This window comes from Collinsella bouchesdurhonensis (assembly GCF_900155365.1).
GTDB lineage: Bacteria > Actinomycetota > Coriobacteriia > Coriobacteriales > Coriobacteriaceae > Collinsella > Collinsella bouchesdurhonensis.
The window spans coordinates 1-57,671 of sequence record NZ_LT699739.1 but is presented as its reverse complement, the minus strand read 5'-3'; the positions used below and the strand labels follow the sequence as shown (position 1 = coordinate 57,671).

47 protein-coding genes (1 of these 47 running past the window's edge) are annotated in these 57,671 nt (G+C 57.8%); 13 read left to right on the top strand and 34 right to left on the bottom strand.

What is annotated here, in order from left to right:
- The 15 genes from BQ9843_RS02215 to BQ9843_RS02145 form a co-directional block, all read right to left on the bottom strand.
- Positions 1-567, bottom strand: partial view of an HAD family hydrolase gene (locus BQ9843_RS02215; protein ID WP_075843730.1) — the 5' portion only. 111 nt of this gene lie to the left of the window's left edge; the window shows 567 of its 678 coding nt (coding positions 1-567); it begins with the start codon at positions 565-567; its stop codon lies off the left edge, out of view.
- A 67-nt stretch (positions 568-634) separates the two neighbouring features.
- Positions 635-2,326 (bottom strand): glucose-6-phosphate isomerase, encoded by a 1,692-nt coding sequence (gene pgi / locus BQ9843_RS02210; protein ID WP_075843729.1) that lies wholly within the window; start codon positions 2,324-2,326, stop codon positions 635-637.
- 139 nt (positions 2,327-2,465) lie between these two features.
- Positions 2,466-3,677 carry an iron-containing alcohol dehydrogenase gene (locus BQ9843_RS02205; protein ID WP_195906602.1) on the bottom strand — a complete coding sequence of 404 codons (1,212 nt, stop codon included), beginning with the start codon at positions 3,675-3,677 and terminating at the stop codon, positions 2,466-2,468.
- A gap of 168 nt (positions 3,678-3,845) precedes the next feature.
- On the bottom strand, positions 3,846-5,678 hold the full coding sequence (locus BQ9843_RS02200; RefSeq protein WP_075843727.1) for an ABC-F family ATP-binding cassette domain-containing protein: 1,833 nt from the start codon (positions 5,676-5,678) through the stop codon (positions 3,846-3,848).
- Positions 5,679-5,864: 186 nt separating this feature from the next.
- The gene (pstB, locus tag BQ9843_RS02195) at positions 5,865-6,728 is read right to left on the bottom strand and encodes a phosphate ABC transporter ATP-binding protein PstB (RefSeq protein ID WP_268258797.1); all 864 of its coding nucleotides are present in this window, start codon (positions 6,726-6,728) and stop codon (positions 5,865-5,867) included.
- Complete coding sequence (gene pstA, locus BQ9843_RS02190) at positions 6,725-7,651, bottom strand: phosphate ABC transporter permease PstA (protein WP_075843726.1); 927 nt, start codon at positions 7,649-7,651, stop codon at positions 6,725-6,727. The genes pstB and pstA overlap by 4 nt, the downstream gene beginning before the upstream one ends.
- Complete coding sequence (gene pstC, locus BQ9843_RS02185) at positions 7,644-8,552, bottom strand: phosphate ABC transporter permease subunit PstC (protein WP_075843725.1); 909 nt, start codon at positions 8,550-8,552, stop codon at positions 7,644-7,646. Before pstC ends, pstA begins: the two co-directional genes overlap by 8 nt.
- Positions 8,553-8,608: 56 nt before the next feature.
- Positions 8,609-9,550, bottom strand: a complete 942-nt coding sequence (locus tag BQ9843_RS02180; RefSeq protein WP_075843724.1) for a phosphate ABC transporter substrate-binding protein — start codon at positions 9,548-9,550, stop codon at positions 8,609-8,611.
- Between the two features lie 407 nt (positions 9,551-9,957).
- Positions 9,958-11,373 (bottom strand): Sapep family Mn(2+)-dependent dipeptidase, encoded by a 1,416-nt coding sequence (locus BQ9843_RS02175; RefSeq protein WP_326844820.1) that lies wholly within the window; start codon positions 11,371-11,373, stop codon positions 9,958-9,960.
- 53 nt (positions 11,374-11,426) lie between these two features.
- Entirely contained in the window at positions 11,427-12,104 is a 678-nt protein-coding gene (locus BQ9843_RS02170) for an HAD family hydrolase (protein ID WP_075844088.1), read from the bottom strand.
- Positions 12,105-12,266: 162 nt separating this feature from the next.
- Positions 12,267-13,448 carry a 30S ribosomal protein S1 gene (rpsA, locus tag BQ9843_RS02165; RefSeq protein ID WP_075843722.1) on the bottom strand — a complete coding sequence of 394 codons (1,182 nt, stop codon included), beginning with the start codon at positions 13,446-13,448 and terminating at the stop codon, positions 12,267-12,269.
- 294 nt (positions 13,449-13,742) lie between these two features.
- Positions 13,743-15,065 (bottom strand): L-cysteine desulfidase family protein, encoded by a 1,323-nt coding sequence (locus BQ9843_RS02160; protein WP_075843721.1) that lies wholly within the window; start codon positions 15,063-15,065, stop codon positions 13,743-13,745.
- Positions 15,066-15,265: 200 nt separating this feature from the next.
- Positions 15,266-15,670, bottom strand: coding sequence for a nucleoside-diphosphate kinase (gene ndk / locus BQ9843_RS02155; RefSeq protein ID WP_075843720.1), 405 nt, complete (start codon positions 15,668-15,670; stop codon positions 15,266-15,268).
- A 368-nt stretch (positions 15,671-16,038) separates the two neighbouring features.
- The gene (gene argH / locus BQ9843_RS02150; RefSeq protein ID WP_075843719.1) at positions 16,039-17,469 is read right to left on the bottom strand and encodes an argininosuccinate lyase; all 1,431 of its coding nucleotides are present in this window, start codon (positions 17,467-17,469) and stop codon (positions 16,039-16,041) included.
- A gap of 114 nt (positions 17,470-17,583) precedes the next feature.
- A complete protein-coding gene (locus BQ9843_RS02145) occupies positions 17,584-18,804 on the bottom strand; it encodes an argininosuccinate synthase (RefSeq protein WP_075843718.1) in 1,221 nt (406 codons plus the stop codon).
- A 278-nt stretch (positions 18,805-19,082) separates the two neighbouring features.
- On the opposite strand from BQ9843_RS02145, the gene BQ9843_RS02140 reads away from it, so the two are divergent.
- Entirely contained in the window at positions 19,083-19,925 is an 843-nt protein-coding gene (locus tag BQ9843_RS02140; RefSeq protein ID WP_075843717.1) for a Cof-type HAD-IIB family hydrolase, read from the top strand.
- Between the two features lie 153 nt (positions 19,926-20,078).
- On the opposite strand, the gene polA is transcribed toward BQ9843_RS02140, so the two are convergent.
- The gene (polA, locus tag BQ9843_RS02135; RefSeq protein ID WP_075843716.1) at positions 20,079-22,832 is read right to left on the bottom strand and encodes a DNA polymerase I; all 2,754 of its coding nucleotides are present in this window, start codon (positions 22,830-22,832) and stop codon (positions 20,079-20,081) included.
- A 110-nt stretch (positions 22,833-22,942) separates the two neighbouring features.
- Here polA and BQ9843_RS02130 point away from each other — a divergent pair, with 110 nt between their 5' ends.
- The 7 genes from BQ9843_RS02130 (at position 22,943) to BQ9843_RS02100 (ending at position 32,197) form a co-directional block, all read left to right on the top strand.
- Positions 22,943-24,349 carry an aminopeptidase gene (locus BQ9843_RS02130; RefSeq protein WP_075844087.1) on the top strand — a complete coding sequence of 469 codons (1,407 nt, stop codon included), beginning with the start codon at positions 22,943-22,945 and terminating at the stop codon, positions 24,347-24,349.
- A 119-nt stretch (positions 24,350-24,468) separates the two neighbouring features.
- Positions 24,469-25,281: a YaaA family protein gene (locus BQ9843_RS02125; RefSeq protein WP_075843715.1), complete on the top strand. Its 813-nt coding sequence runs from the start codon at positions 24,469-24,471 to the stop codon at positions 25,279-25,281.
- 189 nt (positions 25,282-25,470) lie between these two features.
- Positions 25,471-26,808: a phosphomethylpyrimidine synthase ThiC gene (gene thiC, locus BQ9843_RS02120; RefSeq protein WP_075843714.1), complete on the top strand. Its 1,338-nt coding sequence runs from the start codon at positions 25,471-25,473 to the stop codon at positions 26,806-26,808.
- An 87-nt stretch (positions 26,809-26,895) separates the two neighbouring features.
- Entirely contained in the window at positions 26,896-27,717 is an 822-nt protein-coding gene (thiD, locus tag BQ9843_RS02115) for a bifunctional hydroxymethylpyrimidine kinase/phosphomethylpyrimidine kinase (protein WP_075843713.1), read from the top strand.
- Positions 27,718-27,794: 77 nt separating this feature from the next.
- On the top strand, positions 27,795-28,787 hold the full coding sequence (locus BQ9843_RS02110) for a helix-turn-helix domain-containing protein (protein WP_040220947.1): 993 nt from the start codon (positions 27,795-27,797) through the stop codon (positions 28,785-28,787).
- Positions 28,788-29,143: 356 nt separating this feature from the next.
- On the top strand, positions 29,144-30,772 hold the full coding sequence (locus BQ9843_RS02105) for an amidohydrolase (RefSeq protein ID WP_040220949.1): 1,629 nt from the start codon (positions 29,144-29,146) through the stop codon (positions 30,770-30,772).
- 45 nt (positions 30,773-30,817) lie between these two features.
- Positions 30,818-32,197, top strand: coding sequence for an MATE family efflux transporter (locus BQ9843_RS02100; RefSeq protein WP_075843712.1), 1,380 nt, complete (start codon positions 30,818-30,820; stop codon positions 32,195-32,197).
- A gap of 107 nt (positions 32,198-32,304) precedes the next feature.
- Here BQ9843_RS02100 and BQ9843_RS02095 read toward each other — a convergent pair whose 3' ends face one another.
- Positions 32,305-32,964 (bottom strand): SGNH/GDSL hydrolase family protein, encoded by a 660-nt coding sequence (locus tag BQ9843_RS02095; RefSeq protein WP_075843711.1) that lies wholly within the window; start codon positions 32,962-32,964, stop codon positions 32,305-32,307.
- 60 nt (positions 32,965-33,024) lie between these two features.
- Positions 33,025-33,987, bottom strand: coding sequence for a TIGR02452 family protein (locus BQ9843_RS02090; protein WP_075843710.1), 963 nt, complete (start codon positions 33,985-33,987; stop codon positions 33,025-33,027).
- Between the two features lie 235 nt (positions 33,988-34,222).
- Here BQ9843_RS02090 and BQ9843_RS02085 point away from each other — a divergent pair, with 235 nt between their 5' ends.
- The 3 genes from BQ9843_RS02085 to BQ9843_RS02075 are packed head-to-tail and all read left to right on the top strand — an operon-like array spanning position 34,223 to position 37,359.
- Complete coding sequence (locus BQ9843_RS02085; RefSeq protein WP_075843709.1) at positions 34,223-35,449, top strand: glycosyltransferase family 4 protein; 1,227 nt, start codon at positions 34,223-34,225, stop codon at positions 35,447-35,449.
- A gap of 12 nt (positions 35,450-35,461) precedes the next feature.
- Positions 35,462-36,523, top strand: a complete 1,062-nt coding sequence (trpS, locus tag BQ9843_RS02080; RefSeq protein WP_075843708.1) for a tryptophan--tRNA ligase — start codon at positions 35,462-35,464, stop codon at positions 36,521-36,523.
- Positions 36,523-37,359: an HAD family hydrolase gene (locus BQ9843_RS02075; RefSeq protein WP_022386437.1), complete on the top strand. Its 837-nt coding sequence runs from the start codon at positions 36,523-36,525 to the stop codon at positions 37,357-37,359. The genes trpS and BQ9843_RS02075 overlap by 1 nt, the downstream gene beginning before the upstream one ends.
- A gap of 232 nt (positions 37,360-37,591) precedes the next feature.
- Here BQ9843_RS02075 and BQ9843_RS02070 read toward each other — a convergent pair whose 3' ends face one another.
- The 3 genes from BQ9843_RS02070 to BQ9843_RS02060 all read right to left on the bottom strand — a co-directional run bounded on the left by BQ9843_RS02070 (position 37,592) and on the right by BQ9843_RS02060 (position 39,647).
- Positions 37,592-38,290, bottom strand: a complete 699-nt coding sequence (locus BQ9843_RS02070; RefSeq protein WP_075843707.1) for a phosphatase PAP2 family protein — start codon at positions 38,288-38,290, stop codon at positions 37,592-37,594.
- Between the two features lie 177 nt (positions 38,291-38,467).
- Positions 38,468-39,067 (bottom strand): epoxyqueuosine reductase QueH, encoded by a 600-nt coding sequence (locus BQ9843_RS02065; RefSeq protein WP_075843706.1) that lies wholly within the window; start codon positions 39,065-39,067, stop codon positions 38,468-38,470.
- Positions 39,054-39,647 carry a DUF3267 domain-containing protein gene (locus BQ9843_RS02060; protein WP_195906601.1) on the bottom strand — a complete coding sequence of 198 codons (594 nt, stop codon included), beginning with the start codon at positions 39,645-39,647 and terminating at the stop codon, positions 39,054-39,056. Before BQ9843_RS02060 ends, BQ9843_RS02065 begins: the two co-directional genes overlap by 14 nt.
- A gap of 111 nt (positions 39,648-39,758) precedes the next feature.
- Here BQ9843_RS02060 and BQ9843_RS02055 point away from each other — a divergent pair, with 111 nt between their 5' ends.
- Positions 39,759-41,900: a class I tRNA ligase family protein gene (locus BQ9843_RS02055; RefSeq protein WP_075843704.1), complete on the top strand. Its 2,142-nt coding sequence runs from the start codon at positions 39,759-39,761 to the stop codon at positions 41,898-41,900.
- Positions 41,901-42,170: 270 nt separating this feature from the next.
- Here BQ9843_RS02055 and bsh read toward each other — a convergent pair whose 3' ends face one another.
- From bsh to BQ9843_RS02035, 4 genes are all read right to left on the bottom strand, one after another.
- Positions 42,171-43,145 (bottom strand): choloylglycine hydrolase, encoded by a 975-nt coding sequence (gene bsh, locus BQ9843_RS02050; protein WP_075843703.1) that lies wholly within the window; start codon positions 43,143-43,145, stop codon positions 42,171-42,173.
- A 129-nt stretch (positions 43,146-43,274) separates the two neighbouring features.
- The gene (locus tag BQ9843_RS02045; protein WP_230205589.1) at positions 43,275-44,978 is read right to left on the bottom strand and encodes an ABC1 kinase family protein; all 1,704 of its coding nucleotides are present in this window, start codon (positions 44,976-44,978) and stop codon (positions 43,275-43,277) included.
- A gap of 66 nt (positions 44,979-45,044) precedes the next feature.
- On the bottom strand, positions 45,045-45,476 hold the full coding sequence (locus BQ9843_RS02040; protein ID WP_075843701.1) for a hypothetical protein: 432 nt from the start codon (positions 45,474-45,476) through the stop codon (positions 45,045-45,047).
- Positions 45,477-45,572: 96 nt separating this feature from the next.
- Positions 45,573-47,087 carry a C69 family dipeptidase gene (locus tag BQ9843_RS02035; RefSeq protein WP_075843700.1) on the bottom strand — a complete coding sequence of 505 codons (1,515 nt, stop codon included), beginning with the start codon at positions 47,085-47,087 and terminating at the stop codon, positions 45,573-45,575.
- Positions 47,088-47,290: 203 nt separating this feature from the next.
- Between BQ9843_RS02035 and BQ9843_RS02030 the strand changes: the two genes are divergently transcribed.
- Positions 47,291-47,521, top strand: a complete 231-nt coding sequence (locus tag BQ9843_RS02030; RefSeq protein ID WP_022386428.1) for a cold-shock protein — start codon at positions 47,291-47,293, stop codon at positions 47,519-47,521.
- 103 nt (positions 47,522-47,624) lie between these two features.
- Here the strand turns inward: BQ9843_RS02030 and BQ9843_RS02025 are convergent, their stop codons facing one another.
- The 9 genes from BQ9843_RS02025 to glmM form a co-directional block, all read right to left on the bottom strand.
- Positions 47,625-48,500, bottom strand: coding sequence for a bifunctional 5,10-methylenetetrahydrofolate dehydrogenase/5,10-methenyltetrahydrofolate cyclohydrolase (locus BQ9843_RS02025; RefSeq protein ID WP_075843699.1), 876 nt, complete (start codon positions 48,498-48,500; stop codon positions 47,625-47,627).
- A gap of 1 nt (position 48,501) precedes the next feature.
- Complete coding sequence (locus BQ9843_RS02020; protein ID WP_075843698.1) at positions 48,502-49,134, bottom strand: cyclodeaminase/cyclohydrolase family protein; 633 nt, start codon at positions 49,132-49,134, stop codon at positions 48,502-48,504.
- A 197-nt stretch (positions 49,135-49,331) separates the two neighbouring features.
- Entirely contained in the window at positions 49,332-51,017 is a 1,686-nt protein-coding gene (locus BQ9843_RS02015) for a formate--tetrahydrofolate ligase (RefSeq protein WP_075843697.1), read from the bottom strand.
- A 58-nt stretch (positions 51,018-51,075) separates the two neighbouring features.
- Positions 51,076-52,155, bottom strand: a complete 1,080-nt coding sequence (gene ruvB, locus BQ9843_RS02010) for a Holliday junction branch migration DNA helicase RuvB (RefSeq protein WP_075843696.1) — start codon at positions 52,153-52,155, stop codon at positions 51,076-51,078.
- The gene (gene ruvA / locus BQ9843_RS02005) at positions 52,155-52,775 is read right to left on the bottom strand and encodes a Holliday junction branch migration protein RuvA (protein ID WP_040220970.1); all 621 of its coding nucleotides are present in this window, start codon (positions 52,773-52,775) and stop codon (positions 52,155-52,157) included. Before ruvA ends, ruvB begins: the two co-directional genes overlap by 1 nt.
- Positions 52,772-53,296 carry a crossover junction endodeoxyribonuclease RuvC gene (gene ruvC / locus BQ9843_RS02000; protein ID WP_022386421.1) on the bottom strand — a complete coding sequence of 175 codons (525 nt, stop codon included), beginning with the start codon at positions 53,294-53,296 and terminating at the stop codon, positions 52,772-52,774. The genes ruvA and ruvC overlap by 4 nt, the downstream gene beginning before the upstream one ends.
- Positions 53,297-53,384: 88 nt before the next feature.
- The gene (locus BQ9843_RS01995) at positions 53,385-55,481 is read right to left on the bottom strand and encodes an NAD(+) synthetase (protein WP_230205542.1); all 2,097 of its coding nucleotides are present in this window, start codon (positions 55,479-55,481) and stop codon (positions 53,385-53,387) included.
- Between the two features lie 104 nt (positions 55,482-55,585).
- A complete protein-coding gene (locus BQ9843_RS01990; RefSeq protein WP_022386419.1) occupies positions 55,586-55,948 on the bottom strand; it encodes a desulfoferrodoxin family protein in 363 nt (120 codons plus the stop codon).
- 142 nt (positions 55,949-56,090) lie between these two features.
- On the bottom strand, positions 56,091-57,428 hold the full coding sequence (gene glmM, locus BQ9843_RS01985; protein WP_075843694.1) for a phosphoglucosamine mutase: 1,338 nt from the start codon (positions 57,426-57,428) through the stop codon (positions 56,091-56,093).
- Positions 57,429-57,671 lie beyond the last annotated feature (243 nt).

The window sequence follows — 57,671 nt, the reverse complement described above, 5'->3', positions numbered from 1 at the left end:
CAACCCGGCTCGGCAACCCGCCTCGATACCATAGAGCGAATCTTCCACGCAGCAGCACTCCTGCGCATCCAGCCCTAAGGCCCCAAGTGTATGCAGGTAAATCTCGGGATTGGGCTTACTCTCACGAAACTGTTCGCCCGAGACGATCGTCTCGAATGAACGGCGCAGGCCACACTCATCAAGCGCCTGATTGATGCTCTCCAACGGCGACGACGACGCAAGTGCGCAGCGAACTCCATGGGCCTCAAGAGCATCGAGGGCCTGCGGCACACCAGGATTTAAAAGTGCCCGATAGTCCATGCTGCGCGTCGCAGCCCAATCGTAATAGACTTTTCGCACGCGCCCGGCATCAATCTGGCCATGTCCTGCGCGCTGCCACCACGCCTGAATGGTCGCGAAGAAGTTCTGTGACGAATTGCCCACCATATGGCGGCGCTCTTCCTCCGTCACGCCCAGTCCAAACGCGTCACTAAAGACAGCGAGCTCGTGATAGTAATACCACTCGGAGTCAAACAGCACGCCATCCATATCGAAGATAACGGCGCGAAAGGGCACGTTGAAGACCATGCCTTATCCCTTTCCATAAAAATGGGGCCCAGGAAACGCACCCTGGGCCCCAAATCGCAACATGCGTCTAGGCGCGATGCTCGTGGTAGAACGCGATAAGCGCCTGCGTACTCGCATCCTGCTCGGCAAGAGCCTCGTCGTCATGGAAAGCGACGGTGATCTCGCGAGCGAGCTGCTTACCAAGCTCGACGCCCCACTGATCAAAGGAGTCAACGCCCCACACCGTGCCCTCGACGAACACGATGTACTCGTAGAGCGCCACGAAGGCACCCAGCGAATGCGGCGTTAGGGCCGTGCCCAAAATGGACGTGGACGGCTTGTTGCCGGCAAAGCAGCGGGCGGGGACAATCGGTTCGGGCGTACCCTCGGCACGCACCTCGTCGGCCGTCTTGCCAAACGCCAGGGCTTTGGTCTGAGCAAGGAAGTTGCCCAGCAGCAGCTCATGGGTATCCTGGTCGCCGTCCTTCAAGGGATTTGCAGTGTTCACGAAGGCGATGAAATCGGCAGGGATCATGCGCGTGCCCTGATGAATCAACTGATAGAAGGAGTGCTGACCGTTCGTACCCGGCTCACCCCAGAAAATCTCACCGGTATCGCAAGAAACGGGGCTTCCGTCCCAGCGCACGCTCTTGCCGTTGGACTCCATGGTGAGTTGCTGGAGGTAGGCCGGGAAACGGTGCATATACTGGTTATAGGGCAGCACGGCATGCGTCTCGGTGTGCCAGAAATTGGAGTACCAGACGTTGATCATGCCCATGAGGACGGGGACGTTGTTCTCGAGCGGGGTCTCCTTAAAGTAGACGTCCACATCGTGGAATCCGCGGAGGAACTCCTCGAAGACTTCGCGCCCAAAAGCAACGATAAGCGACAGACCCACCGCAGAGTCGACGGAATAGCGGCCGCCAACCCAGTTCCAGAAGCCAAACGCGTTCTCGGGATCAATGCCAAACTCCTCAACGCGGTCAAGCGCAGTGGAGACGGCGACGAAATGCTTCTTGATGGCGTCGATGCGGCTCGCGTCGGAACCGTCGATGGCGCCATTGCGCTCGAGGCCTTCGAGCATCCAGGCCTTTGCCTCACGGGCGTTAGTAAGCGTTTCGAGGGTCGTAAAGGTCTTGGAGACAACGATCATGAGCGTGGTCTCGGGATCGAGGGGGCGCAGCTTCTCGACAATGTCATTGGGGTCGATATTCGACACATACGTGCAGTCGATACCGGCATTTGCAAAGGGCTTGAGGCCCTCGTAGACCATAACCGGGCCAAGGTCGGAGCCGCCGATACCAATGGAAACCACGTGCTCGATCTTCTTGCCCGTTACGCCGGTCCAAGCGCCGCTGCGTACTTTGTCGGCAAAGGCATACATGCGATTGAGAACGTCGTGAACGTCGCCCACGACATCTTGTCCATCGACCATAAGCGAGCCGCGGTCGGACTCGGGAGCGCGCAGGGCGGAATGAAGCACCGCACGATCCTCGGTCGTGTTCACATGCTCGCCAGCAAGCATCGCGTCGCGACGCTCCTCGATGTGCACGGCACGAGCCAAATCGAGCAGCAGCCTAAGTGTCTTCTCGTTGATGAGGTTCTTGGAGAAGTCGAAATGCAGCTCGCCCATATCGCGTGAGAACTTGGAAACACGATCGGGATCGTCGGCAAATGCCTTCTTCAACGTGAAATTCGCAGCAATCTCTTTTTGGTGGTCGACAAGCGCCGCCCACTCCGGGGTCTGCGTCGCATCAACAGGAGCAGAAACAACAGGCATAAAATCCTCCTTTTGCGAGCCGGGCTGCGCCCTTGCCACAAAACCGACGTCGCGGCGCTCGCACGTAATAAGACGATGCCCTCATTTTAATGCAATGCACACCCAAGTGTTGCAACGCGTGCCAGAGACCTTGATAACACTATGCCGCAACGTCTGCAGTTCGTGAACGACCGGCGAGCGCAACGAGAAGGCTATGGGCTTCCCCTCTGGTAAAATGCTCGATTACCTGCGAGTTTCCCGTCTCAAGGGCTTCTTTCACCAAACCGGTGCCTTCGACGGCATCCTCCAGGTCTTTTCCCGTTGCCCCAAGCTCCGCAAGCGAGCGAGGCAGCTGCAACGCACCAAGATAATTGCCCAGGCACTCGATAGCCGCACGCGCATCTTCAAGCTCGTTTCCGCACGAGGAAAGCCCCCACACACGCCGTCCCAACCGGGCAAGGCGTACAGCGTCACGCTCCATAACCAAGTTCAAAACCGGCGGCAGCACAACAGAGAGGCACGATCCCAGCGGCTTTTTTAAGCGCGCGGAGAGCACGAGCGCAATCTCTCGGCTCACGGGATGCGGAACGCGACCCGGCATGCACATATTGTTATGCGCCATGCAGGAAGCCCACATCAGATCGGCACGCGCCTGCACGTCGGCAGGATCCGACAAGACAAGCGGCGTCTCCTCGACGATCGCGCCCATCAGTCCTTCGATCAATCGATCGCTCACACCCGTTGCCTGGGAATCTTCAAGGTACAAACCAAATAGATAGGCTAGCGTCTCACAGATGCCGCAAGAGACCTGATACGCAGGAAGCGTTTCGGTCAGAGCAGGATTGAGCACCGAAAACGAAGGAATCAAAACGTTGGAGGTCGCCTCTGCAACTCCTCTGCCCTCTTCAAGCTGCAGCATAGCCGTAGCAGACGCCTCCGATCCCGAAGCCGCCGTCGTAAGCACGCAGCCAATGGGAAGCGCATCGTCGAGCACGGCCTCGCCGCAAAAGAAATCGAGCACATCGCCGCGATAGCGCACGCCTGCAGCAATCGCTTTGGCAACATCGATTACGCTGCCGCCGCCAATCGCCAAAATAAAGTCGACCCGCTCATCACGCGCCAAATCGATACCCTCTCGCACCAGCTCAAGCTGAGACGCCGGTTGCACCCCCGAAAGCACCGCATACTCCAAAAGCGCTCTATCGAGCGAGGTCCGAACACGGGCGTAAAGACCCGAGCGACGCGCAGACCCTTCGCCTAAAACGATAAGCGCCTTCGTGCCCGAAAAACGACTCACTAAACGGCCAACCTCAAGCTCGGCATCTTCGCCAAACTCAAAATGCGTGGGCAGGCAATAACTGAAACGATCCATGAGCATAAACCCTTCTTCGCCGCAGCCACTAACAATCATTACCTGCTGAGTATGCAGGCAAGAAGGGCTGATGCGGGGATAATCAAAGAGGGTTAACGCAGGCGCACACAAGCATTAATCGACAAGAAACGCTCTCGAAACGATGAATTTCTCCCTACCTCGGACGGGCTATTCTCCAAGCTGCTCGGAGGTTTCGAGCCACGACGTCTCTAGATCATCGAGCTCATCTTGCTTATCATCAATCTTTTTTTGCTGAGCCTCGAGCGCCGCGTAATCGGTGGGGTCGACATCGGCCATACCTGCCTGCAGTTTTTCGAGCTCGGCGCGACGCGCCTCCATCTTGCGCTCAAGCGAGGATACCTCACGACGCAAGCGCTGACGCTCTGCGTTGGAAAGCCCCGAGGACGCCTGAGACGGAGAGGCGGCACACTCCTGTGTGCGCGATGCAGGGATTTCAGACGCGGCAGTACTCGCCTCGTTTACAAGCTTGAGATACTGATCGACACCGCCGGGAACATGGCGCAGGCGCCCATCGATTAACGCGAACTGGGAATCGGTCACGCGCTCCATCAAGAAGCGATCGTGCGTCACGAGGATAAGCGTGCCGGGCCAACCGTCCAGCAGGTCCTCCACAATCGCAAGCATATCGGTGTCGAGGTCGTTGCCCGGCTCGTCCAAAATGAGCACGTTGGGCTCGTCAAGAATCGTGAGGAGCAGGGAGAGGCGACGACGCTGGCCACCCGATAGGTCCTTGATACGGCTCCAGAGCTGCTTGGTTGTGAACCCCAGGCGCTCGCAGAGCTTCTCAGGGCTCGTCTCCTTGCCATCAACGATATATACGCGCTTGTACGTGGAAAGAACCTCGCGAATGGTCTCGTCCATATGAGGGTCGAGTTCCTCGAGCTGCTGAGAGAGCACACCAAAACGTACGGTTTGGCCGATCTTCACTCGCCCGCAAAACGGGGCTATCTTGCCCTGGATCACGTTAAGAAGCGTCGATTTTCCCGCTCCGTTCTCGCCCAAAAGACCAAAGCGGTCGCCGGCGCCGATAAGCCAGGTCACATCATTGAGAACAGGACGCAAAGCGGACCCAGCCTCCGAATCGGCCGTATCGTAGCCTGCCGTCACATCGAGCACGTCGATGACTTGCTTGCCTAGGCGCGAAACCGCCAGGCGTTTAAGCTCCAGCTCATCGCGCACGGGAGGAACATCGGCGATGAGTTCGCGAGCCGCATCGACGCGAAATTTTGGCTTGGTGCTGCGCGCCTGGGCCCCACGCGATAGCCATGCGAGTTCCTTGCGGGCCATGTTGCGACGACGCTCCTCGGTCACGCGCGCCATGCGGTCACGCTCGACGCGCTGCAGAATATAGGCGGAATAGCCGCCCTCGAAGGGGTCGACGCAGCCGTCGTGCACCTCCCACATCGACGTACAGACCTCGTCCAGAAACCAGCGATCGTGCGTAACCACCAAAAGAGCGCCGACGCCCGCTTGCCAGCGGCTTTTAAGATGCTCGGCGAGCCAATTGATAGTTCGCATATCCAAGTGGTTTGTGGGCTCGTCGAGCATCAGCACGTCATAGTCGCCAATAAGCAGGCGAGCAAGGTCCACGCGACGCCTCTGACCGCCCGAAAGCTCCCCCACGGTTCCCTCCCAAGGGACATCTGCAATCAGGCCATCCAAAATACTGCGTACCACAGGCGAGGCCGCCCACTCGTATTCGGGCAAATCGCCCACCACAGCGTGATGCACGGTATCGGTATCGCAAAGTGCATCGCGCTGGCCGAGCACGCCCACACGGAGGTCGCGACGATGCGTGACCCTGCCCTCATCGGGCTCGGCAATTCCAGCAAGCACCGAAAGAAGCGTCGACTTGCCGTCACCGTTCTTGCCAACGATGCCGATTCGGTCGCCTTCCGCCACGCCCAGCGTCACATCTTTAAGAATGACCTTGGTGGGATATTCGAGTGAAACCGCGTCACAGCCAAGAAGAGCCGCCATAGAAATACCGCCTAACGTACATGTTCAGTCAAGTACCCATGCTAGCACGCGACTCCGTCCACGCATAAGAAAAGGGCACTGCGACCGAAAGGACGACCGCAGCACCCCTGTGCAAAGCGCCGCACCGGTGGCGCACACGATAGAAACGCGCGCCGTCTTCCGGCGGGCCAGCGGAACATATTCCGACTAGGAGAACATGCCCGTGAGGTAATCGTTAAGACGAGCGTCGTTTGGGCGCTGGAAAATCTGCTCGGTCTCGCCGTACTCAACCATATCGCCCATGTAGAAGAAAGCGGTGCGATTCGACACGCGGCTCGCTTGCTCCATGTTGTGCGTAACGATGACGATGGCACGGTCCTTAACCACATTGCGCATAAGGTCCTCGATAGCCAGGGTCGAGATGGGATCGAGCGCCGAGCACGGCTCGTCAAACAAAATCACATCGGGATGCACGGCAAGGGTGCGCGCGATGCACAGGCGCTGCTGCTGGCCACCGGATAAGGCAAAGGCGCTTTTGTCGAGTTTGTCTTTAACCTCATCCCACAAGGCCGCCCCGCGCAGACTCTCCTCGACCATCTGATCAAGGACGTCCTTGCCCCGCACGCCGTGACGACGAGGGGCAAACGTGATGTTGTCGTAGATGGACATATGAAACGGATTGGGCTGCTGGAACACCATGCCAATGGATTTGCGCAGCTCATAGAGGTTCTCGCTTGGAGTATTGATGTTGTGTCCGCGATACTCGATCTCGCCATCGACACGACAGCCTCGAATCTCGCGATTCATAAGGTTAAGACTGCGCAAGAACGTCGATTTACCACAGCCGGAAGGCCCGATGAGGGCTGTGATCTCGTCTTTATGGAACGCTAGCGAGGTGTCGTGCAATGCATGGTGATTGCCGTAATAGACGTTTACGTCCTTGGTCTCGAGCACCACCTCGTCGGAGATGGCGAAGCCCGACACGCGGTTCTGCTTCTCACTCGAGCTCACGCTCGCCATAAAATCGGCGCTTGTGGAGTCGGTCTCCACCGCAGAAGTCTCTACGCTCATTCGGCCGTCATCCTCCTTGCAAGGGCCTTGCCGACGATGCGTGCGGCAACGTTGAATAAAAGCACGCAGGTCATCAATAGAGCGGCGGTGCCCCAAACGATAGTTTGAGCCTCGGGGCTTCCCTCGCCGTAAATCTTGTAGATGTGCACGGCAAGCGACTCGGCCGGCCTAAAGACATTCCAGGCGCAGGTAGGGCTTGCAAAGTTAAGCGTAAAGAAATTAAGACGCACCGGCGAGCTCATACCAGAGGTGAACAACAAAGCAGCAGCCTCGCCAAACACGCGACCAGCCGAAAGCACCACGCCCGTAACGATGGCCGGCATAGCCACGGGAATCAAGACGTGCACCGTGGTCTCCCAACGCGTGAGGCCCATAGCAAGACATGCATCGCGCTGAGAGGCGGGAACGTCTTCCAGTGCCTGCTGGATCACGCGCACAAGAATGGGGATGTTGAACATGGTGAGCGCAACGGCGCCGGATAGAATCGAGTATTTCCAGCCAAAGTTCACGCTAAAGACCAGAAAGCCAAACATGCCCACGACGATTGACGGCAGTGACGAAAGGGTCTCGATAGCCGTCGATGCAATGCTTGTGATGGGGCCGTCGGGCGCATATTCGACCAAAAACACAGCACCGCCCAAGCTGATGGGAAGCGAGATGGCAAGTGTCAGAATCAGCAGGTAAAACGAGTCAAATAGCTGATACGCCACACCGCCTTGAGTACCATTGGCACGCGAGGCCTCGGTAAGAAAACCGGGCTTGAAAAGCGTTTCGATACCCTGGCTCAAAATGAAGAGCACCATCGACACGACAATGAGCATCACAAGGCCCACGATGAGCGTGAGCACGCCGGTCGCAATCTTGTCGTTACGCTGCGAGCGTTCAAGATAGGCATCTTGTGCCTGAGCCGCAGACCTAGCCACGAGCCTTCGCCCCCTTACGACCGATGAGATGGATGATCAAAATGAAGATGAGCGACATACCCATGAGCAACAGGCCAAGCGCCCACAAGATATCGTCCTGTGCAGAACCTTCCGCATAGACTGCCATGCTGGTGGTAAGCGTGGTGGTAATGGTAGATGCGGCATCGAGCAAACCGGTGGGCATCTTCTCGATACCACCGATCACCATGCGCACGGCAAGCGTCTCTCCAAAGGCACGAGTCATGCCCAAGATCACGGCGGTCATAAGCGAAGGAAGGGCGCTTTTAAGCACAACGTGCCAAATGGTCTGCCAGCGCGTGTAACCAAGCGCCAAAGAACCCTGACGGTAGCCATCCGGCACGGCGCGCAAGGCGTCAATGGAAAGCGTGGTTACGGTCGGCAGGATCATGACAGCCAAAACGATAGAACCGGGAAGGATACCCAAACCGGTCGAGACCCCAAAGATCGCTTTGCATGCACCCACGACAACATGAAAGCCAATAAGACCGAACACGACCGACGGAATACCCGTCAAAAGCTCAATCAAAGGTTGAAAAACCTTTGAGCCAAAACGCGGACGAATCTCGACAGCAAAAATCGCCGAGCCCAGCGAGACGGGCAGCGCGATGATCGTGGAGAGGATCGTCACAGAAAAAGAAGTGACGATCAGGGGAAGAGCACCGGTATAGGGCATACCGTTTTGATCCGAGTTCGAGAGATCCCATTTGGTTCCCCCAAAGAACCCGGCAATGTTGACGCCATCCTTGAAAAAGGCGGAGAGACCCTTCTGGGCGACCATGATGATCAGGGCCAACACAACAAGTGTCACGAGCACGACGCACGCGCCCGTGACACCCAAACCCACTTTTTCAAGGTTGCGTTTTGGCATCTGCTTTGCCATTACGCACCTTTCGTTGTAGCAACAGTAAGCAGGGAATAGATCGGAAGGCAGCGCCGTTATTTCTCGGTCACCTTGCCGGAAGCGTCCTTGACAACCTTCATCTCGGAAACAGGAATAAAGCCCTGCTGCTCAACGAGCTCCTTCTGGACATCATCGGAAAGCATGAAGTCCAGGAAGGCAGTGGTAGCCTCATCGGCGTCCTTGGCGCAGTACATATGCTCGGTTGCCCAGATGGGGAACTTGTTGTCGAAGACGTTCTCGCTCTTGGGCTCGACGCCCTCGACCTTGACGGCGTTGAACTTGGAATCGTCGTAGTGAGAAAAGTCAAGGTAGGAGATGGCGTTGTCGGTGCTGGAAAGCTGAGTCTGAACGTCGCCGGACTTGTCGAGCTCCGCATCGCCCTTGAACTCGTTTGCCTCAGAACCAAAGACAGCGGCCTCAAAGGTGGCACGCGTACCAGAACCGGCCTTACGGTTGAGCACAACGATGGTAACGTCGTCACCACCGACCTCTTTCCAGTTGGTAATGGTGCCGGAGAAGATGCCCTTCAGCTGCTCGAGGGAAAGGTCGTCAACCTTCACGTTCTTGGAAACCACAGGGCCCATGCCCACAACAGCGACCTCGTGATCGACGAGGTTCTTGACATCGTCCTTCTCGAGCTTGGTCTCGGCGAAGACATCGGAGTTACCAATAGTCACGGTGCCGGCGGTAACAGCGGTCAGGCCCTTGCCCGAGCCGTTACCAGAACCGGAGATGATGACGTCGGGATACTTGTCCATGAACTTCTCAGCAGCGGCCTCAACGAGCGCCTGGAACGAAGAAGCGCCGTCATACGTCACCTCACCCGCGATATCCTTGGCAGCAGCAGAGCCGGCAGCGGAGCCCTTGGCAGCGGAAGCAGCAGAGTTGCCGCAGCCAGCAAGGCCAAGACCGGCCATAGCAGCAATACCGCCAGCAAGACCCAGGAACTGACGACGAGAGCAAGAATAGTCGAACATGGTTCTCCTTTCGCGAACATACCCGTTCGCACATCAACGCAGATGGCGTCTAGATCATCGTCGCGCCCTGTGCTCGACGAGTAGATCTGGTTGCATCGCGCGGCTCCCCGCATGAGAACAGATGCCGAGGCCCTTGCGAGAAACCGTCCGGTGCAACCCCACCTGCTAAATCCTTGATGAGAACTTTAGGCGCACGCCAATGCGTTTTTTTGCTCAACGACACCTCATTACGCGCACGTGACTAAACATTACGCAGCTCTCGTGCGTCATTTACGCGCTCTTTACAAAAGGTTCGTTTGGTTAATTTCGTGCGAAGAACACCCTGATCTCCCCCGCCGGAAATTCAGCGCAAAAATGCCCCGGCAGCAAAGCCACCGGGGCACCAGAAAGGAAAATCCGCGTTCTGTTTACAGATCGAGCTCCATCAGACGGAAAATCGCCAGGATGTAAATCTTAAGCGCCTGCTTGAGCTGCACCTCGCTTGCGGCCTCGTTGGGCCCATGCATGAGACCGGCCCACTCAGGCAAGACCAGGCCATGGGTCTCGGCGCCAAAGGAAACGGCGCTTTTGAACTTACGCGCATAGGTGCCGCCACCCATGGAAAACGGGGTGGCGTTTTCACCCGTCACATCGTTATACGTATCGATAAGCGTCTTAACCGCCGGGCTATCCGCGGGGATATAGAAGGCCTCGACCGCATGGTCAACATTCAGCGTCGCGCCAAAGCGCTCTGCCACCGCGCGGCAGGTATCCTCAAGCTCGGTCAGGTTCACGCAGTTGGGCAGGCGAACGTCGATGGTCTGTAGGATGCGACCCTCCTTGACCTCGATGGTGCCGCCGTTGAGCGTAAGGGGTCCAAAAGCATCGTTCGAGGCGGCGACACCCAAAGCGGAACCTGTAGTATCGGCATGAATGATCGAGAGCAGCTCGAGCGCCTGCGCCTCGTCACCCTTGCAGATGCCCGTTTCCTTGAGGTAGCCAAGTACGAGCGCGATGGCGTTGAGCGTACCCTCGGGCATGGAGGCATGCCCGCCAATACCCTGAGCCATAATGCGGGTGCGACCGTCGCCTACGGGCTCAATCGTCAGACGATCGGCATTGGCCACGGGGGCAGGAAGCTCAGAGGCATCGACGGCAACCTCGCAGATGGACTGAGACGGCACGGCGTTGGTGGCCTCGGCACCGCTCCAGGACAAAATCTTGCCATCGGCAATCACGCCGCTGGTAAAGGTAGCGCCAAACTGGCCCTTCTCCGCATTGCAAACCGGGAACTCTGCATCCGGGGTAAACAGGAACGCCGGGTCCTCATGAGTCGACAGGTAATGAGGCACATCCTTCATGCCCGTCTCCTCATCGCAGCCCAAAAGCGCACGGAACGTGTATCTGGGAGTCACGCCCTCGCGAAGAAGAAATGCGCCAGCGTACAGGCCAAGAACGGCAGGGCCCTTGTCGTCGATAACGCCGCGGCCCAAAAGCCAACCGTCACGGCGCACCATGGTAAACGGATCGGTGTTCCAGCCGGGGCCGGCAGGGACCACATCGACATGAGCAATCGTGGCGATCTGGCGCTCCGACTCGCCGGGAATATCTGCCATGCCCATATAGCCCTCGTCATCGGAGGTCTGATAACCAAGCTTCGCGGCGATGCCCAGTGCACAGTCGAGAGCAGCGCGCGAGTCCTTACCAAACGGAGCGCCTGGCTCGTTTGCACCTTCAATCGCCACAGAAGGCACCGCCACCAGAGTGGCGATATCGTCGAGGACGTTGCCCCATACCTCATCGACGTACTCGTCAACGCGCTTCTCGAGTTCTTTATCCATCATGTAGCTCCAATCCAAGCCGTGTACAACCATATGTGTCAAAATAGGCGAACACCTTAAAGCTCAACGCCCAAAGCCCAAGCAAGCTCCGCAACGTCATGCGCCGCGAAATCCGCTCCAGCTCGTTCATGCTCCCCCTCATCAGCCGCGCCGGTATAGATACCAATACAGGGAATCCCCCGCTCGTGCGCACCACGGACATCATGAAAACGATCGCCCACCATCACGGAGTCATCGATAGTGGCACCAAGCTGCGCCATAGCGTCGCGAATGGATTCCGCCTTGGTATCGCGACCGGGCTCCAATCTGCCCACAACCGCATCAAAGGGAGGGAGATTGAGCGAATCGATCATTTGGCATGCCGTTGTCTCAAGACGAGACGTCGCGACGGCAACCCGCCTACCCTGTTCGTGGAGGGCAGCAATCAGCTCGCGCATGCCGGGAAAGACCGGGTAATAATCGGGCGACATATCCCCATCAAAAATCCGACGGTACACCTCGGTGATACGTATGCCCTCTTCGAGAGACTGATGACAGAGATCAGCAAAGCCATTGCAGAGCGGCGGGCCGATTAAGGAATGCAAATCGCCTTCGGCTTCTCTGGGATAGCCGCACTCGATTAAGGCCTCACGCGCACAACGCATAATAAACGTGCCGGTATTGGCAATAGTGCCATCAAAATCCAGCAGAACCGCCGAACGGTCGGCAAAAGGAGCCGCCGTGTATTGACTCATCACCGAAACCACCAATCGATCGAATCCAAACGCTGCCCATCATAGCATGCGCTGTAAACCGTGCACAGGCGAGCATCGGCACGCGGACGGCATGGGCGATAACAAAACGACCCCCGGTAGAAATACACCGGGGGTCGTTATCACGTTCTATGAAAAGAAGCGCTACTCGGCGTCAGCTTCAGCCTCGGCCTCAGTCTCGTCATCCTTCTTCTCGTTGGGAAGCGGGGTGACGTCAATCTCGAAGCCCAGGGTCTCAGCAGCAGACTTCATGGACAGGGAGATACGACGACGGTCGAGGTCGATCTCCATAACCTTGACCTGCACCTTGTCGCCCACGTGGGTGACCTGAGAAGGCTGGTCGACATGCTTGTTGGCCATCTCGGAGATGTGCACCAGGCCCTCGATGCCCTCGCCGAGGTCGACGAAAGCGCCGAACGGCACGAGCTTGGTGACGGAACCCTCGACGATAGCGCCCACGGGATACTTCTTGACGAGTGCACGCCAAGGATCCTCGGTGGTCTGCTTGAGACCGAGGGAGATGCGCTCGCGGTTCAGGTCGACGTCGAGCACCTCGACCTCAACCTCCTGGCCGACCTTGACGACCTCGGAGGGATGGTTAACGTGGTTCCAAGAGAGCTCGGAGATGTGAATCAGGCCGTCGATGCCGCCGAGGTCCACAAATGCACCGAAATCCACGATGGAGGAAACAGTGCCCTTGAGACGCATGCCGCTCTTGAGCTTGGAGAGAATCTCGGAACGCTCGGCCTTGCGGGACTCCTCGAGCACCACGCGGCGGGAGAGAACGACGTTGTTGCGGTTGCGATCCATCTCGATAACGCGAGCCTCGATGGAAGTGTGCAGGTAGGAGGTGAGATCCTTCACGCGGCGCAGGTCCACGAGGGAAGCGGGCAGGAAGCCGCGCAGGCCGATGTCGAGGATAAGACCGCCCTTGACGACCTCGATGACCTCGCCCTCGACGTTCTCGCCAGAGTTGAACTTCTCCTCGATGCGGTTCCAAGCGCGCTCGTACTCAGCACGACGCTTGGAGAGGACCATGCGGCCCTCCTTGTCCTCTTTCTGGACAACCTGGGCCTCAACGGTATCGCCAAGAGCGACGATATCTGCAGGGTTGATATCCTTGCGGATGGAAAGCTCGCGAACGGGAATAACGCCCTCGGACTTGGAGTGAAGGTCTACCAGGACCTCATCGCGACCGATGGAAGCGACCGTACCGGTGACAAGGTCGCCCTCGTCAAAGGTGGGAAGGTCGTTCAGGCTCTTCTCCATCTCGTCGTCCGCACCCTCATCCAGCGAAAAAACGGACGTGTTCTGAATCTCACTCAAAGGTGGACCCCTTTCGAACTTACGGGGCCCCGATTGCAAGCCTGCAGATGTGCGGTAGGAACGGACAAAGAAGCCATCCGGCGCGCGCACCGTTTGGATATATCTCGGGGGCCAACAGATACTGACGTGACGCTTATGCAATCACGATGGTATAGGTTACGGTGAATCGGCTTCGATTTCAAGCGCGAACTGCCATTTTTTGGGCGTGTGGAGACTTTTCCGCAATACCTCTAATATGGGCGGTAGCAAGTTGTCGATGAGCGGTCAGCGGTTTATTTTCTCCACCCAGCGTCCCTAGCACTCGACTTGAGTCTTGCCGATCATGATGTTGAGAATCTCCACGTCGGCGTCCTTCATGCCCACACGGCCAACGTAGCCCATGCTGGCGATCGTCTGCTCAACCGTATCCTGAATAAGACCCTCTCCCGCACGGAAGCCACGACCCTGCATGGCCATGTCGTGTCCAAGAATCGCCGCGTCCACCGCAGCCGAAATCTTGGCAGCACAGCTCGCCTTGGCACCGTCGCACACGATGCCGCCAACATTGCCCAGCGTATTGGAAACGGTGGCACCGATCTGCTCGCGCGTACCGCCGCACAGCCAGGTGATGGCAGCGCCCGCACCGCAGGCGGCACAGATGGCACCGCAAAAAGCGGAAAGCGCGCCAATATAGCTTTTAACGTGCACGGCAATGAGGTCGGACAGCATGACGGCACGCACCAGACGTTCATGGTCGCAGCGCAAGAACTCGGCATATTCCATAACGGGGAGCGCGCAGGTGATGCCCTGATTGCCCGATCCGCATACGATAACCACCGGCAGCGCGCAGCCATTCATGCGAGCGTCTGAGCCGGCAGCAGCACGTGCGCGGGCACGGCAGGCGACATCGGCCGCACGAGCCCCCAACAGGGTGCGACCGACCTCGGCTCCCCAGGAGTGAGCCAGGCCCTCGGCACTGATGGCACCATTGAGTTCGATCTGGCGCTCAACCGCTTCGCGCGCAGCGTCGATATCGCCGTTCTCGATGAAGTCGATGATGGACTCGACGGTCATGGGCGCCTCGGCGCTAACGGAGGCGCGCTCGGCCACCACGCGCTCGGCGCAAGCCGCGCACTCCCCCGCCGACTTGCCGCACACTGGGATGCCGTCCAACGTATGGCATGTCACGTTGGTGTGATGGTCGATAATCTCGACGACGGCAACATGGCTCCCGTACGTTGCAGTCACCTTGATATACAAATTGGGAACGCCCTCGACCAGCGAAACATTACAGTACGAAGAGTCGACCAGCAGCTCGTTCGCACGGGCGCGCGCGGCGTCATCTACGCTTTCCAGCACCTCGAGGGCGCTCTTTGCGTCACCGCCCACGGCGCCCAAGACGGCTGCCGCCTCGATGCCGCGCATCCCGCCCGAATTGGGCACCGTCACGCTCTTCACGTTTTTGATGATATTGCCGGAACAAGCGACATCCATATGCTCGGGCTCGCCACATAAGGTCTGGCTCGCCAGCGCTGCGGCGTATGCGACGGCAATCGGCTCGGTGCAACCAAGCGCGCAAACAAGTTCGCGATTAAGGGTCTCACAATATGCGACATCGCGGATGGGATCGGCGGGCATGGCAATCTCCTTAATTCGCACCCCGCAACAAGGTGGCGAATAAACGAATATCTCTTTTAACCATTAGCATTTGATAGCAACAGGGACAAAATCGCAAGTCGCCTTCCGACAGGCGGCAAAGCACCGCCATGAAAAACGCCGTGGATGCAATTCCACGGCGCCCATGCCACACGCCAACAGCTCTGAGGAGCCAAAGCTGATTAGCCAAAGAAACGCTTGATCTCGATCTCGCCGTTCTCGACACAGTCGGAGCCGTGGATCACGTTAGCGTCGACATCGACGGCAAAGTCGCCGCGGATGGTGCCAGGAGCAGCGTCGAGTGGATTGGTAGCGCCCATAAGGGTGCGCATCTTAGCCACGGCAGAAGGGCCAGAAACAATCATCTTAACAACAGGACCGCTGGTCATAAAGTCGCAAAGGCCACCAAAGAACGGCTTGTCTGCCAAATGGGCGTAGTGCTCCTCGACCGTCGGACGGTCAAGGGTGGTCATCTCCATGCGTTCGATGACAAGACCGATGCGCTCGATACGCGTGACGATCTCGCCGATCTTGCGATCGCGCACGGCGTCGGGCTTGATCATGATAAATGTCTTCTCGATAGCCATAGTTGTAGCCTTTCAAGTAGGTTCGTACGTGCCCACGTCCGTTGGGGCACCCGCTCGGGATTGCATCGCTGCAGAGTTCCATTCGAAACAGCAAGTAGCAACTTACTGGGATCTCCGTATATGTAACCTCCTGCCTTCGAAGCGCGATTAGCCTACCATCAGCACAACGTTCGCAGGCAATGAAGCGAGTGAAGAGTCGTTTAACGCCCGCGAGTGGGCTATTTCACGCCGTTGCGCACCACTCCCACAAGAGTTCTCCGCAATTCAAAGCGCAGGCTCGCCCACATATAAAAAGAGGTGCCCTACGCAATTGCGTGAGCACCTCGCGGAAAACATTGATTGTTTGCGCCCCTAAAATACAAACGTTCCTAGTTTGCCCCAGAGCCCATCTCGACTACAGGAGTCAACTCGGAAAGTCTGGCCTCATCGAGAGAAAGCTGCTTTTGAGCAGAAGAGAGCTGCTCGGCCACGGCTGCGGGTGCCGTACCGCCTTCGGTGATACGCGCCGCCACGATCGACGGGATGTCGAGCGCCTCGGTAATATCGCGCTCGAACAGAGGGCTTGCCTCCTGGAACACCTCGAAAGGAAGATCCTCAAGGTTGCAGCCGCGCTTCTCGCACGTAAGCACAAGATGGCCCACGACGGCGTGTGCCTCGCGAAACGGCAGACCTCGCTTGGCCAGATAATCGGCAACATCGGTTGCGGCAAGGTGGCCCACGCCGCACTCGCGGCGCATGGCGTCCTCATTGACCGTCCAGGTTTCGATCATGCCGGCCATGACCGAAAGACATTGCATGAGCGTATGCGCCGTATCGAGAGCGCCCTCCTTGTCCTCCTGCAAATCCTTGTTGTAGGCAAGGGGAAGGCCCTTCATGGTCACGAGCAGCTGCGTAAGGTTGCCATACACGCGGCCGCTCTTGCCGCGGATAAGCTCGGCAAAATCGGGGTTCTTTTTCTGCGGCATAATGGACGAGCCCGTAGAATAGCTATCGGAAAGCGTGATGAAACCAAATTCGGACGTAGACCACAAGACGATCTCTTCGGACAAGCGTGAGAGGTGCATGGCCATCACAGAGCCCGCGTAATGAAGATCGAGCAGGAAGTCACGATCGGAGACGGCATCGAGCGAATTGGGAATCACGCGCGAAAAGCCAAGCTCGGCAGCGGTCATCTGACGGTCAAGCGGATAGGTGGTACCAGCAAGAGCGGCAGCCCCCAAAGGCGAGGCATCGGCAGCGTCGAACGCGGCAACAAGACGCTGGAAGTCGCGGGTAAACATCCAGACATAGGCAAGCAGGTGATGGGAGAAAAGCACGGGCTGTGCATGCTGCAGGTGTGTGTAGCCGGGCAGAATCACATCGGAGTACTTTTGCGCCGCGGCAATTAGGACCTGACGGAGATGAAGGTTCGCCTCCATAAGCTCCTTGGCCAAAGCCTTGCATCCAAGGCGCGTGTCGGTTGCAACCTGGTCATTGCGCGAACGACCAGTATGCAGACGCTTTCCCGCCTCGCCGATACGACGCGTAAGCTCGGACTCAATGGACATGTGAATGTCCTCGTCGTTGATATCGAACGTGAATTTGCCAGCATCGATATCGGCGCCGATCCCATCGAGTCCAGAGCAAATCAACTCAGCATCGGCTTGGCTAATGATGCCCTGAGCTGCAAGCATTTTGGCATGAGCCTTGGAACCCGCGATATCCTGACGGTACAGATGCTTGTCGACGGGCAACGACGCGCCAAACTCCTGCGTAACCTGCGCCACGCCCGCCTCAAAACGGCCTCCCCACAACGCCATGGGAAACCTCCTCAAATCGATTTCAAACAGCTTTAGTGTATAGAAAAAAGCGACGTCGCAGCTCATTAGCTGCGGCGCCGCGAATAAAGTGCATTGCTGCCGGCACCCGAGCTTTTATGCGATACCGGAACCGGGGCCTTGGACCTTGGACCAAGTCTTGAGCGACAGCGTGTCGAGATAGATGAAACCAGCGGCGCTCTTCTCGTCAAACGTGGTGTCGCGGTCGTAGGTAGCCAGACCGTAATCGTAGAGTGAGTGCGGGGATTTGCGGCCCACGATGGTGAGATTGCCCTTGAAGAACTTGAGTCGCACAGTGCCGGTCACAAACTTCTGGGTCTCGTCCATAAAGGCATCGAGCGCGGCCTTGAGGGGGCTAAACCACTTGCCGTTGTAGACAGTCGTGGCCCACTGCTGCTCAAGCGCAAACTTGGCACGCAGCACGTCACCCTCGACGGTCAGGTCCTCAAGCGCCTTGTGGGCCTGCAGGAGTGTGAGCGCAGCCGGAACCTCATAGCACTCGCGAGACTTCAGGCCCACGAGGCGATCCTCAACGAGGTCGAGACGTCCAAAGCCGTTGTCGCCAGCGATCTTGTTGAGCTTGATGATGAGCTCGGAGAGCTTCATCTGCTCGCCATCGATGGATACGGGCTTGCCGGCCTCAAAGCCGATCTCCACATAGGTGGGAGTATCCGGGGTGTTCTCGGGGCTCTTGGTCATCGTCCAAGCGTCATCGAGCGGCTCGTTCCAGGGGTCCTCCATGTGACCACACTCGATTGCGCGGCCCCACAGGTTATCGTCGATGGAATAGGGGTTGTCGTTAGCGCCCTCGGGAACAGGGATGCCGTGCTCGTGAGCATAGGCAACCTCGTCCGGGCGGCACTTGAGGTCCCACTCGCGCACAGGAGCGATAACCTTGAGGTCGGGATCGAGAGCCAGCACGCCTGCCTCGAAACGAACCTGGTCGTTACCCTTACCCGTGCAGCCATGAGCAACGTACGTGGCACCGTACTCGTGGGCAACCTCAACGAGCTTGGCGGCGAGCAGCGGGCGCGAAAGGGCGCTCAGCAGCGGGTATTTGTTTTCATACATGGAGTTAGCAGCGATGGCATGAGTGAGGTACTCATCGGAGAACTCATCGCGAAGGTCGAGCACCTTGCAGTCGAGAACGCCAAGGCTCAGAGCCTTTTGACGCTTCTTCTCAAGATCGGTCTCCTCCTGGCCGACGTTTCCGCACACGCAGATAACGTCGAGGTTCTTCTCGGTCTGCAGCCATTTGACGCAGACGGAGGTGTCGAGACCGCCGGAATAAGCCAGTACTACCTTTTCCTTGCTCATGTTTGCTTCCTTTCACCCTTGATAGCTATTGGAGCAACGAATATGTCCGCGAGCCGTTCGAAGACTCGCGGTACTTGTTATAGCAGCTTCTCTGCCTTTTCTGCACGCGATATGAATAAATTCGCGCAAAAACGCATCCTCCCCGTATCTACAAAACGCTCTACCTGCCGCGCCCGTGAAACCATCCCCTCAGTGATGAACATCACGTAACACGGAGAAAACAATGTCAAAGCGGCTTGGCTATACTGAGCTCAGCCGAATCGAAGAAAAGGAAACCCATGCTGCCGGATTATCTCCAGGACCCCCGCCTCGACGACATCAAGCTGCTCGCCGTCGATATGGACAAAACGCTCCTCACCGACGACCGAGGATTTCCCGAGGGTCTTTTCGAGCGTCTCGATGCGCTTTACGAGGCCGGCGTGGTCTTTTGCCCCGCAAGCGGACGGCCGGCGCCCAAGCTGCAGGAGATGTTCTCCGGGCATGCACATAAGCTCTCCTTCTGCTCCGATAACGGGGCTTGCGCTCTCTGGCACGACGAATACGTCTTTCGCGACCTCCTCGACCACGACCTCTACCGCGAGGTGCTCAACTTTGCGGCGCAGTGCGGCAACTGCGCCTGCGTACTTTGCGCCTTTAACCACGTCTATATGCTCAAGCGCGACCGCGAGTACGCGGGCGAGGTGGGCGTTTATTACGAAGACATCATCTTTGTCGATTCCTTTGACGAGGTCGACGCTGACGCCAACAAAATCAGCTTGTTCTTCCCTGAGTGGGATGCCGAGCCCGCCTACGCCGATGTGTACGGACCCACATTTGGCGACCGACTGTATATCACCAACGCGGGCCGCGAGTGGATCGACTTCATGAATCTTGGGGTCGATAAGGGCTCGGGCGTGGCGCATCTGTGCGCACAGCTCGGCATCGACGAGGCAGACGCTGCAGCCGTGGGCGATACCTATAACGACATCCCCATGCTCGAGCGCGTGGGCCACAGCTTTATCGTTGCAAACGCGGAGGCGCACATGGAAGAGCATGCCTCCTGGCGCGTTCCCAGCAACAACGACGCCGGTGTCCTCGCCCTTATCGATGCGATCCTCGCCGCGAAGAAGGCCTCCGCGTAAGAAGCAGCCAGCCAATGCACGGCATTCACCCGAAAGCCTGCCCGCCAAAATGCGAAACCCACGCAGAAACGTTCGCTTTTCCCTCTTTTGGGACAAAAGTTGACGTTTGTGCGTGGGTTTTCCTACATCCGTCCAGCAGGCGGAGCGCAATCACTACTTGGCGTCGGCCCAGGTGATACCCGTGGATGCCTCGGCGATAAGCGGAACGCGCAGCTCAACGACGTTTTCCATCTCCTCGCGCACCATCAACGTGAGGCGTTCGACCTCTGCCTCGGGGCACTCGAAGTCAAGTTCGTCGTGTACCTGCAAGATCATACGAGCAGCAAAACCCTCCGCCTCCAGGCGACGCGCCACACGAATCATGGCGATCTTGATGATGTCCGCGGCGCTTCCCTGCATGGGATGATTCATGGCCGTGCGCTCACCAAAACCGCGCTGGATGGGATTTTTCATCTTGAGCTCAGGGATATGGCGCCGACGACCGAACATAGTCTCGGCATAACCTGTCTGCTTGGCCTGCTCCACCACGCGATCCAAGAACACGCGCACGCCCGGATAGGCCTCGTAATAGCGATCGATCATCTCACGGGCCTCGGACATCGGAATGTCGAGCGTCTGAGAAAGCCCGTAGGCCTGCTGGCCATACACGATGCCAAAGTTAACGGCTTTGGCGCGGCTACGCAGCTGCGGCGTCACCTGATCGACCGGCACGCCAAACACGCGCGAAGCGGTCTCGGCGTGGAAATCCTCGCCCTCGTTGAAAGCGCGCACCAAGTGCTCGTCTCCCGAAAGGTGCGCCAGAAGACGCAATTCGATTTGGCTGTAGTCGACCGCAAGGAAAACCGACCCCTCGCCCGCAGAGAACGCCGTCTTGACGGTACGGCCCAACTCGGAGCGCGTCGGGATGTTTTGCAGGTTGGGATTAGACGAGGACAGGCGACCCGTCGCCGTGATGGTCTGGTTGTACGTGGTGTGCACGCGGCCGTCCCCCTGGCGCAGCGGGCCCAACGTATCCAGATAGGTCGACTTGATCTTGGTCATCTCGCGATATTTGAGAATCAGACGCACGATCTCGTGGTCGCGAGCAAGCTCCTCGAGTTTCTTGGCGTTGGTGGAGTAGTAGCCACGCTGGGTCTTCTTCAGACCCTTGGTGGGCAGGCCCATCACGTCGAACAGGATATGGCTGAGCTGCATAGGGCTCGAGATGTTGAACGTATCGTCACCCGCAAGTGAGCGGATCTTGCACGCCAGTTCATCGATCTGGCCTTCGAGGCCCTCCGATAGCGCATGCAGGCGTTCGGGGTCGACAAGCATACCCGTGCGTTCCATGGAAGCAAGCACCGGCACAAGAGGCATCTCAATTTCGGAAAAAACACGCGTCGCGCCCTCGCGCTCAAGGGCATTCTCGAGCGGCTCGCGAATCGCCAGGGCAAGCGCGGCGGTGCGCGCCGCACGAGCGGGGGCATCATTCGCGGCTCCCTCCTCTCCGCGTGCGGGCGCAAGCGAAACCTGCAGATAGCGATCGGCAAGATAGGCGTCATCAAAGGCATCGCGCGAGGAATCGAGCAGGTAGGCGGCAACGACGGTGTCGAACAGCCGCGCCGAATCGAGCGTCAGCGGGTCGAGTTGTTCGGCTTCGCTCGAATCGACCGGCGAAAGCTCGTGAATGAGCCCCTTGATATCAGGCGAGACCACGCGGCCTTCACGCAACAGGCGAGAAAGCACGCCTGCAACCAAGCCACGGGAGAAATCGAACCCTGGAATATCTTCTACGGCGCCGCCCAGCTGCTGCTCAAAGCCAAATAGACAACGTCCTGTCGCCACCCAAAGGGTGTGCGTCATACCAAAAAGAGCGCCCTCCTCGCAATCGTCATCGAGCACGGCCGCAACCCATTCCCCCGCCTCGAGCGCACGGGAAAGCTCATCTGCGGCATCCGCGAGGGCGCCTCGGTCCGACCCCGTCACCATGGCCGGCTTCGACATCTCAAATGCAGCAGAAGCAGGCACCTCCCCGCCGTCGATCAGCGCAAGAAAGCGATTTTGCATCGCCATGATACCGAGCTCGCCCAAGGCATCGTTTACCGCTTGGGCGTCGAACGCGGGAAACGCCTCGTTCTCAAAATCGTACGCAACGGGGGCATCGGTACGAATCGTAGCCACCTTGCGTGAGAGCAGAGCGTCATCGATATGCGCTCGGAGGTTCTCGCCCATCTTGCCCTTAACCTCGTCGGCGTGGGCAATCACCTCGTCGAGACTGCCGTACTGCGCGATGAGCGCGCTCGCCTTCTTGGGACCGATGCCCGGCACGCCGGGGATGTTATCGGAGCTATCGCCCTTGAGTCCATAGAAATCGGGCACGAGGGCGGGAGTGATTCCGTGATAGAGGTCGTCTACGCTCTCCGGCGTCATGATGGCCACGTCCGAGAGTCCTTTGCGCGTAGACACCACGTTGATGTGCTCGGTAACCAGCTGGTACATGTCGCGGTCGCCCGTGACCAGGTACATATCGCATCCAGCCTCCTCGCCCGCGCGGGCAAGGGTTCCCAAGATGTCGTCGCCTTCCCAGCCCTCCGACTCCAAGATGGGGATGTTGAGCGTGGTGAGCAGCTGCTTGATCATAGGGAACTGCGCGTGCAGATCGGGATCCATCGGAGGACGTTGGGCCTTGTACTGCGGCAGCATCTCCATGCGCACGCGAGGGCGGCCCTTGTCAAAGGCAACCGCGATAGCATCGGGCCTAAACTCGTCGACCATCTTGAGAAACATATTCAAAAAGCCGAAGACCGCGTTCGTCGGACGGCCATCGGGAGCGTTCATCGTGGGCGGCACCGCGTGGAACGCACGATGCATGAGCGAATTGCCGTCCACCACGGCGACGGTCTTGCGTGAATTATCTTGAACTGGCATGAGTGAGCCTTTCGTTTACCGGTTTCTCCCCACCAGTGTACACGCTTAAAGGAGGCGCCCGTGATACCATGGCGGACGGATACAAGACCACATGCATCGAAAGGATGAACATGGAACGCCCCTGCGCATGGAAAAAGTACACCCCCGAGCAGCTCGTCGAGCTCGAAAAGATCTGCTCCGGCTACAAAGAATTCATCAGTGAGAACAAGACCGAGCGTCTCTGCGTTCGCACCGGCGCTGCGCTCGCCGAGCAGGCAGGCTATGTCGAGCTTGGTCAGGCGGTTGACGCAGGCAAAACGCTCAAGCCCGGCGACAAGGTCTATGCCGTAAACCACGGCAAGACCCTCATGCTCATGCAGATCGGCAAGCGCCCGCTGCAGGAAGGATTCAATATCCTGGGCGCGCACGTGGACAGCCCGCGTCTCGACCTCAAGCAAAACCCCGCCTTCGAGGCAGGCGATATGGCGTACCTCGACACGCACTACTACGGCGGCGTGAAGGCCTACCACTGGGTCGCTTCCCCTCTCGCCCTCGTGGGCGTCGTTGCCAAAAAGGATGGCAGCGTTATCGACATCAACATCGGCGACGGCGCGGATGACCCCGTGTTCACCATCTCCGATTTGCTCATCCACCTTTCCGGTGAGCTCATGTCCAAGCCCGCCAAAGACGTTGTCGATGCTGAGTTGCTCGACGTCATCGTGGGCGGTCGTCCCGTGGTGATCGACGAGGCCGACAAGGACTCCGAGGCCGACGAGAAAGATCCGGTCAAGCAACTCTTCCTCAACCTGCTCTCTGAGCGCTACGGCATCGACGAGGAGGACTTCCTCTCTGCCGAAATCGAGGTCGTGCCCGCCGGCCCCGCTCGCGACATGGGCCTCGATCGCTCGATGATCTTGGGCTACGGCCAGGACGATCGCGTCTGCTCCTATCCGAGCCTGCTCGCCCAGATCGAGGTTGAGGCTCCCGAGCGCACGAGCATCTGTCTGCTCGTGGACAAAGAGGAGATCGGCTCCGTAGGCGCCAGTGGCATGACCAGCCGCTTCTTTGAGAACACCGTCGCCGAGGTCATGGCACTCGCAGGCGAGGAGAGCTCCCTTGCCCTGCGTCGCGCGCTCGCCAACTCGCGTATGCTCTCTTCTGACGTCTCTGCTGGCTTCGACCCGAGCTACGCCTCCAAGTTCGAGACCAAGAACGCCGCTTATATGGGTCGCGGCCTGTGCTTTAACAAGTACACGGGCTCTCGCGGCAAGAGTGGCTCCAACGACGCCGACGCCGAGTACATGGCACTTGTCCGTGACATCATGGACGAGGCCGGCGTGAACTTCCAGACCTGCGAGCTCGGCCGCGTCAATGTGGGCGGCGGCGGAACCATCGCCTTCATCATGGCCAAATACGGTATGAATGTCATCGACTCCGGCGTGCCCGTTCTCTCGATGCATGCCCTGTGGGAGGTTGCCAACAAGGCCGATATCTACGAGGCATATCGCGGCTACAAGGCGTTCCTCGAGCGCGCGTAAGACTCACCCTCAATCGCCCCTTTATATGGCGGTGTCGACATATTGGTCGGCACCGCCATTTTCAATTCGAGGCAAGGGACGCAGTAGATGCGATGATCCGTTTTCAACGAGGAGGCCCCATGCTGCAAGCTATTATCTCTCCCGCCAAACAAATGCAAAGGGCACAAGACGCATTTGAGCCACAGGGAATTCCGCCGTTTCCGCGCGAGACGGAACGTCTCCATAACGCATTGCTGGATATCGAGCGAATCGAGGGCGCCCATGGCCTACAAAACCTTTGGGGCGTAAGCGACCGCCTGCTCGTCAGCTGTCTGGACGCACTGCGTGCCTTTACGCCCGTGACCGATGCCGACAATCTATGCATCCCGGACATCGCCCGACATGCATCCCCGGCTATCATGAGCTACCACGGTATCCAGTATCAAAGCATGGCGCCCTCTGTTATGCGGGCATCGGAACTTAGATGGCTACAAAGCCACCTGTGGATTCTCTCCGGCCTTTACGGATGCGTGCGCCCTTTCGATGCGGTAATGCCCTACCGACTAGAGATGGGCGCCAAACTCGCCATCGACGATAAGCGTGACCTCTATGCCTTTTGGGGCGATAGGCTCGCGCACGCCATCGCATCGAGCGGCAATGCTGCCACAGTCGTAAATCTTGCGAGCGTAGAGTACGCTCGAGCGGTGCTTCCCCACCTTGATTCCGAAGTGACCGTTATCACCTGCATCTTCGGTGAAGAGCTACGTCATGGCAAACCCGTCCAACGAGCAAACGCCAGTAAGAAGGCACGCGGTTCAATGGTTCGCTGGATGGCAGAGCATGCCATCGAAGACTTCCGCCAGCTCCCCGCTTTCGACATCGGTTACCGCTATGCACCAGAGCTTTCGAGCGAAGATACCCTGATCTTTCTTAATAACGCCGCTTCTTTTTAGGCGCGCAGCCTCTGCCTCCGCCGGATGAAGCGAAACGCGACGCGGAGTATACTGTGCACAGGCCCGCATCACAGCAGCAGGCCAAACAAACATGGGGAGCTTGCGGGGACGGCAGGCTGAGATTGGGCGCGCCCGCCGAGGACCCACAGAACCTGACATGGGTAATGCCAACGAAGGGAGACATCGTTCATGACCGAACTCCAAGCCGATAAGCTCGTCACGCAGATGGACTATGCGCGCACAGGACAGATCACCCCGCAGATGAAAGAGGTTGCCGAGCGAGAGCATCGCGACCCCGAATACATCCGTGAGCGCGTGGCAGACGGCCGCATCGCCATCCCCGCAAATATCGTCCACATCAAAAAGGGCATGCGTGCCTTTGGCGTAGGCGAAGGCCTTTCCACCAAGGTGAACGTAAACCTTGGCATCTCCGGCGACAAGGCAGACGCCGCCGAGGAGTGGAAGAAAGTGAAAATTGCCGAGGACCTGGGCGCCGACGCCATCATGGACCTCTCCAACTCGGGCAAGACGCGCAAGTTCCGCCAACAGCTCATCGACGAGACCCCGCTTATGGTGGGGACCGTCCCCATGTACGACGCTATCGGGTATATGGAAAAGCCGCTCGTCAAGCTCACCAAAGACGACCTGCTGGCAACCGTGCGGGCGCATGCCGAGGACGGCGTGGACTTCGTGACCATCCATGCAGGCATCAACCGCTCTGTCATCAAGACCTTCAAGGAGACCGGCCGTCTCATGAACATCGTGAGCCGCGGAGGGTCGCTGCTCTTTGGCTGGATGGAAGTCACCGGCAACGAGAACCCCTTCTACGAGTTTTACGACGAGGTCCTCGACATCTGCCACGAGTACGACGTCACCATCAGCTTGGGCGATTCCTGCCGTCCGGGGTGCCTCTACGACGCCAACGACGCCACCGAGACCGCCGAGATCATCGAACTGGGCAAGCTCGCCGTGCGCGCCTGGAAGCGCGGCGTGCAGGTGATGATCGAGGGGCCGGGCCACATGGCTATCGACGAGATAGCTGCCAACATGAAGATGGAAAAGCGCCTATGCCATAACGCCCCCTTCTACGTGCTGGGGCCGCTCGTCACCGATATCGGCGTAGGCTACGACCATATCACCGCTGCCATTGGCGGTGCCATCAGCGCGAGCGCGGGCGCAGATTTCCTGTGCTACGTCACCCCCTCCGAGCATCTGTGCCTGCCCGATGCGCAGGACGTACGCGACGGCTTGATTGCCACCAAGATCGCGGCGCATGCAGCAGACATCGCCAAGAAGGTCCCCCATGCTCGCGATGAAGACGACCGCATGGGCCAAGCGCGCCGCAAGCTCGACTGGGAAGAGATGTGGAAGCACGCCCTTGATCTCGAACGTGCCCGCGAGCGCTACGAGAGCTCGCCCGCCGCAACCGAAGGAACCTGCACCATGTGCGGCAAGATGTGCGCCGTGCGCACCGTCAACAAAGTGTTTGAGGGAACAACGATCGACCTCGGCATGGATGACGAGTAATCTCTCCTCTTTTTTTCGATTCCTATCGGGCCCATAGCGTTCTTCACCCGGCGCCGTGGGCCCGCTTTCACATTGCGAGGCGTTCACATGGGCACATCGACATTGCCGGCCGTCCTGACCATTGCAGGCTCCGATTCGAGCGGAGGGGCAGGCATCCAGGCAGACGTCAAGACCATCGCCGCACACGGCCTGTTTGCCGAATGCGCCATCACGGCGATTACCGCTCAAAACACCCGCGGCGTGCGCAGTATCCAAAACATCGACCCCGCCGTCGTGGCCGACCAGATCGACATGGTATTTGAGGATATCCGGCCCGCAGCGGTAAAGATCGGCATGGTCTCGTCGTCGGCGATCATCGAGAAGATCGCCGAGCGTTTGAAGCGCTGGGAGGCGCAAAACATCGTTGTCGACCCCGTTATGGTGGCAACGAGCGGTGCCCGCCTTATCGATGCGGGGGCACAGGAGGCGCTCACCTTGCAGCTCTTCCCTCTTGCAACGCTCATCACTCCCAATATCCCGGAAGCCGAACTCCTTGCAGGCGCACCCATCAAAGACGAAAAATCCCAAGAGCAAGCCGCCCGTCTCCTCGTACAGCGATACGGATGCGCAACGCTGGTAAAGGGGGGCCATCGCGTTAACGAAGCAAGCGACGTGCTGGCATGCGAAACGAACGATGGGCTCCAAACGACTTGGTTCACCCATCCGCGCGTCGATAACCCCAACACCCATGGCACCGGGTGCACGCTCTCCTCGGCTATCTCCTGCGGGCTCGCCCAAAATCTGTCGCTCGTCGACGCCGTAGAAGCGGCGAAGCGCTATCTCACCGGCGCCCTTGAGGCTCAGCTCGACCTTGGCCAGGGCTCCGGTCCCCTTGACCACATGTGGCGCTATCGCCAAGGATATTGTTAGAGCCTCGCAAGATCCCCTGTTACAAGGTCTCAAAAACCCGGGGCAGCATCGCTTGAAACCGTTCGAGGGTGGGGCACATGAGCTTTTCGTTTTACATCTACACCATCCTTATCATGGGCGTGGCGCTAGTAACCAGCTCGGTCGCGCTTGTGGTCTGGCTCATGACGCGTCGTCGCGATGCGATTATCTCGGCTATCGGCTTTCTCGCCTACATGCTCGACCTCTCGGTCATCTTTTTTGACGAGTACAACCGCATGAAATACGACTATGCCGTAAGCTTTGAGATGCCGCTGCAGCACCCCACAACGCGCTGCCTGCTGGGTATCGTGATCATCGGATGCCTCTTCGCCTGGACAATCCTGCGCCTGCGCGACAAGCTGACGATTAAGCGGCTGACAATCGTGCTCCTTCCGCTTGCAATAGTACAGTTTCTTCTGGTTCCCCGCCCGAGTCTTGCAAGCACGATGCAGCAGTATCTCTTCTGGCTCAGCCGCGATCTTTGCAATATCGCCTGCCTTGGTTATGTGTACTGGCGCTATCGGCACATGGCGAACAAAGCCGAGAGGCTTGACCTGGAGCGGAGCAAAACTTTTTTCAAAATCGCCTGCGTCCTCGCCGTCCTGGTTATCTTCGAGGACACCTACATGATCCTGCTCTGCCGGCCCGACATGAGCAATCCTTTGGTCGGCACCTTCCTGTGGTACCTAAGCGAGCGCAACATTTCGGAAAACGTATTGATGATCGTAGCTGCGGCGCAGCTTTTCAAGCAATTTGCTCACATGCTGAGGGTCTATGCCAAGCATCCACGTGCCGACGAAGACGTTGCAACCGAACGACGCGACTCGCAAGAAGATCTTGCGTCCCGTATTGTGATTTTCTCCGATAGGAATAGCCTGTCCAACCGCGAGCAGGAGGTACTGTCCCTCGTGCTGCGCGGACTGGACGCCCAAAACATCGCGAGCGAGCTGGTGATTAGCCCCGGCACCGTCAAGGCGCATCTGCACCGCATCTACGTTAAGTCGAACGTAAAGACCCGCGACGAGTTAATCGAAACCTTCTGGCGCTCCTAACGCATCTGTCGCAAAAGCGAAACGCCCGTTTTACTGCCGCCCAAAGGTTTGTAAAACGGGAATCTCTTTTGACGCGAGCCCTAACCCTGTCCGTCCACAGTAACGAAACAGCAATAAACCAGAACAATAAAATACCTGTTAAACAATGTAAACCGGCTTAACCCACCTTCCATCGAGCTCTATCTTGGCGAGGCCGGCAAGTCATGCGTAAATGAGTTCAAGGCAACAGGCAGCGTACGAGCCGGGCTTTCCGCCAAACGCACGAGATGCGCCGCGCGGAAAGCCGCACCCCGAGCAAACGCATGCGCGGATCGCCGCGATTCATGCATAGTCCAGAAACGTCTGAGGAGGCACTTATGGACAAAGCAGAGGTAGTCATTCGAAGCAACGCCGTCTTCACCGGAACGGGCCTTGCGCCCTTCAAGGGCGGCGTGGCCGTCAAGGGAGATACAATCGTCGCGTGCGGCGAAGACAAGTATCTCGATACCTTCATTGGCCCCGATACCGAAATTCGCGATTATGGCGACAAGCTCATCATACCGGGCCTCATCGACTCGCACACGCACTTCGCGCAGGGCGCCTTCATGACCGACCCCGACTTTGCCGTCAACCTCATCGACTGCACGAGCTTTGAGCAGGCGATGGAGCGCGTTTGTGCATTTGCCGACAGCCACCCCGACAACGAGTGGATCGTAGGCTGCCAGATCATCCAATTCCAGTGGGAAATTCCCGAGATGCCCACCGCAGCGATGATCGACCAGTACGTGAGCGACCGACCGGTATTTCTACAGCAAGTCGACCTTCACACCTTTAGCGCCAACACCTACGCCATCAACAAGGTGGGCGTCACGCGCGACACACCTGACCCCGCAGGCGGCAAGATTCTCAAAGACACAGATGGCAACCCTACCGGCGTGTTCTCCAACAACGCCGGCGCCATCTTCTTGGACGATGTATACAACCCGGCGATGGACGTCGTCGAAGCTTCGTTTAGCAAGACGGCCAAGCGCGCAAACGCCCTGGGCATCACCACCGTCGGCATGGTTAACCCCACTTTCGTGAGCATGGACAATCCCTACGCTGTGCTCGCCGACCTCAACGCCCGCGGCGACCTCCCCCTGCGCGTTTTCCTGTACACCGATTTGTTTGAGAACGAGCGTCTGGAGCTCCATGAGATCCAGGAGAAGTACAACTTCCCCGATACGCAGGTTGAATGGCACGGCTTCAAACAGTTCCTCGACGGCGTGTGCTCCGACCACACTGCTTGGATGCTCGAGCCCTACTCAAATGCCCCCGAGACGTGCGGCGAGCCCGCCGAGGACCCCGAGCGCATCCGCACCGCCATTCTCAAGGCGACTCAGTGGGGTGTGGACACGCGCATCCACACAATCGGCGACCGCTCCGTGCGCTTTGTTCTTGATTGCTTTGAAGAAGGAGAACACCTCCATGGCAGGGGCGAATGCCGACATTCCATGGAGCACAACGAAACTGTCCAGCCCGAGGACCTGCCTCGCTACGCCAAGCTGGGTGTAAGTGCCGGTATGCAACCGTGGCACATGCTACTCGATATGCCCGATCGCGCCAAAGACGACGCAGTGGGCCCTGAGCGCGCCGCGCTCTCCTGGCCTCTCCACAGCCTGCTGGCAAGCGGGGCCTGCGTGCACCTGGGATCGGATTTCCCCGTCGTGGGCCTCGAGCCCATGGAAGAGGTCTATGGCGCCGTCTTCCGCATGCTCGAAGACGGCTCGAATCCGGAGGGCTGGTTTGCCGAGGAGCGCATCACGATGGGCGACGCCCTGCGCGCCTACACCTACGGCAGCGCCTATGCCATGCATGCCGAAGACCGCATTGGCACCCTCGCCTGCGGCAAGCAGGCTGACATCTGCGTACTCGACCGCAACCTCTTTGAATGCGAGCCAGCAGACGTACTCGAAGCGACCTCGCTGCTCACGATGATCGCCGGCAAGGTGGTCTTCGAGGCGTAGCGCCACCATCCATCACGTTTTGACTCCCAAGGAAAGGAGAGACCAATGGCAGAAGAATTGATTGCCAACGAGGAGGATCGCGAACTCGCATCAAAGCCGATTCCCAGCCTGGTACGCCGCTACACGATCGTGACCGGTCAGGGTATGCTCGCCCAGATCATCATGGTCATCCTCGAGGGACTTGTCATGGGCTGGGGCCTGGGCGCCCACGGCCTGGCATGCGTCTCGATCATCATGTCCGCCGAGTTCCTCAACCTGGCCTTCGGCAACCTCTTTGGCACGGGCGTTCCCGCCATCGTGGGCAACCTTTTGGGCGCCGGCGACGTCAGGGGTGCGAGCAAGGCCTTTAGCCAGGGCTTCTGGCTCACCTCGATCGTCTCTATCATCCTCGCGGTGATCATGGCGGTCTTCACCGAGCCCATCTGTGCGTTCTTTGGCGCAACCCCCGACATCATGGCCGATACGGTCCTGGGCGTTCGCACCTTCTCCATCCTGTTGCCCCTCACGGTCGTGGGCCAGATGGTCACCGCGGTCATGCGCGTTGACGAGAAGGTACAGATCCAGGCCAACCTCATGACGGTCTCCGCTATCATCGCCATCGTCTGGCTCGCCCTCTCGACCTTCATCTTCAAGCTCGGCACCATGGGCGCCGGTATCTACTACGGCCTGTCCATCGGCATCTGGGCCATCGGCGCCTTCTGGTTCATCGGCGGTAAGAAGTCGCAGCTCCAGATCAAGCTTGCAGACCTCAAGCTCGACATGGCCATCTGCGGTCAGATCTTCAAGATCGGCTTCCCGTTCTTCCTGGTCCAGGCGGCTACGTTCATCTTCAACACGGTTGCAAACACGCTGCTCGGCACCCTCGGCGGCGAACTCGGCTCGCTCTACATCGCCGCCTTCGCCGTCATCAACGGCTACATCCTCTACATCGTCATGATGGTCGCCCAGTGCTTCTCCTACGGCCTGCAGCCCATCGCCGCCTTCAACGCTGGCGCCAAGGCCTGGGATCGCCTCAAGCAGTCGCTCTCCTGCGCCATCAAGTACCAGATTATCGTTCTCCTCATTGTGTCGATCGTGATCTGGCTCGCAGCAACCCCCGTCTGCGCCTTCTTTGCCGGAAGCGACGCCGAACTCGTAGAAGTTACCGCCAGCGCCACGCGTATCATCATCATCGCCGTATGCCTGGGCTATCTTGCGATGACCGTATCCATCTATTTCCAGTCGGTTGAGAAAGTCGTTCTCTCCACCTTCTGCAGCCTGCTTCGTTACGTGATCTGCTCGGTGCCCCTCATGTACCTGCTGGGCAACATGATGGGCGTCCAGGGCATCTGGATCGCTCTTGTGGTGGCCGACGCCATCACCGGAATCATCTCCATCGGCCTTGCGCTGAACGAGCAGAAGCGTCTGAACAAGCTCATCGGATAACAGCACCGGAAGCAACGGCCCTACCCATACGAAAGAGGCGTTCTCTCTCAGGAGGACGCCTCTTTTTTTCATCGGTTTTAAGACAAAGCCGCGATGAGCGACGACGGCTAGCGAACCGCCATTTCCCGCAACTTGGTCGCCACGGCAAGCCCCAGAGCATGATGGCCGGCAGCATCCAAGTGAACACCGTCGAAGTCACCGACCTTTGTCACCTTCCCCGCATCGAGAAAGTCGCACCCCTCAAGCTCCGCCACGCCGGCATATGCGTCCGCAAGCTGCTTTGACAGCGCGACGCCGCGGGCGTCAAACTCGGCCAGCAGCCCGCATGTCGCCGCATCTGTCAAAGACGGAGGGGACACGAGCAAAATCTGCGGGCAGGGCGCGCATGACGGCCACGGAAATTCCCGAACCGCCTCGGCGAGCACCGCCATACCGCGGGCGATGTCCGCAAGCCCAAGGCTATACACGGGCTTGAGGTCGTTCGTGCCCAACATGATGACAACCACATCGAGGGGAAGGTGCGATTTAAGCAGGGTGGGCAAAAGCGCCCCGCCAGAAAGATGGGTGGTCAGGCGATACGGATCTTCATGAACCGTCGTACGACCGTTGAGACCCTCCTCGATCACATGCCAGCTCGAGCCCAACTCGTGCGCGGCCACGCCGCACCAGCGAACATCGGCCGGGAAGCGCTCGCCTGTGCCGGCAGCGCGGGATTCGGGATCGAATCCGTACGTGTTGCTATCACCAAAAAACAGTACGTTACGCATAACGCCTCCCGCCTCTCCGCGCAAAATATGACAGAACAAACCTGTGGACTTTTGTCATGTTTATTTTAGGTATGCACGCCAATCTTCGTCATCATCGTCTTTATGGGCTTGAGCCTGAGCCGCCTCTTCGTGCGCGCGGACATCCTCATACGAGGTCTCATTTTTGGCCGGGAAGGTCTCAAATGCATGAGCCAGACGCTCGTGGTTTTGGCCGAAGCGCTCACGCTTGACGGCAAAGATCACCGTGGTCGCCACGTGCTCGCCGCTCGCCAGCTCCTCGCGAAGCATCTCGGCCACAACGGAGGCATCCCAGCCGCTCGCGTCGCAGCCGGGGGCACCCAAAACGAGCTTCTCGTGGCCCAAGTTGTCGGCAACCGCCAGGGCAAAACGGATGCGCTCGCGCATAGCGTCGGCAAGCTGTTCGTCGCTCATGTTGTACTCCGAACGCGCACGGCGCACATTGGGCGCCGCAAGCACAACGACGTCTGCATAGGCATGGAGACGATCGCGGGTAAAACGAACAGCGGGAACCACCAGCGCGCGATCGCGATAAAGCTCGCAGTTGATGTTGCGGCGGCGGTTTTCGCCATACCAGTCGCGTTGCTGGGAAAGAACGTTATAGAGAAACGAGTGCTCGCACAAAGACTGCTCGAAACCCATGAAGCCCTTATCGAATCCGCCCGCGGGATTGGTATACGAACCAAAATCGAGGACCGTCAAGTCGCAGAACTGGGCGCGGCCTCGGCCGTTTTCCAGAATTGCCGCGCAGGCGTCGGTATCGAGGACACGGACCTCGGGCAGACGCGGCTGCTCGCCTTCCGTTGCCTCTTTTGCCACCGAAGCGGGCGCGCCGTCGATGCGCTGACACTGCGCGCAAGCGCGATCGATCTCGGCCGCAAGACGCTCGCCAACCTGGCGGGTGTAGGCCTCGCGCTCGCGAGCGCGCTGCTCACGCCTTCCGTCACGCGGAGCCCCATCCCTGCGGCCCGCTCGATTACGTCCGTTCGTGTTGGTGCTTGCCATGCTCGTCTTCCTTTCGCCTTTGCCGCCAAGGGGCGCATGATATCGAACTTTGCCCATGATAGCGCGTAGGCGTCGCAAAAGGAGAGCGAATCTGGCGTGATGGTGATGAGCGCCGTGCGCTGCGCGTATCCAGGTATATGGGGTATCATGATATGACTTGTGCAGATAATCGCCCCACCCGCTCCATTATCCGCACGCATCTGACCATCTACCAGACGGGCGTATTACTTTTCGCATGGAACGATTCCTTCCATATATCGCCGTGGCAGCCACGGCGTTCGTTGTGACCTTTGTCTGCACGCCTGCAGCAAAGCGCTTGGCCATACGTCTCGACGCCGTCGACTACCCATCCAAACGACGCATCAACACGCAGCCGACGCCTCGCCTCGGTGGACTCGCCGTTTTCCTCGGCCTCCTGGTCGCAATGGTCGTTGCCGTTTTTGGCGGCACGCACCTCGGATGGCCGCCTGTCCTGGTATCGCACCCCAGCCTCGCCGTCGATTATCATCTGCTTGCGGTCGCCGTCCTGCTCATGGTGGCAACGGGTACCGCAGACGATATTGTCCAGCTCTCCCCAAAGGCCAAATTCGCAGGCCAGATCATCGCCGCGAGCGTTGCCGTTGCGGGAGGCCTGGTGATTCACCAGATCGTCAACCCCTTTGCAGGCGACACCTACATTGAACTCGGCTGGCTCGCTTACCCCATTACCGTCATCTACCTGGCTGCCTTTACCAATATCATCAATCTTATCGATGGCTTGGACGGACTCGCCTCCGGCATCTCCTGCATCGCCGCGCTCTCGATGTTCTCCTTTGCCATCCTCGCCGGCAGGCATGATGCAGCAGCGTTTTCCCTTGCGCTCGCCGGCTCTTGCCTCGCATTCCTGCGCTATAACTTCAACCCCGCATCGATTTTTCTTGGCGACTCGGGTTCGCTGCTGCTGGGATTCTCACTAGGCATCATCTCGCTGCTCAATGTTTCGCGCACCGCCGCCGTCACCTCCCTGCTCATCCCGTTGATCGTAGCAGGCGTGCCCATCATCGACACGTTCTCTGCAATCATCAGACGCACGCGTGCGCACGTGAGCATCGGTCAGGCCGACAAGGGGCATATTCACCATCGCCTGATCCAAGAGGGCTACAACCAGAAGCAAGCCGTGCTGCTCATCTACGCGTGGTGCATCTTGCTCTCGCTGGGCGCCGCGGCCATCAATCAGGTAGGCGTCATTTGGCGCGTCCTCATCTTCTTGGCACTTTTAGCATGCTCTGCCGCCTTCGCAATACATCTGCATCTCTTCGAACCCGTTTTGCGCCATCACTACAACGCAGGCACCCATGAAGATGAAATAGTCACCCCCGACGACCCCGCATTCGCTGACGAGGAAGCTGTCGCAGAAGCCAGGCACCCCCGGCATCAAAAGAAGCATAGAAACCGTAACGACCGCCGCACCGATAACCGATAGGAGATCATTCGCATGCCCAACGAGAACAGCTACGAGGTTGCCCTCAAGAAATCTGACGCCATTCGCGCCGATCTTGACGTGAACCCGCAAAACTACACCATGCTCACCGGAGACCGCCCCACCGGCCGCCTGCACCTCGGCCATTACTTCGGCACTCTCAAGGGCCGCGTCGAACTTCAAAACAAAGGCTGCCACACCAACGTGCTCATCGCCGACTATCAGGTGATCACCGACCGCGACACCACCGACCAAATCCAGGACAACGTCTACAACATGGTCATGGATTACCTCGCCTGCGGCATCGATCCCGACAAGACCATGATTTATGCGCATTCCGCAGTGCCAGCGGCAAATCAGCTCATGCTTCCGTTCCTCTCGCTCGTGTCCGAGGCGGAGCTCCTGCGCAACCCCACCGTCAAGGCCGAGCAAGAGGCCAGCGGCCACGAGCTCACGGGCCTGCTCCTCACCTATCCCGTGCACCAGGCCTGCGACATCCTCTTCTGCAAGGGCAACGTGGTTCCCGTCGGTCGCGACCAGCTGCCCCACATCGAGCTCACGCGCACCATCGCCCGCCGCTTTAACAACCGCTTCTGCAAGAACTGCGACCCGGTCTTCCCCGAGGTCGACGCCCTTCTCTCCGACGTGCCCCTGCTTTCCGGCCTTGACGGTCGCAAGATGAGCAAGAGCTACGGCAACGCCATCAACATCTCTATGACGGCAGAGGAGACCGCCAAGCGCATCAAGAAGAGCCAGACCGACTCCGAGCGCATGATCACATTTGATCCCGAGAACCGCCCCGGCGTATCGGGTCTTCTCTCCACGGCTGCCATCTGCACCGGCAGGTCCGAGATTGAGATTGCAGAAGAAATCGGCATGGGCGGATCTGGCCAGCTCAAGAAATACGTCACGGAAGCCGTCAACAACTACTTCGAGCCCATCCGCGAACGCCGCCATCGCTTTGAGAACGACCTTGACTACGTGAAGGACGTCCTTGCCGAGGGCAACCGCCGCGCCAACGAGATCGCCAAGGCAACGCTCGCCGAAGTGGCCGAGGCAATGGGGATGGTCTATTAATGTCTCGCTACAAACTCGTCGCAAGCGATATGGACGAAACGTTCCTGCACGACAGCTGCATTATCCCCGAGGGCAACAAGGCCGCCCTCGCGCGCATGCGCGAACTGGGCGTGCTTTTCGTCCCCTGCTCTGGACGCGCATATAACTCGATTGCCGCGAACCTCGACACGCTCGACCCCGAGCTTTTGGGCGAGACCTATATCGTTTCCTACAACGGCGGTTTTATCAATCGCTACGGCGACCCTAAGCCGCTGTGCACCTGCGGGCTTTCCCATGAAGCCGCAGACACGATTTACCGCCGCGGACGTGAGCTGGGACTGTGCGTCCACGTTTGCTTTGACGACGGCACCTACAACGTCTTTGACCCGCCAGCCTCTGAGCGCGATTTCCTGGCTAGCTATCCGTCGATTCGCTATCAAACCTGCGAGGGTCACCCCGACCTTTCGTTCCTCGAGGCAAAGCCCATCGTCAAGGTGCTCTACATGAGCGATGACTTTGATGCGCTGCGTGAACTGGGGGCTACGATGGGTGATTTTGCCGAAGACCTCGGAACGGCCATCACGTTCTCCTCCAATCGATACATGGAGTTCATGCCCCAGGGCGTAACCAAAGCAACTGGTCTGGCAAAGCTTGCCGAGATTCTGGGCATTGGCCTCGACCAGATCATCGGCATCGGCGATTCGGCTAACGATATCGCCATGCTCGATGCTGCAGGCCTGGGTGTCGGTGTTGCAAACGCCACCGATGACGCGCGCGAGCATTGTGACGTCGTGCTCAATTCAACTTGTTTCGACGGAGCGCTGCCCGAACTCGTCGAGCGTTTTTTGGAACCCTAGTCCACAACCCGCCACAAACGCATACCGTACTAACGAAAACGACCCGTCACCTGATTTCAGATGGCGGGTCGCCTTCGAAGTACACCGTTGACCGCACAGAGGGGAGGGATGCAATCAAACTCCAACGAAACGATCGAATATCGCCTGTGACCTGTTTCGTCGTTGAGTTAACTATAGTAAACTCAACGCGCTCTCCCCTTCTAAATCCCCGCCTTCATACTCCCTCCATAAGTTAACCTTGGGTAACCTTTGATTCGTCCATGAAGAGCGGGGCGCCCAAGCGCGTGAAAAGCGCGAGCCAAATCAAAGCCGCGCAGAAACCTCCCAAGACATCGGAAGCATAGTGCACACCCAGATAAATACGACTGATGCCAATCATCAAGATGATGAAGCCAAACGCAATCGTGAACAGGTTGCGTTGGCGACGGTCCTTTTCGTGCCGCCAAATAAGCCAAACAATCAGACCGTAAAACGCCATAGCCGCCATAGAGTGACCCGAAGGAAAACTAAAGCCAGTCTCGACCGCAAGCCTAAAACCCTCGGGACGAGGACGCTGAACAAGCGATTTAATAAAAACGTTGAGGCTCGCAACAAGTACGAGATTCACCGCGCAGCACCATCCCGGTCGCCTGCCAGGCGCGAAAGCCGCGATGGCAAGGGTCATAACCACCAATACAGCCGGTGTCGCCAGGGCGGAAAAGCCCTCCATCACCGGAGTAAGCGCATCGCTGCGCAAGCGCTCGACAATGAGGCTATAGGCCAAGGAATCAAGGCGCATGATTTCGCCCTCGAGCACCTCGTCAAGCAAGTAGAGAAAGACTGCAAGACATGAAGCGCAAACGATGACACGCCAATTGGCGCGAACAAGCCTCTTGAGGCGTCGGAAAACCCTAGCTGCGTTCACGTCGCCCTTGCTCGACGTCTGATTCATGACCATCCTTTCCAAGAAGCATGCGCGCGCATGGCATGCAATACATCCACACAATGCGATGTATTGTTCCCCATCGCAGGGGCAAGCTCAGTGCAATCGGGCAAGCCACACATGCTGCACGTAAAACGGCCGGCAAAACGGGCGCAGTATCGATCGCACCGCACCCCAGCAGCGGCGCTATTTGCGAGACTCCTTTCGCTCATCGCGCAGCCGCGCGCGGTCCATTGCCGCCTCGGCAGCCGAAAAACGGCATCCGCAGTAGTTTTGACGATACATCCCCAATTCGCGCGAGCGAAGCGTTGCCTGCGGGTACCAGGGTCTAAAGTCACGAATTACAGGCGTAAGGCCATGCGATTCAGCGAGGCGAACAAGAACGTCGTTGCATGTCTCAAACAACTGATAGGGAGACACCGCAAGCGTCGTAGCAATATGATCAAACCCCTCGCGCTTCGCCACACGACACGCCTCGGCCAGGCGAAGGCCATAGCAGGCCCGACATCGGCGCTCGCGATCTCGCGCACCGATCGGCGCGACCGCTCGCTCCCACGCGGCGCTGTCCTCGTCCGCCTCGATAAGCGCAATCCCTTCAGCCGAGCACCAGCGGCGAAGCTCTGCAAAACGGCGCTCGTGCTCTTGCATGGGCTGAATATTGGGATTGGTCCAGCAGATCGTAGGCGCAAACCCCTCTTCCATCAAAAGACGGACCGGCTCCAGGGAGCATGGAGCGCAGCACGCATGCAGCAATAACGGTATCGCAGAGCTGTTATTCACAGTCATTCCCCTCGCCTTCTTCCTCACCGTAAAAGCGAACGCCCCAGGCCTTGTCTTCACACCAACGTATCCGGGGGTCGGAAACAATAGCACGCGCGTAAAACCAGTCGCCGGTGCACCCGGAGAAATGGAGCACGCAAACTACCCAGGAAGCAAGGCTGTATCCAGAGAAAGCACCCAGAGCGAAGGCGGCACCCGTCACGATAATGGTCGGTGCCAGCACGATTGCAAGGTAGCGCTCCCTTGAATAGACAATCCCCTCAGCGCACGCGTATATCATGGCGACGTCGAGATTCCAGCCAAAGGTAACATGCGAACCGCTGGGACCAAACACCTTGAAAAACAAGGCGTGAACGCACTCATGAAGCGCGAAGGACACAAACGTCGCCGCCGCAATGCCGGCAAGCAAGAGGGCAACTCCCCCAATTCCTCCGGCAATGGCCGTGGGCAACTCGCAAGGGGCGCCGCAAAGAAAAAGGGCCACTCCCCCAAACGTCCCCGCCAGCAGCACCGCATAAGACGCCCGGCAGACGGACTGCAGGAACGCGGAATCCTCAAACGTATGTATGTTACCGATTTCGTGCATGCCATCCAGCATACACGCATTTTAGGCACGGTCGCGCCGCATGTGCGATAATGCTACGGATACCGAAGAGCAGCAAAACCCGCCTAGCGGGAACGCATTGATAGGAGCCTTATGGCCGCAACGTATGATATGGAATCCCGTCCCGCCTGGCCGCGCCGTGCCATCGTCACCGCCGGCGAGCCCTATGGCAACAAGGGCCTGCACTTTGGCCACGTGGGAGGCGTCTTTGTGCCCGCCGATTTCTTCGCGCGCTTTTTGCGCGATCGATTGGGGCGCGAGAACGTGATCTTCACCTCGGGCACCGACTGCTACGGCTCCCCCATCATGGAGAGCTACCGCAAGCTTCGCGAAAACGAGGGCTACGACAAGAGCATCAGCGAATACGTCGAGTCAAATCACAGTCGTCAGGCAGCGACTCTCAACAACTACGGCATCAGCTGCGATATCTATGGCGGCTCGGGACTCGAGCCCGCAGCCCCCATCCATGAGCAGGTAACCGCCGAGGTCGTCAACCGTCTGCATGAGCGTGGCGTGATCTCGAAGCGCAGCACCCTGCAGTTCTTCGACACAAGCGCGAATACCTTCCTCAATGGCCGCCAGGTCATCGGCCGTTGTCCCATCCAGGGCTGCAAGTCCGAGAAGGCCTACGCTGACGAGTGTGATCTGGGTCATCAGTTTGAACCCGAGGAGCTCATTGCACCAAAAAGCCAGCTCACGGGTGAGGTGCCCGAGCTTCGCCCGGTCGACAACCTCTATTTTGATCTGCCTGCCTACCTCGACTTCATGAAGGATTACACCACCGAGCTCGCGCGCGATCCACAGGTTCGCTCCGTTGTATCCAAGACCATGGAGGAGTGGCTGCTTCCCGCACAGCTCTATATTCAAAATAAATTCCGCGAGGCATTCGACGCCATCGAATCCGAGCTGCCCGAGCACACCATCGTGGAGCCCGAGGGCAACAAGAGCTCCTTCACCGTGGTCTTCCCCAGCTGGAAAGAGCGCGACGAGGCCCATGCGGTCTTGGGACGCGGAGGCGTTCGCTTCCGCTCCGGCAAGGCACTTGTACCCTTCCGCATCACCGGCAACATCACCTGGGGCGTCCCCGTTCCCGAAATCGACGGCGTGCATGACGTAACCTGTTGGTGCTGGCCCGAAAGCCTCTGGGCGCCCATCAGCTATACGCGTGCCGTCCTCGCCCGCGATGCCAAGCGCTTGGGCATCACCGAGGGCGTGGCAGCACAGGACGCGGCCCTCATGGGCGAGCCCTCGGTCGATTCCACACAGGTGCCCGAACCTCCATATGCACACGGGTCTCTCGACTGGCATGACTGGTGGTGCTCCGACGACGCTGCCATCTACCAGTTTATTGGCCAGGACAATATCTACTTCTACTGCATCGCACAGACCGCCATGTGGGAGGCACTCGGCTGGAATTTGCATCAGTCGACGGTAAGCGCCAACTACCACCTGCTCTACATGGGCAAAAAGGCAAGCTCTTCCTCGCAGACGCCTCCCCCGCCGGCAGACGACCTGCTCAACCACTATACGTGCGAGCAGATGCGCGCCCACTGGCTGTCGCTTGGCCTCTCCGAGAAGCCCGTCAGCTTTAGCCCCAAGGCGTACGACACGCGCGTGAGCGGAAAAGACAAGGACGGCAACGAGATTCGCGCATGCGACGACAAGCGCGTGATCGACCCCGCCCTCAAAGAGGGCGCGCTTCTCACCGGCGTGTTCAACCGCCTTGCCCGCTCCTGCTTCTATGGTGTCGCCGTAAAGGAAGGCGACGAGGCAAGCTACCGCACTGGCTGCATCCCCGCGGGCGAGCCCAGCGACGAGATCATGGAGGCCTCTCAGCAGGCCGCCCTCGCCTTCGAGCAGTACATGTACAAGTTCGAGACGCACCACGCTCTTTCGGTATGCGACGAGTATCTCCGCGCTGCGAACAAGCGCTGGTCCGATGCCTCCAAGGCCGCAAAGAACGCCGAGGACGACAACGCCATGACGCAGGCTCTCGTCAACGCCTTCCACGAGCTACGCGTAGCGACCATCCTCATGCATGGCATTGTTCCCGCCGGCTGCGAGCTCATCTGCGAATACTTCGACATCGACCCCGTTTCCTTCTTTAGCTGGGATCACATCTTCGAGTCCACCGATTGCTTCATCGAGAGCCTGGGCGAGACAGCAGGAGAACATGCCGTCAAGCCGCTTCCACCGCGCTTCGATTTCTTTGCCAAGCATCCGAGCCAGTACTAAGACGTCGGCGTCTGACGCACTTCAAATAACTTCGTCTTGATTGAAGACCCTGCCTGTGCGGGGTCTTCATTTTTGAGAGCCCTCGAACACGAAAGCCAGCCCCGGCGGAGGGGCTCCCGTTTTCGTAGATTCCGCACGAGCCGAAGAGCACTAAATGTGCTCTTCGTGCGAGCCAGGACTTGACCGAGCGAAAACGGGAGCCTCTCTGCCGGGGCCACTGCAACGTAATGAACTCTCAGGTTTTTAATTGAGCAGAACGTAACCTTCGCGCTAGCAGGAACTCGGGTCGAATCGGGTCGGCTCAGGCGTCACCAATCCGTCAGCTCCGTCTGCATCCGCCAGGCTTACGCAATAGATTGCAGGATCGTCGTAGGTGTTGTAGTAATACATCCCTGTCGACGCCTCAAAGCAGCCCGTATAGATAGTCTTCTCAAACTGACCGTCAGCCATGGCGGCAGCACCCTCGACCATCGATGCATTTCCCAGCGTATGGAACATGCGGGCGATGTTGTCCACCGTACCGTCTTTTGTCGGATAGTTCGCATTGAGGAAGGCCGTCTTGACAAAACGCGAGGGCGAATAGCAGTCGCCCGGGATGCCGCGCATGCCCGCACCGGCACCAAAGGGCTTGAGTTCGGCCTTGCCCCACACGGCCGCCTGCGGAAAACTGTTATTGGCAGTGATATAGGTGCGAAGGTTTTCCATATGCCAATCGAACGCGGGCTGATTGGCAAGAACATCAACCGGGTCGTTATGAACATGCAGGCCGTCTGCCATCTGCTCGACCACGATGCTGCGGTTTGCATCACCGATAATCCAGTGCAGATACGAAACGCCCAAGCCCTCGCCTGCCGGCTTTCCCACGATCACCGTGTTCGCAAGCGCCGCCTCAACTTCGTCGACCGTCGAGAAGTTCGCCGTTACCCAAAAAGGAAACTCATACGCGCAAACGTTCGTGGCACCGTTCTTGGGCGCGGAAGGAAACTTAGCATACCCAGGAAAATTAAGACCTGCAACAGCAAGGCCCGCGTCGTTTCCGCAATCAAAGAACATGGGATAGCCCTGATAGTCGATGCACATGCCAATCACGGCATGGTCCGCAGGCGCGTCATCCAAAAACATATAGGGCACGCTTGAGCCCTTTGACCAAACGCGCGGGCGCTCACCATATCCAAACGCCCAGTCGAGATTTCTGCCCAGATACATATTCCCCTGGGCATCGGTAAACCTAACGGCAGTACACATACTTCACCCTCATCTCCAAAGCGCATCGAGCTGCTATTTCTTCTACTATGCATACCCATATGGTGAGCAACTCTGCCTCAAAACGCCGGACGTCCTCATATCTTCCATATACAAAGCGCCCAAGTGCTGCTATCGCTTTTTCCCGTGACTATTACGCCATATCTCACGGCCAAGGCCCAATGCAAGGATCAATGCCGAAAGATAGCCGATAAAGCCAATGACCGGAATACCAAAAACCACCGGCTCGATTTTTGCAAAGTAGACCACCGACGAACCGATAAATAGGCCAGCGATAACGATAGCCATGGACATGCGGTCGACGATGCTGCCAAGATGGCGCAAGACAGCCTCAGAGCCCAGCACTTGCGTGTTGACTTTTAACTGGCCACGCGTGAGCATGCGCGACGCAAGGCCAAGATACTCGGCTGCCTCGAGTTGGCCCTTTGCCGCCCGATAGGCATCGTGTGCCAAATCCTGAGCAGCCTCCTGCATACGCCTGTAACTGCTTTTCTCGTTCTTGATATGCGCCGAGATAATCTGGACCATATTGACATTGGGCATATACTCGGTCAGCAAGCCCTCAAGCGTCACCATGCCGCGAGCGAACATCGTAACCACACTGGGGAGTTCGACATTGTTCTTGCGTGCAAGGCTCACCAACGAGGTGAGAAACTCTCCGATATCCAAGTCCTTAAGGTCAAGGCCGGCAAAATCGGCCACGATGAAATCAAGGTCCGACAAGAAGGCGGTGTGGTCGAGCGAGGCGGAATCGCCACGCGTGACCGCAAATCGCATCAGCGAATCCTTGAGCTTGGGGACATCGCCCTCGGCAACGGCAAAGATCATGTCTTTCACGATGCCGCGGTCATGACTCGACATGCGCCCAACCATGCCCAAGTCTATAAAGTAGATGACACCGTCTTTAAGAATGATGTTGCCCGCATGAGGATCGGCATGGAAAAAGCCATCGTCGAGCACCTGCGTGGAATAGTCCTCCACAATTTGCCCGCCTATCTTCTCCAGGTCGTAACCCTCCGTGCGTAAACGATCGGGATCGCCAATCGAGATGCCATCGATATAATCCATCACCACAACATGCTCAGTGCAGAACTTCAAATATGAGCGCGGGCATGAGATGCCGCGCGTGTTCTTGTGATAGGCGTAAAAATCGTCGAGGTTGCGCGCCTCCATAAGGAAGTTCGTCTCCTCGCGGAAGGATTGCCACAGCTCTTCGACCACGCCCTTGAGGTCCACGAACTGATCGGTTTTCACAAACTTAGAGGCATGACGGACAATCGAGCGCATGATGTCGATATCTTGAGCCATAACCTGCTGCGCGCCGGGTCGCTGTACCTTGACGGCAACATCCTCGCCCGTTGCCAGGCGCGCGCGATGCACTTGGGCAAGCGATGCGCTACCCAAAGGGTTCGGGTCGATCGCATCAAAAATAGTGCCGAGCTCCTGACCATACTCAGCCTCAAGGCACTCTAGGACCACTTGATAGGGAACCGGGTCCACATCGGAGCGCAAGCGGCGCAGCTCATCGCAAAATGGCTGGGGCAAAATCTCAGAACGGTTGGCAAGAATCTGCCCCATCTTGACAAACATGGGGCCAAGCTCTTCGATCAGGCAACGCAGGCGAACCGGCGTGAGGTTGTTCCACACCTGGTACTTGCGCACTAATCGGATAATCTCGGCGATACGCTGGCGTCGACCGGCGGCAGAGAGCTGATACTCCTCCGTGGGAGCCATGACCTCCGGCTCCTGTGGAAAGACATCGGCAGCGCGCGAGTGACGCTTCCCATCACGCGCTTGCACTTCCATTTCCTCCATCACCGCAGCGACGTCGGCATCGACATCATGCGTATGGGTTTCGTTCACGTTGGAGGCCATATGCGGCTACTCGTCCTGGCCCTCTGCCTGATTCGTCTCATCTGCCTCCACGTCGGCGGACTCGACCTCGACCTTGACCGTCACCGTCGCATCGTCGACCGAATCAACCAGATCGCGCACGTGAGCCAAAAACTCGGTACGCTCAGCTTTGGTAAGGAAACGAACACGCGCCAAGATGAGCTCGTCGAGCACGCGCTCAGCCGTCGACTCGCCCTTTGCGCTCAAACGCTCGGTCACATCGGAGAACGTGCCGCCCGCCTGTTCGAAGATGTCAGACATGGAGCGCGCGAAGTCGGGCGCCGTTGCATCGGAGCGAACCTGTTCCCCCTTGGCATTCAACGTGTCGAGCACCTCTTTGCCCTTCTCGGCCGTAAGTGCTGCAGCGCCAAAGCCAATGTTGACCATACCGTGGACAAGCTCTTCGAATTTAGTAACCATCAGTTGCCTCCTCGAAACAGAGCAACGCTTTGCTGTACATACCATTGCTCCCCTTGTACCCCATTAAACGACGCCATAACAGCGCTCTCGTTTCTGTTAGTTGTCCGACATCGCAAAGTGGTTTTTCATGGCAAGGCTCGTGGTATAGAGCACCTTTGAAAGAAGGGCATCGGTTTGCTCTCGCAGATAATCTGCCATACGCAGATTTGCCGCCGCAAGGACCGCCTGGACATCTTCCTCGGGGCAGCAGGCCAAGGCCTCATCGGTCTCGTGAATCAGCTTATGCCCAAAAGCGCCAACCTTCTCGCGATAGCGATCGATAGCGTTTTCGTTATCACGAAAACGAGCATCGGCAAGGGCCGCAATCAGACGATTTGCCCAATAGAAGCTATCGGTCGAAACGCGTGCTGTCGTGTTTGCCAGATACTCAGGCGCTTCGCGCACATTGGTGAAAAACGGCACGAGGGCATTGAACGGATTGGAGCCAAACGACATCCACTGAACGCCGCGATGGCTCTGAGGAACGTAGGGGCGGATCTGTAAGACGGCAAGCTGGCAGTTCCTGTTGATACCGATAGGACGATACATCGAACGCGTCTTGTCGGTACCAAGCGTGCCATAGGGGTCATACGGCGTTCCCTGATAATGGGCGGCCAGGACGTAGCGGATGTCTTCAATCGTCACCTTACGCTCCGGAATCCGGCTCCAGGGGATATCGTCGGACTCGGGTGTGAACACCGCCTCATCGCCGTCCCAGCAATCGCTGGGGTTCAAGCAGCGTTGCATATACCATGCGCGCGGCGTGTTGTAAACGTGGTCGGAATCGCTGTGCGATCCAAATGCCTCGCGCGGGTTGAAGATATCTTCTTCCTCCCCCTCCTCACGAAGCGTCAAATCCAAATGATGCATATTCATCCAAGCGCGAAGGTCCGCGCTCGCCATATGTTCCAGCTGTTGTCCCTCGGCATCTGCAAGATCAAAGGAATCGATACCGAGCTGATTCGGCATCGTCACATAGGCGTCATCCGGTACACGCCTCGCGATCCAATGATGGCCGCCAACCGTCTCGAGCCACCAAATCTCATCAACATCCGAGATTGCAATGCCATTCATCTCGTACGTTCCGCACGTCTCGAGCAGCCTTCCAAGCCTACGCACGCCATCGCGGGCAGACGTAGCGTAAGGCAGAACCAGCGTCGTAATGTCTTCTTCGCCGATACCACCCGGCACCTCGGGAATATAGCCCTCCTCGCCCTCTGTACCGCACGCGGGAACCAGCTCGACCAAAGGATCGGCACCGAGCACGCGCTCATTCGAAGTGATGGTCTCGGTCGCGCTCAGGGCAACATTGGCATCGTTGATGCCAGCCTCGGCCCAAATTCCGTCCTCACGAAGCGCATCGGGGACTGCCGTGTATCGCATGGGCTCCTCGTCAAGCTCGATAGCCAGATGCGAGATAACGCTTTTGTAGTGACGGGGCTGCTGCTTGGGTTCGACAACAATCATCTGTTTTGGCGTGAACTTGCCGTTGCTTGCATCTTCATTGCGCGCAACAATCGTCGAGCCATCATAGCTCGCTCGCTTACCAACCAAAATCGTCGTACAAGGCATTAAATCCTCCTTCTTGCCGGCAGAGCCAGCAGGCGCGTTTGCCCTATCGAGTGTCTAGTGTAAACCTCCGGAAAACCTTTGTAACATCATTTGTTACCAATTGAGTTTTATGAAATTCACTGCATCGCACTGGAGTATTATGACGCTCAACGTGCAGTTTGCGCGCAGCATTGCCCTTATGGGCGCAGAAAGAAAGGTCACTCATGGCAACCGGTACGCTTAAAAAATCGTTCTTCCGCGAGAAGGGCTATGGTTTCATCGCTCCCGACGAGGCCCAGCAGGACAGCGCGAAATCCGATATTTTTGTTCACTTTAGCGCTATCCAGATGGACGGCTTCAAGACCCTCGATGAGGGCGATCGTGTTGAGTACGAGGTTGGCCCCGGCAAAAAGCCCGGCGAGACCCAGGCCATCAACGTCCGCAAAATCGGCTAAAGCAGGGTCGCCCTGTATAGCATCTGCCAACACAGGCAGTCCCATACAAAAAGCCCAGGCGTCTGCCCGGGCTTTTTTGATGCAATAAAGTACAAGTGCGGGGTTACTGCATTGTACGGACAACATGCTCGCAAGCTTCTTCTGCAGCACAGATCACATGGCGCGCAAGTATTGCCGTCGTCACCGCGCCAACCCCTCCAGGAACGGGCGTCACGGCATCGACAAGAGGTTCGACAGCCTCAAAATCAACATCGCCCACAAGTTTTTTGGCCTGTGCATCCCAGTTGATTCCCACATCGATAATGGTTTGGCCCGGGCGCACCGCATCCGCTCCCAGCGTGCGGGCATGACCCGCAGCGGCAACGACAACATCCGCTCGACGGCACACATCGGCCAAATCCCTTGTGTGCGTATGGCAAGTAGTTACCGTGGCATTGCGCGCAAGAAGCATAGAAGCAACCGGCTTGCCAATCACCAGCGAACGGCCGACCACGACAACGTTCGCACCATCAAGATCGATTCCGTAGTGGTCCAATATCGCCAGCACCGCCTCGGCAGTGCAGGGCGCATAACCAGCACCAAGACCACTCAGCGTCGACAGCAACGACGCAGATGTCATGCTATCAACATCCTTTTTTGGCAAAAGCGCTGCCGCGACCATGTCTTCTTTGAGATGCGCCGGAAGAGGGCGGAATATCAAGCATCCATGAATAGAAGGGTCCTCATTGACCTCGGCGACGACGCGCAGCAGCTCTTCTTGAGAAACGTCTGCGGGCAAAAGGTAACGACAACAGGAAATACCAACTTTTTCGCAGCGTTTAAGAGCCCCACGCTCATAGGAAAGGTCGTCCTCGCGCTCGCCCACGCGCACGATAGCCAGCGTAGGCACGACCCCCAGCGATTCCAATTTCTGCGCCCGCTCGACCAGCTCAGCGGTAATCGCCTTTGCAACAGGCGCGCCTTTAAGCAATGCGGCCATATCAGCTCCGTTTCCTTGCGGCGTCAGCCGCGCGTTTGGCAAGACCGTCCGCCCGCGGCAACCAGGTATTGAGCAATGCGTCGCACTCGCGCTCGAGTTCCTCGGCACGCTCGCGATCCTTCATGGACGTCGTGTTCGCAAAAAGCGTTAGACTTGCGCCCTGCAACGCAGCGCGGCAAAACACAGCGCCGCAGGCAACGTCTGAAAGAAGTTGACGGGAGCTCTTATCGGCCATTTCCTCAAGCAGGGCAAGCACACGCGAACAGGCGACCATAATGCGATAAGGCGGCAAGGCGGCCTCGTGGAGAGCATCCTGAATCGCCTCGGAGCGATGCGGGTTGTCTCGCTCCATTCCATATGCCGCAGAGACAAGACCGTAGGCTCGCACATCTTCTTCCACCAGCTCAAGCAGCTCAAAGCCAATACGACCCGAAGCTGCGACAGCATGGCGAAGGTCATCCTCAACCTCGGCAAAACGAGGATTGCTGGCACCATAGCGCGCAACCATGGAGCACAGAGAAGCGCCCAGAGCCCCCACGTAAGCGCTTGCGCTCCCCCCGCCCGGAACCGGCTCTCGCGCCGCCAGAGCCTCGGCGAAGTCTCGGCACGTCTTATCCATCATCACTTGCGCCATTTTGATAGCCCCTCATGTATGCACTGCATCCATAATGCGTTTGTGCGGTTCCGTGAAGTGTAGTCCATAACTAAAAACTTGTCAGCAAGCAGCACCATCGTCGTTTCCTATCGATAGCCATAAAAAGGGTGCGACCCATCCAGATCGCACCCTTACAAGCAAGCTAGAAAACACCGGCACCGAAAACGGCGCCCAGCTTAGAACAGGCCGGTAATGACGCCGTTGTCGTCGATATCGATATTCTCGGCGGCCGGAACGCGCGGAAGGCCCGGCATGGTCAAAACGCTGCCGGTGAGAGCAACCACAAAGTGGGCTCCGGCGGAAACCTTGAGTTCACGCACCGTGATGCGGAAGCCCTCGGGGGCACCGAGCTTCTTGGCGTCGTCGCTAAAGCTATACTGCGTCTTGGCAACACAGACGGGCAAGTTACCGAATCCATTCTCACGCAGTTCAGCGAGCTGGCGCTTCGCCGCCGGCGTGAAATCGACGCCATCGGCATGATAGATCTTTGTGGCGATAGCCTCCAAGGCATCAGCGACATCGGAACCCATCTCATACGTAAACGCAGGCATAGGAGCCGGAGTCTTCTGGACAGCCGCAACAACCTTATCTGCAAGATCAAGCGCACCTTCGCCACCAGCAGCCCAGGCATCAGAGAGGGAAACACAGATGCCGCGCGCGGCACATTCGTCCTCGATGACCTTGAGCTCGGCTTCAGTATCGGTCGGGAAATGGTTGATGGCGACAATTGTCTCGACGCCAAAGACATCCTTGATGTTCTGTACGTGACGGAACAGGTTGGGCAGGCCAGCGCGAAGAGCATCGAGGTTCTCTTCGTTCAGATTGGCCTTAGCAACGCCGCCGTTGTACTTAAGGGCACGAGCCGTTGCAACAACAACCACAGCACGCGGATAGAGACCCGTCATGCGGCATTTGATATCAAAGAATTTCTCGGCACCGAGGTCGGCACCGAACCCAGCCTCCGTAATCGCAATGTCGCCAAAGCACAGAGCCATGCGCGTTGCCATGACAGAGTTGCATCCATGGGCAATGTTCGCAAAGGGCCCACCATGTACAAAAGCAGGCGTGTGCTCGAGCGTCTGGACCAAATTGGGCTTTAAGGCGTCCTTCAACAGAGCGGCCATGGCACCTTGGGCCTTAAGATCAGAAGCCGTCACGGGCTTTCCCTCATAGGTGTAGGCCACCACAATCTCGCCCAGACGCTGCTTTAGGTCGGCAATAGAGGTCGCCAGGCACAGGATCGCCATAACCTCGGAGGCAACGGTGATATCAAATCCATCTTCACGCGGCACACCCTGAGCCTTGCCGCCAATGCCGTCAATCACATGGCGCAGCTGGCGATCGTTCATGTCGACAACGCGCTTCCACGTCACGCGCTTAACGTCGATGCCAAGCTTGTTACCCTGCTGGATATGATTATCAAGCATGGCCGCCAACAGATTATTCGCGGCACCAATAGCATGGAAATCGCCCGTGAAGTGCAAGTTGATGTCCTCCATGGGGATAACCTGAGCGTAACCGCCGCCGGCAGCGCCGCCTTTGACGCCAAAGACAGGACCAAGCGAAGGCTCACGAAGTGCAACAGCGCTCTTCACACCGCGACGGCGCAGGCCATCAGCAAGGCCGATAGTGGTCGTGGTTTTACCTTCGCCTGCAGGAGTCGGATTGATGGCGGTCACCAAAACCAGGGCAGAAGAGGAAATCGAATCCGCATGCTCGGGACTATTAAGAAGAGCGTAGTCGACCTTGGCTTTATCGAATCCATAGGGCGTCAAATAGCTCTCATCGATACCGGCCTCTTGGGCAACCTGAGTGATGGGAAGCGGCTTGACAGAGTGGGCGATCTCAATATCGGTTGGCATATGAAGGCCTTTCTCGCGAATTGCACAGTGCATTTAGCATACAACGTTTCTCAAGAACCTAGACTCCAGATGGCGGGGTAACTCCCAAGTGGTCGAAAGCGGTAAGAGTAGCGATGCGCCCCTGGGGTGTCCTGATGATAAGTCCACGTTGGAGAAGATAAGGCTCATATACATCTTCGAGCGTCGAGGGGTCTTCGCCCACAGCGCTCGCAAGCGTCGTTAGCCCGACGGCGCGACCGCGAAATGTTTTGACGAGCGTCTCAAGGATGCGAATGTCCATCCAGTCGAGACCGAGCTCATCGATCTCGAAAAAAGAGAGCGCTTCCCGTGCGATATCAAGCTCAATGGGACCATCACCGCGCACTTGGGCATAGTCTCGCACGCGCTTAAGCAACCGGTTTGCCAAACGGGGGGTTCCACGGGACCGAGAGGCGATCTCCAAGGCCGACTGGCGATCGATAGTGACCCCCAGGATGCTCGCCGAACGCGCGACGATCTCTGCAAGGTCTTCAACAGAATAGTAGTCGAGCCTAAATGAGATACCAAAACGGTCGCGTAGAGGACCCGTAAGCATACCCGAGCGCGTCGTGGCTCCCACCAAGGTGAAATGGGGAATATCAAGTCTAATCGAACGCGCAGCAGGCCCTTTACCAATAACGATATCGAGCGAAAAATCTTCCATCGCGGGATATAGAATCTCTTCGATGGAGCGATTGAGACGATGGATCTCATCGATAAAGAGAACATCGCCCGGTTGAAGATTAGTGAGAATCGCCGCGAGGTCCCCCGTGCGAGCAATCGCCGGTCCTGACGTTGTTTTAATTTGCGCACCCAGCTCGTTAGCGATAACAGTCGCCAGGGTCGTCTTGCCCAGGCCGGGAGGTCCCGAAAAAATAACATGGTCAAGACACTCGCCGCGGCTTTGAGCAGCCTGGATAAGAATACGGAGACTTTGCTTGATATGCTCCTGCCCGCAGTAATCATCAAGACGCTGAGGGCGAAGCGAGCGTTCCACATCAAGGTCATCGGCAGTCAGGTCGCCCGTCACCAAGCGCTCGGCGTCTTCCCTACCCTGAGAGGCTGCATTTCCCCGCGGCGCATCAGCCCAGAGATCTTCAGATTCGTCGACTTCCCACATTATGCTTCCATTCCAAGACGACGCAGCGCGGCACCCAGCAAATCTTCAACTCGCATCCCCTGGCCATCATACCCGTCAAGCGCAAGCTCCGTCTCCTGTGGGCTGAATCCCATGGAGAGAAGCGCCTGACGCGCATCCTCAAGCACAGAAGACTCGTGCGAAAAAGTCATGACCGTCTGATTTGCAGCCGGAGCCTCGGCAACGGCAAATGAGTGGTCCTTTGCAAAGGTGCTTTTCAATTCCAAAATTAATCGCTGTGCGGTCTTTTTCCCCACACCGGACACGGCAGACATCGACGTCGCATCCTCGGCCATCACAATGGAGTATAGCTGCGACACGCTATAGCGTGAAAGAATGGCTAACGCCAGACGGGGCCCCACGCCCGACACGCTCAATAGGTGATCGAACATCGCACGCTCTTCCTTCGAAGCAAAGCCAAAAAGCGTCATAGAATCCTCGCGCACCTGAAGGCGCGCGTAAAGACGGCACTCAGTACCCAATGCCGGCAGCGCTGCTGCCGTCATACTCGAGATGCCCAGCTCGAAGCCAACTCCCGCAGCATCGATGATGGCATACTGAGCCGTCGCTTCAACGAGCGTTCCGCGTATCAACGAGATCATGAGTAGCCGTTTCCCCTCTTTTGAACAAATTCACCGCGCGTCACCGCATCGGTATGACGCAAATGGGCATGGCAGATGGCACATGCCAAGGCGTCCGCAGCATGATCGGGTTTAGGGTCATGATCCAAATGCAGAAGATTTCTAACCATATAGGTCACTTGACCCTTATCGGCAGCGCCAGTCCCCACAACCGACTGTTTAATCTGCATGGGGGTGTACTCGCCCACCTCGACGCCGCATAACGATACCGCCACCAGCGCGGCACCGCGCGCATGCGCAGTCGGAATCGCAGACCTAACGTTAACGCCAAAATAGACGCTCTCGATACAGGCCTCCTGAGGGTGATATCGCTCAACCACAGCCGACAAATCATCGGCGATATGCCGAAGGCGCACAGCAAGATCATTCCCCGCTGCCGTTTCGATGCATCCGTAGGCGCGGCAGCGAACATCGCCACCCCGTTCTTCAACAATCCCCCAACCCGTATGAGCAAGTCCGGGGTCGATTCCGAGAATAATCATGCGCCTCCCTTCAGGCACGAACATCTGTTCTAATATACCACGATGGGAGGCGTCTTTTGAGCACAGTCTAATCGATAAGGCCGTACGTCTAGTTTTGCGAGAAAAACGGGGCCGTGCCGCCAGGCGTAAATGGAAACGCGCCACGAGATTGGGCGCCCTGGTTTGCTCCATCGGGTCCAGCGGAGCCCATCGCGCCTGGGGACGATTCCATCATCTTACGCAGCATCGACTCGATATCGCCAAGCCCTTGACGAAGCTCACGCTGCCCCTCTTCGCTCTGCATGTGAGCCATCTGTTCGGGCGTTATCCCAAAAAGATTTCCAATCAAACCCATAATCTCGTCGCGAGCTTGAGCTCGATGCGAAGAGCCCTCCGTAGAGGAGCGCTCCTGCTCCATTTGGATAAGGGCATCAACTGTCATGAGGTCTTCCCCATCGCGTCCCATATCCGACCAACCCAAAGAGATCGGCCAGCTTCTCTCGGCAAGCGAACGAGCAGAAAGAACCGGCATGGCGGGGAGCTTTCGACGTGCCGCTTCGCCATATTGAATCAAGAGCATAAGAGCCCGAAGCGCCTGGGGAGACGAACCGGCAAGTGGGTTCTCTTCAAAGTCCAGCCCCTTGTCGATATGAGCCCTCAAAGCCTCGTCGATTTTGGAGGGTGCCTGTGAGCGGAGAACAGACGCCACCTTTTCCTCAAGCTCGCCATCTCCCGTCAGCGCAGGAATCGCGCGTTCGATAATCGAGCCCATGCCTCCCTCAACCGATGCGAGAGATACGAGCGTTTCCGGAATCACAGGGGAGCGACGATTACGCCAACGTGCGATAAATTCAAGATTGGATAGATAGATATCGCCAAATGGCGCGCACACACAGTGCGAGAGACCATCCCTTAAGGCAGCAGGCGCACAAAGAGCATACTCGGTTTTTGTCATAGCGCTCACGCAGCATGCATCAACACGGCGCGCAAGCCCGAGTAAAGCATCAAGATCCTCGCCCCGCGCGTTCGAGGTCGCCTTACCAAAATGCTTCGTCTCACCGTCGCATTCAAGGGTCGTCCACGCCTCTTCGCACCCACAGCTCGAAGATGGCTCGCATTCGACAACCTGAATTCGAAGATTGCTTGCGACTTGACGAACAACACGCAAACGCTCGTTCTCGGCACATTCCTCCTGAGGAGTCAATGCCCCTTCATGTTGCACGACAACGCCGATTACGTTTCGGGAGCCAACGGCATCCACCGCGAGCGCAGCAAGAAGTGACGTAGCAAGATCGCCCGCTAGTAAAAGCGCAACCCTACCAGACGCCTGGCGAGCGACGACATCACGCAGATACAGACGAGTCGATTCCCAAAGCCATTCCTCACGATTCCAGCGTGGCAAAAGATCTGGGTCAATCGAGTCCGGAACAGTCCCATGGGAGATTTCCGAAATAAGTAGGCCTTCCTCAAAACAAGGCGCCACGGCGATAACGTGCTCGGAGTCGTCCATCACAAATGAGCCGCCGGTATAGACCGCACTGTCAAACGCGCCCACAGGTGCCATGCAGGCAAGCCAAAGACCCGTCTTGGCAACCGTATCAACAAAGAAGCCATCGCGAATCGAAGCGACGGCAGCGGTCTCCTCGTTCGAATCGTCGTAGCCGTACGCAGGGAAATAAATGACAAGGTCGGTTCCAACGGGAAGAGATTCCATATCCCGAGCCAAATCAAAAGAAACGGCAACACGAGTACCGGCAATGTCAAAAACGGGTGGAAGCCAAGCCTCATCCGAACGCGGGCCCCGCTCACGCGCGATGAGGGAGCGGGCGGGTACGACGTGACCATCTCGAAGAATAAAAATCTCAAAGATCGGCGCACCCTCGAACGAGACGATGGAAGGGAATAGACAAGCGATTCCCAACGGCTCCAGCTTCTCCGCAAGTGCCTGCAGAGCAACAATCAAAGCATGCTGGAAGTTGCCACACTCGATGAGCGAAGTGGGCGCTATCCCGACGGTAAGCGGCGCCGGAACGCACATAAGGTGCGCCCCATGCGATGACGCTATCATGGCCTGATCGAACACGCGAGAGCAAATGCCCTCGATGTCCCCCAAACGCGTATCCATCTGAGCCAACGCCAGCCTCATCTCGCCCCTTCCATCGATTTCATCCATTCCATCATACTCGTCCACCGAGGTTCTCGACATAGCAACGAGGGACCACGCAGCCCAAAACTCGCACTCGCGCCTCACCAAAGAGAAATCGAATGCAGTCTAGACACGTGGTCCCTCGACGCCGGTCGAATCAAACCCTAAAACGAAGCACTCCACAATCCATGTAGATTGCAAAATGCAAAGACGGTGCCGGATTTAACGCCACCGGCAAAAAATGTTGAAGGGACCTGCCCTGGCTTGAGATGATGAATTTCAAGACGCCCCTCAGCCTCAAGCGCAATCCATTCGATATAGTGCTCTGGAAGCATAGGGTGCTCAACTTCGCCCACGGTAACACGGATTACATGAGCGTCTCGCTCAAGCGAAACAACGGGAACGTGCTTTTCGCGAGCAGCATCGACCGTTCCTGCCACGAGCTCCTCAAAACCAGCCGGTGCGGGCATATCGCTCGAAAGCGCAGCAAGAACGTTTCCCGCCTGATCTTTATAGAATACGGCCATGTTCTATCTCCTTTCCGAGGCACCAATCGTTGAGCTTTTTATGCCCAGTTAACGAGCATTGATTTCGTAAAAGACCGATTCAATATAAAAAAGGGATCGCACACGGCAAATCCCTTTCAATTGCTATGAAGCGAATCGACTCTTACGCACGAAAACGCTCGAGCGCATCAAGCATGAAGGCGCTTGCCTCTTGGCAAAGCTCATCAGTCGGCGCCTCCGCCAAAACGCGAACAAGAGGCTCGGTGCCACTCGCGCGCAACAAGACGCGTCCGCGCTCGCCTAAGAATTCCTCGGCCGCCTCGACGGAAGCGAGAACAGCCTCGTCGTTCATGGCGACCTCCTTATCTGTCACGCGAACATTGGTGAGTAGCTGCGGATAAAGCTTGACCGGCGCGCACAGCTGAGAAAGCGTCTCGCGCTCGGCACGCAGCACCTCCATAATGCGCAAGCTTGTTAGAATGCCGTCACCGGTCTGCGCGATATCGCCAAAAATGATATGTCCAGACTGCTCGCCGCCAAGGCTATAGCCATTCTTGCGCATGCACGCATACACATTCTTATCGCCCACAGCGGTGGTCTCATAGGAAAGATGAGCTTCGTCAAACGCGCGGAAAAGGCCGAAGTTGCTCATGACGGTAGGAACAACGGTGCCAGCCGTCAAACGGCCATGCTTGTTGAGATAAACACCGCAAACGTACAGGATAAGATCGCCATCAACGACATTACCGCGCTCATCGACGGCAAGGCAGCGATCCGCATCGCCATCGTAGGCAAAGCCAACATCGAGACCCTGCTCAACCACATGGCGGCGAAGACGGTCAAGATGGGTAGAGCCGCAATCGACATTAATGTTAAAGCCATCAGGATTGTTGTTGATAACGCGAACGTCGGCACCCAAAGCGTCAAAGACAGGCTTGGCAACAGAGGACGCAGAGCCATTAGCGCAATCAAGGCCGATCTTAACGCCCTGAAGGGAGAAGTTAGCACTCGAGATAAGGTGAGCGATATAGCGATTTCGACCCTGCATGTAATCAATCGTAGCGCCGATCGAATCACCAGTAGCAAGAGGAATCTCAAACTCATCGTCAATATAGCTCTCGATTTGCTCCAAGACAGACTCCTCCATCTTGTAGCCGTCACCATTGACGAGCTTGATACCATTGTCCGAATAAGGATTATGCGATGCACTAATCATCACGCCGCAATCAAAGCAACCGTCAACAGTCTCGTAGGCAACGCCGGGCGTAGGGATAACATGAAGCATATACGCATCGGCACCAGAAGCAACGAGTCCAGAAACGATAGCGGCCTCGAACATATAGCTCGAACGGCGCGTGTCCTTACCGACAACAATACGGCCCTTCTTGTCCTGGCGCGCGCCATAGTACCAGCCAATAAAACGACCGATTTTAAAAGCATGCTCGACATTGAGGCCATTATTGGCTTCGCCGCGAAAACCATCGGTTCCGAAGTACTTCATGGCAATCCTCTCAAAAGGAAACAAAAGCAAACGTATTAAACGATGAAACTATAGTAACCCTGCATTCCCACGGATTGCGAAGTCCCAATAAATCGACAGGACTGGCATTAAGAAGATGAACCGCGGCATGGAAAAAGGGCCCCGCGGGGCCCTCGGCTGAACGATACGGGGAGAAAGAGAAAGGGGGCGCCGCGGGGGGATGCCCCCGCGGCGCCCCCGCGCCCGAGCCCGCGATATACGGGT

Excerpts from the sequence above, each read along its gene's own strand:
- pgi (WP_075843729.1), bottom strand. The coding sequence starts at position 2,326 with ATGCCTGTTGTTTCTGCTCCTGTTGATGCGACGCAGACCCCGGAGTGG.
- BQ9843_RS02205 (WP_195906602.1), bottom strand. The coding sequence starts at position 3,677 with ATGGATCGTTTCAGTTATTGCCTGCCCACGCATTTTGAGTTTGGCGAA.
- BQ9843_RS02200 (WP_075843727.1), bottom strand. The coding sequence starts at position 5,678 with ATGGCGGCTCTTCTTGGCTGTGACGCGGTTTCACTCGAATATCCCACC.
- pstB (WP_268258797.1), bottom strand. The coding sequence starts at position 6,728 with ATGAGCGTAGAGACTTCTGCGGTGGAGACCGACTCCACAAGCGCCGAT.
- pstC (WP_075843725.1), bottom strand. The coding sequence starts at position 8,552 with ATGGCAAAGCAGATGCCAAAACGCAACCTTGAAAAAGTGGGTTTGGGT.
- BQ9843_RS02180 (WP_075843724.1), bottom strand. The coding sequence starts at position 9,550 with ATGTTCGACTATTCTTGCTCTCGTCGTCAGTTCCTGGGTCTTGCTGGC.
- BQ9843_RS02175 (WP_326844820.1), bottom strand. The coding sequence starts at position 11,373 with ATGATGGATAAAGAACTCGAGAAGCGCGTTGACGAGTACGTCGATGAG.
- BQ9843_RS02170 (WP_075844088.1), bottom strand. The coding sequence starts at position 12,104 with ATGAGTCAATACACGGCGGCTCCTTTTGCCGACCGTTCGGCGGTTCTG.
- BQ9843_RS02160 (WP_075843721.1), bottom strand. The coding sequence starts at position 15,065 with ATGCCCGCCGATCCCATCCGCGATGTCGCATATTGTGAGACCCTTAAT.
- ndk (WP_075843720.1), bottom strand. The coding sequence starts at position 15,670 with ATGGCTATCGAGAAGACATTTATCATGATCAAGCCCGACGCCGTGCGC.
- argH (WP_075843719.1), bottom strand. The coding sequence starts at position 17,469 with ATGGCGTTGTGGGGAGGCCGTTTTGAGGCGGGCGTGGCGCAGGTTACG.
- BQ9843_RS02145 (WP_075843718.1), bottom strand. The coding sequence starts at position 18,804 with ATGAGCAAGGAAAAGGTAGTACTGGCTTATTCCGGCGGTCTCGACACC.
- BQ9843_RS02140 (WP_075843717.1), top strand. The coding sequence starts at position 19,083 with ATGCTGCCGGATTATCTCCAGGACCCCCGCCTCGACGACATCAAGCTG.
- polA (WP_075843716.1), bottom strand. The coding sequence starts at position 22,832 with ATGCCAGTTCAAGATAATTCACGCAAGACCGTCGCCGTGGTGGACGGC.
- BQ9843_RS02130 (WP_075844087.1), top strand. The coding sequence starts at position 22,943 with ATGGAACGCCCCTGCGCATGGAAAAAGTACACCCCCGAGCAGCTCGTC.
- BQ9843_RS02125 (WP_075843715.1), top strand. The coding sequence starts at position 24,469 with ATGCTGCAAGCTATTATCTCTCCCGCCAAACAAATGCAAAGGGCACAA.
- thiC (WP_075843714.1), top strand. The coding sequence starts at position 25,471 with ATGACCGAACTCCAAGCCGATAAGCTCGTCACGCAGATGGACTATGCG.
- thiD (WP_075843713.1), top strand. The coding sequence starts at position 26,896 with ATGGGCACATCGACATTGCCGGCCGTCCTGACCATTGCAGGCTCCGAT.
- BQ9843_RS02110 (WP_040220947.1), top strand. The coding sequence starts at position 27,795 with ATGAGCTTTTCGTTTTACATCTACACCATCCTTATCATGGGCGTGGCG.
- BQ9843_RS02105 (WP_040220949.1), top strand. The coding sequence starts at position 29,144 with ATGGACAAAGCAGAGGTAGTCATTCGAAGCAACGCCGTCTTCACCGGA.
- BQ9843_RS02100 (WP_075843712.1), top strand. The coding sequence starts at position 30,818 with ATGGCAGAAGAATTGATTGCCAACGAGGAGGATCGCGAACTCGCATCA.
- BQ9843_RS02095 (WP_075843711.1), bottom strand. The coding sequence starts at position 32,964 with ATGCGTAACGTACTGTTTTTTGGTGATAGCAACACGTACGGATTCGAT.
- BQ9843_RS02090 (WP_075843710.1), bottom strand. The coding sequence starts at position 33,987 with ATGGCAAGCACCAACACGAACGGACGTAATCGAGCGGGCCGCAGGGAT.
- BQ9843_RS02085 (WP_075843709.1), top strand. The coding sequence starts at position 34,223 with ATGGAACGATTCCTTCCATATATCGCCGTGGCAGCCACGGCGTTCGTT.
- trpS (WP_075843708.1), top strand. The coding sequence starts at position 35,462 with ATGCCCAACGAGAACAGCTACGAGGTTGCCCTCAAGAAATCTGACGCC.
- BQ9843_RS02075 (WP_022386437.1), top strand. The coding sequence starts at position 36,523 with ATGTCTCGCTACAAACTCGTCGCAAGCGATATGGACGAAACGTTCCTG.
- BQ9843_RS02070 (WP_075843707.1), bottom strand. The coding sequence starts at position 38,290 with ATGAATCAGACGTCGAGCAAGGGCGACGTGAACGCAGCTAGGGTTTTC.
- BQ9843_RS02065 (WP_075843706.1), bottom strand. The coding sequence starts at position 39,067 with ATGACTGTGAATAACAGCTCTGCGATACCGTTATTGCTGCATGCGTGC.
- BQ9843_RS02060 (WP_195906601.1), bottom strand. The coding sequence starts at position 39,647 with ATGCACGAAATCGGTAACATACATACGTTTGAGGATTCCGCGTTCCTG.
- BQ9843_RS02055 (WP_075843704.1), top strand. The coding sequence starts at position 39,759 with ATGGCCGCAACGTATGATATGGAATCCCGTCCCGCCTGGCCGCGCCGT.
- bsh (WP_075843703.1), bottom strand. The coding sequence starts at position 43,145 with ATGTGTACTGCCGTTAGGTTTACCGATGCCCAGGGGAATATGTATCTG.
- BQ9843_RS02045 (WP_230205589.1), bottom strand. The coding sequence starts at position 44,978 with ATGGAGGAAATGGAAGTGCAAGCGCGTGATGGGAAGCGTCACTCGCGC.
- BQ9843_RS02040 (WP_075843701.1), bottom strand. The coding sequence starts at position 45,476 with ATGGTTACTAAATTCGAAGAGCTTGTCCACGGTATGGTCAACATTGGC.
- BQ9843_RS02035 (WP_075843700.1), bottom strand. The coding sequence starts at position 47,087 with ATGCCTTGTACGACGATTTTGGTTGGTAAGCGAGCGAGCTATGATGGC.
- BQ9843_RS02030 (WP_022386428.1), top strand. The coding sequence starts at position 47,291 with ATGGCAACCGGTACGCTTAAAAAATCGTTCTTCCGCGAGAAGGGCTAT.
- BQ9843_RS02025 (WP_075843699.1), bottom strand. The coding sequence starts at position 48,500 with ATGGCCGCATTGCTTAAAGGCGCGCCTGTTGCAAAGGCGATTACCGCT.
- BQ9843_RS02020 (WP_075843698.1), bottom strand. The coding sequence starts at position 49,134 with ATGGCGCAAGTGATGATGGATAAGACGTGCCGAGACTTCGCCGAGGCT.
- BQ9843_RS02015 (WP_075843697.1), bottom strand. The coding sequence starts at position 51,017 with ATGCCAACCGATATTGAGATCGCCCACTCTGTCAAGCCGCTTCCCATC.
- ruvB (WP_075843696.1), bottom strand. The coding sequence starts at position 52,155 with ATGTGGGAAGTCGACGAATCTGAAGATCTCTGGGCTGATGCGCCGCGG.
- ruvA (WP_040220970.1), bottom strand. The coding sequence starts at position 52,775 with ATGATCTCGTTGATACGCGGAACGCTCGTTGAAGCGACGGCTCAGTAT.
- ruvC (WP_022386421.1), bottom strand. The coding sequence starts at position 53,296 with ATGATTATTCTCGGAATCGACCCCGGACTTGCTCATACGGGTTGGGGG.
- BQ9843_RS01995 (WP_230205542.1), bottom strand. The coding sequence starts at position 55,481 with ATGTCGAGAACCTCGGTGGACGAGTATGATGGAATGGATGAAATCGAT.
- BQ9843_RS01990 (WP_022386419.1), bottom strand. The coding sequence starts at position 55,948 with ATGGCCGTATTCTATAAAGATCAGGCGGGAAACGTTCTTGCTGCGCTT.
- glmM (WP_075843694.1), bottom strand. The coding sequence starts at position 57,428 with ATGAAGTACTTCGGAACCGATGGTTTTCGCGGCGAAGCCAATAATGGC.